A 57,671-nucleotide genomic window follows, 5' to 3' on the forward strand; every position below is an offset into this window, starting at 1 on the left:
CGAACCGTCAGGCTCAGTCAAGAACACGGTGGGGCCGAGCGAAGCGAGGTGACACCGTGAGCGAGCTTGAGCGGCGGGCCGGCATGACCCCGGCCGTCGACGAGTCGTGTGTGTTGGACGACGGTCCGTGGACCCATCGGTTCATCGGTGCCAACGGCACCCGGTTCCACGTGGTCGAGGCCGGCACCGGACCCCTCGTCCTCTTTCTGCATGGCTTTCCGGAGTTCTGGTACGCCTGGCACCACCTGTTGCCCGCCGTGGCCGATGCGGGATTCCGGGCGGTCGCGGTCGATCTGCGCGGGTACGGCGCCAGCGACAAGCCGCCCCGGGGATACGACGGCTACACGATGGCGGCCGACGTCACCGGCGTGATCCGGGCGCTGGGCGAGCGTCGGGCGAGCATCGTCGGTGCCGGGTTCGGTGGCATGGTGGGCTGGACGGCGGCGAGCTTCCACCCGAAGATGGTGCACCGCCTGGTGGTGCTCGGCGCACCGCATCCGCTGCGCCTGCGGGCGGCCATCTTCGCCGACCCCCGGGGCCAGTTCGCGGCGGCCACACCGACGCTGAGGTTCCAGATCCCTCGCTACGAGCACGTGCTGACCAGGAACAACGCCGCGATGGTGCGCGGGTTCCTGCGGGACTGGGGTGGTCCGGACTGGGTGAACGGCCCGTCGTTCGAGCCGTACGCCGACCGGTGCCGGGAGGCGATCCGCATCCCGCAGGCGTCGTTCTGCGCCCTGGAGGGTTACCGGTGGGCCTTCCGTTCCGTGCTGCGGCTGCACGGCTACCGGTTCGTGCGGCTGATGCAGAAGCCGCTGGTGACCCCGACGCTGCAACTGCACGGTGCACTCGACACGGCGTCGCTGCCCCGCACCGCACAGGGCTCCGGCCGGTACGTCATCGCACCCTACGAGTGGCGCCTGCTCGACGGGGTCGGGCACTTCCCGCATGTCGAGTCCCCCGACCTGGTGCTCGGCGAGGTCCTGCGGTGGGTCAAGTCCTGAGAGGCTGCCGACCTTAGCACACCGGGCGGCGATCTGGGCGTTGTCCACAGGGCAGGTGGTTATCCACAGGCGAGCGGGATCGGGCTTCCCAGAACACCCGACAGGCGCGATCGTCACGACATGACCGACCTCTACGACGCCGCCGCCGCACTGCCCCGCCTCCTGCGCGCCGAGCACCGTCCCCACCCGGCACGGTCACTGCCGCGGCCGGCGGCCGTCCGGTGGACGGCGAGCACCGGGCACCTGCATCAGGCCCGACCGGATCCGCAGGCCCGGCCCGACCTTCTCGACGTCGTACGGGGCACGCTGCGGGTGGCGCCGCCGGCCGCCGTGGCGGCGTACCACACCGCCGCCCAACTGCACGGGTTCGGCGTGGTGCCGGTCCGCGCCGTCCATGTGGCCGTCCCCAGCGGCACCCCCGTGCCGCAACGGCGCGGTGTCACGGCACACGAGTCGAAGCTGCCGTTCGGCGAACTGACCGAGGTCTGTGGGCTGCCCTGCCTGCCGGCACCCCGGACAGCCGTCGATCTTGCCCGCACCCTGCCCCGTCCGGACGCGCTCGCCGTACTCGACGCGGCGCTGCGGTCCGGGGCGGTCACCGCCGAGACGCTGGGGGCCGAGCTCCTCCGGCACGACCGGCTGCGCGGCATCCGGCAGGCCCGGGAGCTGGCGGCCATCGCCAGCCCGCTGGCCGAATGCCGGCAGGAGACCCATCTGCGGCTCGTGCTGCACGACGGCCGGCTGCCGGCACCCACCCCACGACTGGGCGTCTCCGACGAGTGGGGCGTGGAGCGGCATCGGACGGATCTCGGCTACCAGCGGCAGCGGGTCGGGATCGAATACGACGGCATCGCGCACCTGGACCGCCGGGGTTCACGGCTCGACCCGCGTCGACACGACTGGCTCACCAGGCAGGGCTGGACCATCCGCTACGTCAGCGACGACGACCTCTACCGGCGCCCGGATCTGCTGGTCGCGGCCATACGCGCGACGCTGACCCGACGGTCCTGGTGGCGCCCACGCCGCTACACCGAAGCACCACACGCGGCGGCCGGGTAAGGGCACCGCCCGACCGGCGCGGTCAGGCCCGGTATTCGCGTAGTTCGACGACTTCGTTGGCCGGCGCCCAGCCCTGATACACGCCGAAATCGAAGGCTTCCAGCCCCATCGACTCGGCGACCGGTGAGCGTCCGCCGGTGTATTCGACCCGCAGCCAACTGTCGTGCTGGGCCAGCACGATGAACGGCTGTCCCTTCCACTCGCAGGTGGTGCGTACGTATGCGAGATCCTCGACCTCCGAGGCCGGCACGACGCGTACGAAGCGTCCCGGGCGCACCTCTTCGAAGCCGTCGCCGGCCTCGGGCTGGTAGATCCGGACCCGGTCGCCGTCGGGGCTGGCCTCGTATTCCCGGCCCTCCCAGCGGGCGACGTAACCGTCACGCATCAGCTCTCCCCGGTCTTCTTCCAGGCAGGGGCGTCACTGTCCAGGGTCGCGACCAGGGTCTCGCCGTCGTCGGCGCCGATCCGCCAGATCTGTGCGCCGTGTGGAAGACGGATGCTGTCCACCTTGAACTCGGCGATCACGTCGCTGCTCTCGCCCGGGGCGAACCCGTTGCCCCGGAAGGGCGCACGCTCGATGACCCAGCCCTCCATCGCCCGCATGGCCGACTCCGTCTGCCCGCCGTACGGGATGCGGTAGAGGCTCGGCCGATAGGCCGGCCACCGCAGCACGTAGACCTCGTCCATGTCCCGGGTGAACGGCGATCCCTGATAGCCGAGCCCGAGCGCGGCGTGCAGCCGGGCCGGCGACGTCAGGTGGGCGATCTCGTTCGCCCGGTGCACGAAGCCGGAGACCCGGTCGTAGCCTCGGTCGAGGTAGTAGGCGACCTGGCTCGGGGCGATCGTCTTCTGCATCATCGTCGGGCTGCCGGGATCCTGCCGTGCCGGCGCATACGTCGAACGGGGCGCGGATTCCTCGGCCGCCGGCACCTCGGCCGGCTCGCCCTCGTCGGTGCCGAGTCCGACGTCGGCCGCCCAGCTCGCGAGAGCGATGATCTGGGCACCGGGCAGCTTGGCCCCGATCGGCGATCCCAGGTTGACCGCGAACGACCAGGCATCGTCCGGCCAACGTCGGATGAGCTGGATGAACTTGACCTCCACCGTCTCGATCGGATCGGTGGAATGCTCGGCCAGACGCTCCGGGGATGTGAAGACGACGATGTAGTCCTCGTCGTCGAGGCTTTCGGTGTGCCAGGTGAAGCCGTCCTGGCCCGGCTTCGATCCCGCGGCCGAGTCGGGCGCGGTGGGCAGGAGCACCTTCGCGAGCAGGAGGGTCGACAGGAACGAGTCGGTGTTTCCGGCTCGGGCGGCCTCGGCCAGGCTCTCCTCGACGGAGTTGGCCGCGACGAAGTCCCGGAGGGCAGGGTCGACCACGGGTGGGGCGGGTTCGGGCTCCGGCGCGACCGCCGACGGCTGGGATCGCGGTGGATCGGACTGCCGCTCGGGCCCGGGCGTGGCCGGGCCGGCCGGCGTGGTGTCGTCCCACCGCCGGGCGGCGAAGGCATCGGTGGGGGTTTCGTTACCGGTAGGGAACCCGGTGCCCGTGCCGGTCGTGATGGTTCCCGACGGCGGCGCGGCGGCGTTCCCGGTCGTCGCGACGGCGCTGGCGGCGCCGGACGCGGCTTCGGCAGCGTCCCAGGGGGTGGGGTTCGCACCGGTCCCCGAGCTGGCCGGCACGCTCGGACGTTCGACGGTCGCCGCCCGGTCGGTGAGCCAGCCGGCCGACGCCGGTTCGGCCGCCGGCCGTGCGGTGGCAGACTCCGATGTGGTCTGGGGCAGCCAGCCGCCGGCCGGCGGCCGGCTGGCGTGCGCCTGCGGGGTGGCGCCCGGTGCCTCAGGGGCGGCGGTGTCGCCTCCGGCCGGCCGTCCGGAAAGGACGGATCCGGGTCCGGTGTCGACTCTCTGCTGCTCCGACTGGGGCAGCCAACCACCGGACGACGTGGACGCCGGGTGGGAGACCGGCCCGCCCTGGTGGGGTGTCGACCAGTCGTCGCCGGCCTGTGCTGCGGACCGGTCACCAGAAGGGCGGTCACCGGGAGGTTGGCCACCGGCTGAGGGGGCCGAAGGGCTGTTGCCTGCTGTCGAGGACCAGGCGCCGGGCCCCGGACGCCGGTCACCCCCGAGGGGCGCGGGCCGGGGCGGGTTGGCGAATCCGTCGCGCGGCGGCCGGGCGGGCTTTTCGAAGAAGGATGACGACGGGGCACCGCTCCCCGGTCTGGTCGGTGTCACCGGTCCCGGCGACACCGGAGCCGGGGAGACCGGGGCACCGGCCTGCGCCGGTGACACGGGTGCCGCAGAGACCGGGGCCGCGGAAACCGGGGCCGGAGGGACCGCCCCGGGCGGGACCGGCCCGGATGCGGTCGGTCGGGGCAGCGGCGCGACCGGGGGCTGCCCTGTCGAGGGTCCGACCTGGACAGGTGAGACAGGGGTCGGCGGGCCGGCCGGGGCCGAACCCGGCCCCGATGCGGCGGCGGCCGGGGAGACCGGGACGCCCGAGGTCGGCACACCGGAGGTCGGCACCCCCGACGTCGGGCCGCCGGAGGTCGGAACACCCGACACCGGCCCGGGCACGCCGGGCCAGCCGCCCGGCGGCGACACCGGCGCATCGGCCGTGGACGGCGGCTGGCCGGACGATCCGCCGGGAGGCACCTGGGAGGCCGGGTCGGCGGGACGCGGTACGGAGGCGGTGGCACGAGCCCGGGCCGCCTGCTCCACCCGCTCCAGTCGGGACCGGGCGCCGATGGTGCGGCCCGGCAACCGGACGTCGCCCCTCGCCAGTTGTGAGACGAACCAGGCCGGGAGGTATCCCTCGATCGGCAGGCCGGGATTTACGGCCAGCCACCATTCAAGATTGGGCCAGTTCTTGGCCAACTCGTGGTAAGGCACCCGGCGGGCCGAACTCGCGTTGTCGGCCAGGCACGCCTGGAGTGCGTCACTGGAGGAGAAGGCGAGGACGTGGGTCCGTCCACCCGTGCTCCAGGTGCCCCACCCCATCGTCGTACGGCCGGCCAGTGCGTCGGCGGAGACCGGCAGCAGGAGCTCGGTGCGTGCGAGGATCCGGAAGTAAAGTTCCTGGTCATTCGCGCGCAAAGCGTCCCGCATGGCGGCCTCGGCCTCGGTGGCCGGCTCCCATTCGGTCACGGCCACCTCCCTTCCAGCGAAGAGGCCACAGGCATCGCGTACAACCTACAAGGTAGGAACAAGATCAGGATGCATGGCCTGCGACGGATACCACGGTCGAGGGTCCGTCGATAACATCCGGTGCCGGACCCGACACGAATCGAAAGGTCTTGTCATGCCCGGCCGCCCAGCCCGATTCGCACTGACCGGCACGGCCGTCGGGGCGGCCCTCGTCCTCATCGCCGGGCCGCCACCGGCCGCGGTCGCGGCACCGGCCTGCACCGCCCCGCCCACCGCCGGCCCGGTGGCGACGGAGGTGCCGTGGGCACAACAGCGATTCGGGCACGAACGCCTCGCGCCGCTGGCCACCGGAGCGGGTGTGATCGTCGCGGTCATCGACTCCGGCGTCGATCGCGATCATCCGCAGCTCGCGGACCGGGTACTGCGCGGCGTCGACCGACTCGACGCCGGCGGTGACGGCGGACGCGACTGCGTGGGGCACGGGACGGCCGTCGCCAGCATCATCGCGGCCGCCGCCCACGACGGCACACCGTTTCGCGGCCTGGCTCCCGGGGCGGCGATCCTGCCGGTACGCATCAGCGAGCAGCAGATCGTCCACGGTGAGGAGTCGGGTCGCACGGTCGACGGCGGGCAGTTCGCCGCCGCCATCCGGTGGGCGGCGGATCATGGTGCCGACGTGCTGAACCTGTCCGTCGTGCTCTACCGCGACGATCCCGCCGTACGCGCCGCGGTCGCCTACGCGGCCGCCCGGGACGTGGTGCTGGTCGCCGCCGCCGGCAACCTGCATGACGACGGTGACCCGCTCCCCTATCCGGCCGCCTACGACGGGGTGCTCGGGGTGGGCGCGATCGCGGCCGACGGGAGCCGCGCCCCGTTCTCCCAGACCGGCGCCTACGTCGACGTGGTCGCGCCGGGCGCCGGGGTGCTCGCCGCAGCGCCGGAACGCGGCCACCGGCGGCAGGACGGCACAAGCTACGCCGCACCGTTCGTCGCAGCCACCGCCGCACTGATTCGGGAGTACCGGCCGGACCTGTCGGCGGCCGAGGTGGCCGCGCGGATCGTCGCCACGGCCGACCCGGCACCGGCCGGCGGCACCGACGGCTACGGGGCCGGAGTCGTCAACCCCCACCGTGCGGTCACCGAGACCGGCGCGGTCGCGTGGGAGCAGTCCCCGGCCGCCCTGCCGGGGGCCGTGGTGGATCCGGCTACCGCCGGGCAGCGGGAGCGGCGCGACCGGGCCCGGGACCGGGCGGTGCTGTTCGCCGGAGCGGGCGCGGCGGCGGCGATCACGGCGGTGCTGTTGTCGGTGGTGCTGCCCCGCGGCCTCCGGCGGCGCTGGCGCCCGGCCGGACCACCCTCCTGACCGGTCATCATCCTGGCCAGCCAGCCGGCCACCCACCTGACCGGCCCGGCCACGCACCGGAGCCGACGGTCCGCCCGCCGGGCCTCCGGGGCCGGCGGGCGGACCGGGCCAGCGGCTAGCTGAAGAGTTCGGCCGCCCGACGATCGGTTGCCAGGTAGTCGGCGGCGGAGTCGTCCAGGGCTACCTTGATCTCCCTGAGCATCGCCTGCAGCTCCGCGGACGACGCCCGCCACCGGTCCTGGCGTATCCGGTAGGCCTGGCTCGCCTCGCCGTCCCACTTGGCGACCAGCGGAGCGGCGTCACGTTCGAGCTGGTCGAGTTGTGCGCCCAGGGTGTTGAGCGCCTTCTGGATGTCGGCGCTGGCCTGCTGCATCTGGCCGAACCTGACCACCAGCACGTCATCGTTGCGCATCGGGGCTACCTCCGGTCAGAGCGGCAGGGTCAGGCCGCGGTTGGTGTTGGCGATCCGGCCCGCCGCCTCGGCGTCGGCGGCCTCGTATCGCTGGCCCGCGGTGCGGATGCCGGCGGCGGTCTCCCGCAGGGCCCGCTGGAGGGCTTCCTGGTTCTGCGCCCACTGCTGCTTGACCTGCTCGAAGGAGCGTCCGCCGGCACCCTGCCAGGCGGTCTGCAGCACCTCCAGGTCTGCCTTCAGCCCGTTGAGCATGCTGCGTAGCGACTCCTCGACCTGCTCGAACCTGTCCGCGGTCTGTCGCATCACCGCGGCCTCTGCCTGTGTCTGCGTCACCCGTTTCCCCCGTTCCCGAACATCCAGCACGTCCCGCGCGATCCAGAGTGGACCGACGCGGCCGAATCGGTTCGTCGCTGACGGTAGCCGGACGGAAGCGGAGGCGGTACCCCTCACCGCTGGCCTGTGGATAACCCTGGAATCGACCCGCTAACGCGCGGCGGCCGCGCTCGCCGCCTCGGGATCGAGCGGTGCCCCGGCCGGCACCAGCGCGACCAGATTCGCCGGCAGTCGCTGCGGGCGCACCGCGCCGAAGCCGAGCATGGCCAGAGTGTCCGAACCGGACACAACGTGCCGGCGGCCGAGGTCGGTGACAACGGAGATCGCTCCGCCGGACGCGCCCGGCGCCGCCGTGGCCTCGACGACCGCGCCCCGGCCGGGCACCACCAGCACGTGGTCGGCGAGTGCGCCCCCGCGCTCCGACCGGCCGCTGGTGCGTACGGCTTCGTCCACGTCCGGAGCGGGGACGCCGACACGTACGTGGGTTCCGCCGGTCTCGTCGCGCACCGCGCCGCAGACGGCGCCACTGCCGGCGTCAGCCAACCGGGGCGTGGTGGCCGGTGGCGGCGCGTCGCCGGTGGGCACCAGGTCGGGTATCCGCGGAAGGCTGGCGAACCGTCCCTGGGACAGTTCGGTCGGCCGGTTCTGTCCGGAGGCGGTGAGCAGCAGGTCGGCCTGGACCTGGGTGATGCCGGCGAGGCCGCCGCGGCCGGCGACCGCGTACTGCCGGCCACCGTCCTGGCTGGCGATCACGAACACCTCGCCGATTCGGGCGCTGGGCACTTCACCGGCCGACTGTCCATGATCGACGATCCGGATGCGCCCGAGGTCCGCCCCGACGGGCAGGGCGTTGAGCAGGGCCGGCGCCAGGGGTACGGGTCGGACGCCGGTCCAGCCGAGGGCGGTCAGCACCAGCGTCTCGTCACGCACAAGGTGCCGCCGGTCGCGCCGGACCAGGTGCAGCGAACCGTCCGGGTGCCGGCCGAGCACCGCACGCTCCTCCAGTGGCACACCGCCCGCCGGTTCGGCCCCGACCAGCAGCGTCGACCGGGCCACCCGTTCCCCGCCCGCACCGGTCGGCATCGAGCAGACGGTCCACGGCGCCGCCGACAGCCGGTCGGCGGCGGGCAGCGAATCGGGGGCGCCGGCGATCCCAAGTGGCGTCCCGCGCGGCACTCCCTCGATCGACCGGCGCGAGACGAGGACCGTCTTCGGCTCGGCCGAACCGACGATGAGCAGTGCGGAGGCGTAGTTGAGGACCAGGTGCAGCCGCTCCTCGCGGAAGACGTAGCGGGCGCCGGATTCCTTCTCCACGATCACCGCGGCCGGATCGCGCCAGTTGGCGCCGCTCCCGCCGGCGAGTACGCCGTACACGGCCATCCCGCCCAGCGCGATCAGTGCGATGAGGACACTGGCCAGCGTCGCGCCGGCGACCCTCCGGAACGGCGACTGTGCCGGATCGGTCTCCCGCATGACGAGCGCCGCAACGACCCGCTGGACCGCGAACTGGTGCGAGTGCAGCTGGTCCTGCCGCGACGACATCGGGCCCCTCCCGCTCGGTCCGGCCAATACGATAGGCCACCAACCCACTACCGACCGCCCGCGTCCACATCGGAGTGCGGGCCACGGATACCGACGCACGGGAGGCCATCGCGGTGACCATGACCGTCGCGGGCGGCGGGCCCCCGGCCGGGCCCGTCCGCACACCCGCCGGCCGGAGGCACCGGCTGGGCGTACGGGCCGGGCAGGTGGTCGCGGTGCAGGCGGCAATCGCCTTGGCCGTCGCCGCGGCGGGGAGCGGCCCGGTGGCGCTCACCGGTGCCGTGCTGGCCGGCGTCGCACTCACCCTCGTCGCCTGGATACGGGTCGACGGCCGCTGGGCGTACGAATGGCTCCTGGTCGCCGCCCGCTACGCGACCCGGAGGCACGCCACCGGCAGCCCGCCCCGGCCGGGCGACCTGCTGGGGCTGGTCGCCCCGGGGGCCCAGGTGGTCGCCACCGACCTCGACGGCGACCGCATCGGGCTCGTCGCCGACACCGTCGGACTCACCGCCGTCCTCGTCCTGGAGGATCCGGCATCCCTGCTCGCCGCTCCGCCCCGGCCGGTGCCCGACCTGGTGACCATGTTGCCGCCGACCGGCGGCGACGCCCCGCCGGTCCGGATCCAGGTGCTGGTCACCGTGTCACCGCCGGCAAGGGCCGGACCGGACGGGCCGGCGGCGTCCTACCGGCGACTCACCGGCGGCCGGGTGCCCGGCGCGGCGCGGACGGTCCTCGCGATACGGGTGCCGCGCACCGCAGGCTGGTCCGACGACGACCTGCGACGCACCCTGTCCAGCCAGATCCGCCGGCTCCGGCGGCGGCTCGCCCCGACGCCGGCCCGGCCGCTGCCCGCCGAGGCGGTGCCGCGCGTACTCGCCGAACTGGCCCACCTCGACGGCACCGCACCGGCACACGAGACCTGGCGGGCGGTGTCGACCGGCGAGCTGGTGCAGGCGACGTTCCGGCTGCGCCGCTGGCCCGCCCCGGACGAACCGGCCGCCCGCCGGCTGGTGCCCGCCCTGCTGGGCCTGCCGATGGCGGCGACCACCGTCTCGGTCGCCACCGGGCCGCGCCCCACCGCCGGCTCCGACGCGGTCCCGGCCGAGCTTGCCGTACGGCTCGCCGCGAACTCCGCCACCGAACTGTCCACGGCGGCCCGGCTGCTGCACCAACTGCTCGCCGCCGCCGGGGCACGGGCCGACCGGCTCGACGGCGAGCAGTTGCCGGGCTTTGCCGCGACGCTGCCACTGGGCGGCTTCGGCCCGGGCCGGCCCGGTGCACCGGTGGCGTCCGCCGTCCTCGCCGCCCTTGCCCCACCGGTCGGCGGCGCCGGGCTGGTGCTGGGTGCGGACCGTCACGGTGCCCCGCTGGTCGTCCGCGTCTTCCGGGCCGAACCGACCCTGGCGATGCTGGTCGGCGGGGTCACCGTGGCACAACTGATCACCCTGCGCGTGCTGGCGCTGGGCGCCCGGGTCGTCGTGCGGACCGACCGGCCCGGGACGTGGGAACCGTTCGTACGCGGGATGGGCGCTCGCGACGGGCTGCTGACGCTGGTCGCGCCGGGGCAGCCGGTCACCGGCCCACCGGCGGCACCGCTGCGCCCGATCCTGGTCGTGGTCGACAGCGGTCCGGTCGACGCCGCGGCGGTGAACGGACCGTGGACGACCAGTCTGGTGGTCCGCGACGAGGTCGCCGCAGCGGACGCCGGCACACTGGCCGGCGCCGACCTCGTGCTGCTCCAACGGCTACCGCCGGACGCGGCAGCCCTGGTCGGATCAACGCTGGGCCTGGGTACGTCGGCGGACTGGCTGCCCCGGATCCGGGCCGACATGATCGGGGTCGTCAGCCGGAACCGGCTGCGTTGGGCACTGCTGTCCCCGACCTCGATCGAAACCGGGCTGCTGTCATCGATCCCGGCCGAAGGCGGGCCGCGCCCGGCCGAAGCCGGGCCGCTGTCACCGCACCCGATCGAGGCCGATCTGATCGGCCCGCCGGCCGGGCGGTGAACCCGCGACCTGGCGGGACCGACCGGACGCGGATCCCGACAAAGATCGACGACGTGGCACGATCCTGCGCATGTCTCTCCTGAAAGGCATCGTGATCCGGCTGGCCAGCACCGCCCTGGCCTTCTGGCTCGCCACGCTGCTGATCCCCGGCATCCATCTCTACACCGAGTCGATCGGCGAGGCGGTGGGTGCACTGCTGCTGGTCTCGGTCATCTTCGGCCTGGTCAACGCCGTCCTGCAACCGGTCATCAAGACCGTGGGCTGCGCCTTCTACCTGCTCACCCTCGGCCTCATCGCGCTCGTGGTGAACGGGTTGCTCTTCCTGTTCACCAGTTGGATCGCCGGCCAACTGGGGCTGCCGTTCCACGTCGACGGGTTCTGGCCCTCGGCCGTGCTCGGCGCGCTCCTCGTCGGCGTGGTCACCTGGGTCCTCGGGCTGATCCTGGACCGCGACTGACCTCCGACCAGCGCCGGTGATGCGACGGCCGGCGGGGACCGCGACCGGGGCCACAATCCGGTAATCGGCTCGCGCCGGCCCGCCCGGTGACGACTAGCGTCGGGGCGTGCTTACGATCACCCGGGGCGATGGTTACGAGCTTTCCGACGATCCCCGCCGGATCGACATCGACCGGGTCCACCGGTGGCTGTCCACCGAGTCCTACTGGGCCAAGGGCCGGTCCCGGGCCCTGGTCGCCCGCTCGATCATGGGATCGACGGTTTTCGCCGCCTACCGGACGACCGACGGGGCCCAGGTCGCGTTCGCCCGGGTGGTGACCGACGGCGCCACCTTCGCCTGGCTGTGCGACGTGTTCGTCGACCGCGCCGAGCGCGGGCATGGCCTCGGTACGTGGCTGGTTTCGACGGCTCGTGACGAGCTCGCCGCCCGGGGCGTACGCCGGATCCTGCTGGCCACCGCCGACGCGCACGGGGTCTACGCCAAGCTGGGTTTCGAGGCGCTGGCCGAGCCAGCCCGCTGGATGCAACTCGACCAGCGCGACCAGGGGATGACAACTGATGGCCATTCGATCGTCAGTAGTGATCACTAGCCCGCTATAGTTCACGTGGTGAATCTGAAGGAGTGGGCGGCGGCCACCGGTATCTCGTATGCGACCGCGCGTCGGCGGTACGAGTCCGGCACGCTGCCTGTTCCCGCATACCGGCTGGGTCGGCTGATCATGGTTGGTGAACCGTTGGCCGGCGTGACCGCGGGGGCCGGGCAGACGGTGGTGTACGCCAGGGTGTCGTCGGTCGAGCAGAAACCTGACCTGGACCGGCAGGTCGCGCGGGTCGTCATCTGGGCCACCGGACAGCACCTCGCGGTGGACCGTGTGGTGACCGAGGTCGGTTCCGTACTGGACGGGCACCGCAAGGAGTTCCTGGCGCTGCTGCGCGACCCGCGGGTGACGACTGTTGTGGTCGAGCACCGGGACCGGTTCGCCCGGTTCGGTGCCGAGTACGTGGAAGCTGCCCTGGCCGCGCAGGGGCGCCGACTGCTGGTGGTCGATCCGGCCGAGGTCGATGACGACCTGGTCGGCGACGTCACCGAGATCCTGACATCGTTGTGCGCCCGCCTGTACGGCCGCCGTGCCGCCGCGGACCGTGTCCGCCGCGCGGTCGAGGCGGTCACCGGGGACCCGGGGTGAAGACGGTCCAGGCGTACCGGTTCGCCCTCGACCTCACCACTGCCCAGGAACGCGACGTGTACGCGCACGCCGGAGCGGCTCGGGTCGCCCGTAACTGGGCTCTCGCCCGGGTGAAGGCCGTCATGGATCAGCGCGCGGCCGAACGCACCTACGGTGTCCCCGACGAGTTGCTGACCCCCACGGTGTCGTGGACGCTCCCGGCGTTGCGGCGGGCGTGGAACGCGGCGAAGCCCGAGGTGGCGCCGTGGTGGTCCGAGGTGTCCAAGGAGGCGTTCAACACCGGCCTCGACGCACTCGCTCGCGGCTTGAAGAGCTGGGCCGACTCCCGCACCGGCAAGCGAGCCGGCCGGCCGGTGGGCTTTCCCCGGTTCGCGGCCCGTCGGCGCACCACACCGTCTGTGCGGTTCACCACCGGGGCGATCCGGGTCGAGGCCGATCGGATGCATGTGGTGCTGCCCCGGCTGGGCCGGTTGAAGCTGCACGAGTCTGCCCGCAAACTGGCCCGCCGCCTCGAGGTGGGCACGGCGCGGATCATGTCCGCGACCGTGCGTCGTGACGGCGGACGCTGGCACGTGTCGTTCACCGTCGAGGTCGAGCGCACCGCCCGTACTCCGGTCCGGCCGGGCACCGTGGTCGGCGTGGACGTCGGTATCAGGCACCTCGCGGTGCTGTCCACCGGGGAGCTGGTCGACAACCCGCGCCATCTCGCCGCTGTGCAGACCCGGCTGCGGCAGCTCGGCCGGGCGCTGTCCCGCAAGATTGGCCCGGACCGGCGCGCCGGCCGACGTGCGTCGAAGCGGTGGGAGCGTGCGGCAGGCCGGCTCGGCCGGGCACACGCCCGGGTGGCGAACCTGCGCCGCGACGGGCTGCACAAACTCACCACCCGCATCGCCGCCACTGTCGGCACGGTCGTGGTCGAAGACCTCAACGTCACGGGCATGCTCGCCAACCGCAAGCTGGCAAGGCATGTCGCCGACGCCGGTTTCGCGGAGATCCGCCGCCAGTTGGCGTACAAGACCTTGTGGAACGGTGGCCGGCTGCTGATCGCCGACCGCTGGTATCCATCCTCGAAGACCTGCTCGGGCTGCGGCACGGTGAAAACCAAGCTGGCCCTGTCCGAGCGTGAGTACGTGTGTCAGGCGTGTGGTTTGGTCATCGACCGCGACCACAACGCCGCCGCGAATCTGGCCGCCCTGGCGGCTGAGTTCGACACTGCCGGGAGTGGCCCGGTGGCAGCACGTGGAGCCGACCAGAAGACCCGCGTACGCGGGCGGGTGGCCGTGAAGCGTGAACCCGGCACCGCATCAGCGGCTCAGACCGGGACCGTCCCGCCGCAAGGCAGGACTACCGATCGTGAGCTCACCAAAGCTCACTGAGAGGTAACGGTGACAGCAGTCACCTGCAAGGTTCAGAATCCGTTCGACCCCTTACGGTGAGGGCATGACGGAGCCGAGCGAGGTGGGCGCATGACCGAGCGGAGCGAGGGCATCGACAAGCTCGGCCCAAGTCATGCGGCCACGGAGCGCAGCGGAGTGGACGCATGACCGAGATGCGCCGTGGCTACCTGTACGGCCTCGGGGCGTACCTGCTCTGGGGCTTCTTCCCGCTCTACATCAAGCTGTTGCGGCCGGCCGGTCCGGTGGAGATCCTTGCCCACCGGGTCGTCTGGTCGGTCCTGTTCGTCGCGCTGGTGCTGGCCGTACTCCGCAACTGGTCGTTCGTGCTGCCCCTGCTGCGCCGGCCGGCCGCGGTCGCCGGTGTCCTGCTCGCCGCCGCGTTGATCGCGGTCAACTGGGGCACGTACATCTACGGGGTCAACAGCGCGCGGGTCGTGGAGACGTCGCTCGGCTATTTCATCACCCCGCTGGTCGTCGTGCTGCTCGGCGTGACCGTGCTCGGTGAACGGCTGCGGGTGGCGCAGTGGGTGGCGCTCGGGCTCGGCACGGTCGCCGTGGCGGTGCTGACGTACGACTACGGCCGACTGCCGTACGTCGCACTGATCCTGGCCCTGTCGTTCGCCGCGTACAGCCTGACGAAGAAGCGGCTGGCGCTGCCGGCCGCGGAGGGGATGTTCGTCGAGTCGGCGGTGCTCGCCCTGCCGGCGGTGACCTACCTGGCCTGGCTGAGCTGGCAGGGTACGGCGGCGTTCGGCCATGTCTCGGTGACCCACACGACGTTGCTGGTGCTCGCCGGTGCGGCCACCGCGATCCCGTTGCTGCTCTTCGCCGGGGCCGCCAACCGGCTGCCGCTGACCGCGCTGGGGATCCTCCAGTACATCGCGCCGATCCTCCAGTTCGCGATCGGCGTCCTGGTCTTCCACGAGCCGATGCCGCCGGCCCGGATCGGCGGGTTCGCCCTGGTGTGGTGTGCCCTGGTGCTCTTCACCTTCGACGGTCTGCGCAACGCCCGCCGTCGCCGGCAGGAGCGGGCGCGGGCCGCCGCGACCGACGAGCCGGTCGCCACGACCGCGCCACACTGACCCGACCGCGCCACACTGACCGGCCACGCCGGCACCGGCCGCGCCGGGCGGGCCGGAGCTACGGTACGTCGTACGCCAGCAGCGGGGTGCCGTCGTACCTCGTCAGCTCGATCCGGACCAGTTCCTCTGCGGAGAACCGGGTGGCCCCGGTGAACGTGACGTCGTCGCCTGGCGCCGCCTTCCACGAGCCGACCTGCTCCGACGCACCGTCCGGCCCGTACGCGACGAGCCGGAACGTGTACGCCTTCGCGTAATCCTCGGTCTCGGCGTACGAGCACCGCATGATCACCTCGGTGCCCCAGGTCGCGCCGTTCAGGCCGATCTCGGCGGTCACCGGCACCGATCCCGCGACCGGCGCCATGGTCACCGTACGAATCTCGAAGTCGGTGCCGTCCGGCCCGACTGTGCGCAGCGAGCCGACGCCGAGGCCGACGAAGAGGGCGAGGCAGCCGGCGACGAGGGCGACGCCGGCGTACCGCCAGCGCCTGCGCAACCGGTCCCGGCGGCGCATCGTGGCGGCTCCGGCGAGCAGGTCCGTGACCTGCGGTCCGGTGGACGGCGGGCCGGCGACCCGGTCCAGACCGGCCTGGTCGAGGCGGCCGAGCAGCCCCGGCAGTACGGCGATCTCGCCGACCGCCTCCCGGCAGGCCGGGCAGCCGGCGAGGTGGTGTTCGTAGCGCTCCCGTTCGGCGGGTGACATCGCCCCCAGCACGTACGCGCCGTCGTCGTGCGCGAACTCGCAGCTCATGTCACCACCCCGTGGGCCCGTACCGGGTGCCGCCCGCCGTGGCCGCTCACCGGGTCACTCCCATCTCTTCGAGTACCAGCCGCAACGAACGCAGTGCGTAGTGGGTGCGGGACTTGACCGTGCCCGGGGGGATGCCCAGCCGGGCGGCCGCCTCGTTCACCGAGCGCCCCTCGTAGAAGCACTCGACGAGCACTTCCCGGTGGGCCGGTGAGAGGCGGGCGAGGGCCTCGGCGACCGTCCATGCCTCGACGGCCCGGTCGGCTTCGTCGACGGTCGGTGGCGGCTCCGGCACGTCGTCGGTCACCACCTCACCGCCGCGGGCCGTTCGTCGCCGCCACGCGTCGATGGCGAGGTTGCGGGCGGTGGTGAACAGCCAGCCGCGGACCGGGCCGCGGCTGGGGTCGAGCGCCTCCGGATGCCGCCAGGCGCGCAGCAGCGTCTCCTGGACGAGGTCCTCGGCCCGCTGCCGGTCACCGCCGGTGAGTCGCAGGGCGTGCGCGAGGAGCGCGTCGGCGTGTTCGTCGTGCAGCGCGCGCAGCAGTTGGGCGTCCCGGTCGGTGATCGCTCCCCCTCGGCTCGCTCGCGGAAAGGTCCTCCGTAATAGTGCACGCAAGCCCGTCACCAGCGGTTCATCGTGCGCCCGACGGTCGGGTCGGCGCATCGACGCAGGTGTTCATCCGTGGTTCACCGAGCGGCCGGTCCCCGCTCACGGCGTGCTCCTAGCGTCCGGCACGCACGCATCCCCGTCCCGACCAGGCCCCACCCCCGACGGGATGTGTCCCGACCAGCTAGGAGGCCCATTTCCATGAGTGACCGACGCCGGCTCCTGCCGCTGCTCGGCCAGGCTGTCCACGGCAGCCGCAGCGCCATGACCTGTCTCTACCGCTGCGGAAACGCCTGTGACCACCCGGTGCCCAACGAATCGGACAACCCCTACTTCACGGATGTGGTGAACTCCGGCATGTCGCGCCGGGGCGTCGTACGGGCCAGCGCCGTCGGCGCCCTCGTGCTGGGCGTCGGTGGTGCGGCCGGTGGCGCGCTGCTGGGCGCGTCCCCGGCCGCCGCCACGCCGCCCGGGCCGGACCTGGCGGCGCTGACCCCGAGCCGGCCGAAGTCCGGCAACGGTGCGCTCACCTTCAAGCCGATCCCGCCGAACCGGCTGGACACGTTCGTCGTGCCCAACGGCTACGACCACTCGGTCGTCATCCGCTGGGGCGACCCGGTGGTGCCCGGCGCGCCCGCGTTCGACGTCAACGACCAGACGGCGGCCAAGCAGTCGGTGCAGTTCGGCTACAACAACGACTTCGTCGCGATCCTGCCGCTGCACCAGCACAACAAGCACGCCCTGCTGGTGGTGAACCACGAGTACACCAACGAGAACCTGATGTTCCCCGGGTTCACCACCTTCGACGCGATGACGCTGGAGCAGATCAGGGTCGCGATCGCGGCGCACGGCATGACCGTGATCGAGCTGGCGCGGGTCGAGCAGACCGGCGAGTGGGAGGTGGCGACCAAGGGCAAGCGGCCGTACAACCGGCGGCTGACGGCGCTGGAGACGCCCTTCGCCTTCACCGGCCCGGCGGCCGGCTCCGACCTGCTCAAGACGGCGGCGGACCCGAAGGGCCGGACCGCGATCGGCACGCTGAACAACTGTGCCGGTGGCGTCACCCCGTGGGGCACCGTGCTCTCCGGCGAGGAGAACTTCAACCAGTACTTCGTCGGTGGCGACGGGGTGGCCGACGAGGTCAAGCCGAAGCTGGCCCGGTACGGCATCAGCACCACCGCCCGCTACCCGAGCGACAGCCGCAAGTGGGACCGGGTCGACGAGCGCTTCGACCTGACCCGGCACCCGAACGAGGCCAACCGCTTCGGCTGGATCGTCGAGGTCGACCCGTACGACCTCAAGGGTGGTCAGCGCAAGCACACGGCGCTGGGCCGGTTCAAGCACGAGGGCGCGAACGTCATCGTGGCCAAGAACGGCCACGTGGTCGCGTACATGGGTGACGACGAGCGGTTCGACTACCTCTACAAGTTCGTGTCGGACAAGAAGTTCATCGACGACAACTCGACGGTGGCGCGTAAGCACAACCTGACCCTGCTGGAGTCGGGCACGCTCTACGTGGCGAAGCTGGACTCCACCAGCGCCGACGAGATCGACGGTTCGGGCACGCTGCCGTCGGACGGGGCATTCAACGGCACCGGTACGTGGATCAAGCTGGTCCGGGGCAACACGTCGTACGTGCCGGGGATGACCGCGGCCGAGGTGCTGACCTTCACCCGGCTCGCCGGTGACGCGGTCGGCGCGACCAAGATGGACCGGCCGGAGGACGTGGAGCCGAGCCTGCTGACCGGCAAGATCTACGTGGCGCTGACCAACAACACCAACCGGGGTGTGGGCAGCAACCCGAAGGCCGACGAGGCGAACCCGCGCAACGCCAACCGGCACGGCCACATCGTGGAGATGGTGGAGGACCGCGGCGACAACACGTCGGAGACCTTCACCTGGTCGATCCCGATCGTCTGCGGCGACCCGGCCGACCCGTCGACCTACTTCGCCGGGTACGACAAGTCGAAGGTGTCGCCGATCTCCTGCCCGGACAACGTGGCGTTCGACGGCGCCGGCAACCTCTGGATCTCGACCGACGGCAACGCGCTGGGCAGCAACGACGGCCTCTTCGCCACGGCGATCGAGGGCCCGGAGCGGGGTCACCTCAAGCAGTTCCTGACCGTGCCGCTCGGCGCGGAGACCTGCGGCCCGTTCATCACCACCGACAACCAGTCGGTGTTCGTGGCCGTCCAGCACCCGGGTGAGATCTCCGGCGCCTCGCTGGAGGAGCCGGCGTCGAACTGGCCGGACGGCGACTTCGCCAAGCCGGGCGTGGTGGTCACCTGGCGGCTCGACGGGGGCCCGATCGGTAGCTGACCACGCATTCCACGGCGCCCCGTACACCGCCGGTGTGCGGGGCGCCGTGCTGCGTCAGGTGTCGCTGTTGATGGCGTCGGCGATCGACCGGGCGGCGGCCAGCAGGCGGGTCCGGACCACCCGCGCGGAGGTCATCATCTCCGCGGCCGGCAGCGCGCAGGCGAGCACCACCCGGCGTTCCATGTCCTTGTCGGGGGTGACCAGCACCGCCGCGCAGGCGACGCCCTGGCGGAACTGCCCCATCTCCAACTGCATGCCCCGACGGTCACCGGCCGCGAGGTCGGCCTCGATCGCGTCGACCGCGACCAGGGTGTTGGGCGTGAACGGTCGCATGCCGTACTCACGGAGGTAGCGGAACCGCTGGTCGACGCTGAGGGTGGCGAGCAGGGCCTTGCCGAGCGCGGTCGCGTGCGCCCCCTCGTCGAACCCGGGCACCAGGTCTTCGAGGTACGGCGACCGGGCACCCTCGGCACCGGCGGTGATCGCGACCTGACCGCCGACGAACCGACCGAGGTAGTGGCTGTAGCCACTGTCGAGGGCGGTGCGCCGCAGCACCTCGCCGACGGTCGCCGGTCCGCGGAAGGCGGTCACCAGCTCGCGGTAACGGTCGGCGACTTCGAGGCCGACGATGTAGGTGCCGTCCTCACGCCTGATCACATAGCCCTCGTAGGCGAGCGTGCGCACCAGGTGGTAGGTGGTGGCCACGGTCAGCTCGCAGCGCCTCGCGATCTGTTTGACGGTCAGGCCCTTGGGGGCACGCCCGACCGCCTCCAGCACACGCAGCGCACGCGAGACGCTACGGATCAGATCTGACGGTTCTGCCAGGGGGTCGCGCACAACCACCTCCGCTAGCCAAGGAGTTACACCATATGAAAAAGACCAGTCCTGCGGAATGCCCATTCGGATCGAGCAACCCGGATGTAAAGAGACTTTAGGTAGTGCATCCGATACGTACGGTTCGTACGGCCGACATGCCGAGCCCGCTTCCCCGCCTCAGGATTCGTCCGACGCGCCGCACGAGGCCGCACCCACGTACCGCAAGATCGGGCAAGCGGCCGAGTCACGGCGCCGAAAATCGGCCCGCGACGACCCTTTCCGCGACGCCCGCACGGGCCACATGAAGCCACTGTGAGCTGCGAGTTTCCGACCTACAGGAAGCGTGTCGACGCCGACGCGGCACCGCTTCGGCACACCCCCGGACAACGGCGCGGCCGGCCATACAGAGATCCCCGGCCGAGCACATGGGCCGTACGGCCAGCGAATCGGCCAGCCCATCACTCATGCCATTGGCCCCATTTGCCCGTTCAATCGTCACACGAATGAAGAGACGATTTTCCTGGGCATCCGACAGTTTCGCGCCGACCGGCTGATCGCCGGACGAGATCACGAAAACCTAGCTGGTGCGATCAGCGATGAAATCGCAGAGCGATTCGAGTGCCCGGCGCGGCGACCCGTCGGGCAACGCCATCAGCCGGGTCCGCGCCTCCTCGGCGTACGTCCGCACCGTCTCCCGCGCCCGCTTGAGCGCCGGCGACTCGCGCAGCAGCCCCAGCGCCTCGGCGTGCAGGTCGTCGTCGGTCACCGCACCGGCGCTGAGAATCTCGCGCAGCCGCACCGAGGCGGCGTCACGGTCGTCGGAGCCCAACGCGTAGAGCACCGGCAGCGTCGGCACGCCCTCCCGCAGGTCGGTGCCGGGGGTCTTACCCGACTGGGCGGACTCCGACGCGATGTCGAGCAGGTCGTCGGAGAGCTGGAACGCGACCCCGATCGTCTCGCCGTAGCCGGCCAGAGCCTCGACGTATGCCGGCTGCGCGGTGCCGAACATTCCGCCGAACCGCGCGGACGTCGCGATCAACGAGCCGGTCTTCTCCGCGATCACGTGCAGGTGGTGGGCCACCGGGTCGACGCCGTCCCGCGGACCGGTGGTCTCGGCGATCTGCCCGTGCACCAGCCGGGCGAAGGTGTGCGCCTGGAGCTGGACGGCCTCGGTGCCCAGCCCGGCCGCGATGGCCGACGCCCGGGCGAAGAGGTAGTCACCGACCAGGATGGCGACCGAGTTGGTCCACCGGGAGTTCGCGCTGGGCGCGCCCCGGCGCACGGACGCCTCGTCCATCACGTCGTCGTGGTAGAGCGTCGCCAGGTGGGTCAGCTCCATCACCAGCGCCGCCGGCACCACCAGCGGGGCGTCGGGGTCACCGAAATGCGCCCCGAGCGACACCAGCAGCGGGCGGAAGCGCTTGCCGCCGGCCTCGACGAGGTGACTGGCAGCCTCCGTGACGAACGGATCGGCGCTCTCGACACTGGCCCGCAACTCGGACTCGACCGTCGCCAACGTACGGAGGACCGAAGCCTCGACCACCGGGTCGGCGAAGTCGACCCCGATCGAGGTCAGCGCCCCGCCGCCGGCCGTGCCCGATCGTCCGCCAACCGTCCTCACCACGCCCCCAACGATGCCACATGCATCGAGTTGGGCCTGGTGCGGGGCTGCTGGCTGCGACGATCGGGCCGGAACGGCGTCATTGCACGAATTCGGCGGCGCTGTTGGTCAGGTCGAGCAACGGTGCCGGCGCGATGCCGAGCACCAGGGTCGCGACCACGCCGATCATCAACGCGGCGGCGGTGAACGCACCGGGGATCGACACGGTCGGCGTCGACTCGCCCGGCTCGGACAGCCACATCATCACCACGACCCGCAGGTAGGGGAACGCGAGGATCATGCTGGTCAGCACCCCCGCGATCACCAGCCAGCTCTGGCCGCCGTCGAGGGCCGCCCCGAACACCGCGAACTTGCTGGTGAAGCCGCTGGTGAGCGGGATACCGGCGAAGGCCAGCAGGATGAACGTGAACGCACCGGCGAGCAGCGGCGAACGCCGGCCGAGCCCCGCCCAGCGGGACAGGTGGGTCGCCTCCCCGTCGGCGTCGCGGACCAGGGTCAGCAGGCCGAACGCGGCGATGACCGTGAAGCCGTACGCGACCAGGTAGAACATCGTGCTCGACAGCCCGTCCTTCGACAGCGCGAGCACCCCGACCAGCAGGTAACCGGCGTTGGCCACCGACGAGTAGGCGAGCAGCCGCTTGAGGTCGGTCTGGGTCACCGCGAGCACCGCGCCGACCAGCATGGTCAGGATCGCGATCGCGCCCAGGACCGGGGTGTAGTCCCAGGAGATCCCTTCGAGCGCCACGTACAGCACCCGCAGCAGACCACCGAAGGCCGCGACCTTGGTGCAGGCGGCCATGAACGCGGTGATCGAGGTCGGGGCGCCCTGGTAGACGTCCGGCGTCCACACGTGGAACGGGGCGGCGGCGGCCTTGAACAGCAGGCCGATGGCGACCATCGCGACACCGGCGAAGAGCAGCACCGGGCTCGCGGTCGAGCTGCTCACCGCGGCGTGCACGGTGGCGAAGTCGACGCCGCCCGACGTGCCGTCCGGACCGGTGGCCACACCGGCGGTGAAGCCGTAGATCAGCGCGATGCCGAACAGGAAGAACCCGGAGGCGTACGCGCCGAGCATGAAGTACTTGAGCGCGGCCTCCTGGCTGAGCAGCCGCCGCCGGCGGGCGAGCGCACACAGCAGGTAGAGCGGCAGCGAGAAGACCTCGAGCGCGATGAACATCGTCAGCAGGTCGTTCGCGGCGACGAAGACCATCATGCCGGCGATGGCGAACAGCGCCAGCGGGTAGACCTCGGTGGCCCCACCCTCCCGGGCGGCCTGGCGGCGGTCGGCCTCCGAGCCGGCGGTGATCGCCGCCTGGGCGACGAACGGGCCGCCTTGGTCCAGCGAGCGCTCGGCCATCAACAGCAGCGCCATCAGCGCGAGGATGATGATCGCGCCCTGCAGGAACAGGGTCGGCCCGTCGATGGCCAGCGCCCCGCCCGCGGTGACGGTACGGGTGTCGAAGCCGACGATCACCATGACCAGCGCGCCGACGAGGGCGAGCAGCCCGACCCCGAGCTGCACCCGGTGCCGGTGCTTACGCGGGAGGAACGCCTCGAGCAGCACGCTGAGGCACGCACCCGCGAACAGGACCAGGATCGGTGCGATCGCTCCATAGTCGATATCTGGGAGCTTGAGCTGATTCACCGGTCACACCTTTCGTTCGCGACTGCGGGGCTCCGCTTCGCTGCACTCCTCGCGCTCACCGGAGTCGACCTTTCGTTCGCGACTGCGGGGCTCCGCTTCGCTGCACTCCTCGCGCTCACCGGCCGGCCTCCTGAACAGTGGCCACCGTCGGCGCCGGGTCGGTCTTGCCGACATCCTGCATCGTCGCCTGGATGGCGGGGTTGATGACGTCGGTGACCGGCTTCGGGTAGAAGCCGAGCAGCAGCAGGAGAAGGATCAGAGGCGTCACGACGACCTTCTCCCGCAGGTTCAGGTCACGGCGCATCCCCTCCACCCCGGACAGTGCCGGATTGAGGGTGCCCTGCGTCGTTCGTTGCACCATCCACAGCACGTACGCGGCGGCGAGGATGATGCCGGCCGTGGCGATGATGGCGACCGGCTTGTTGACCGTGAACGTGCCGATCAACACCAGGAACTCCGACACGAACGGTGCGGTGCCGGGCAGCGCCAGCGAGGCCAGACCGGCGAAGAACAGCACCCCGGCAAGCACCGGCACCAGCTTGCCCGCGCCGCCGAAGTCGCTGACCAGCGCCGACCCGCGCCGGGCGACCAGCATGCCGACGACCAGGAAGAGCAGGCCGGTGGCGAGGCCGTGGTTGACCATGTAGAGCACCGCGCCGGTGCCGGCCTGGGTGGTGAACGCGAAGATGCCGACCCCGATGAAGCCGAAGTGGGCGATCGACGTGTAGGAGACCAGCCGCTTGAGGTCGTTCTGCCCGATCGCGAGCAGTGCCGCGTAGATGATGCCGATCACCGCGAGGGTCAGGGCGTACGGCGCGAACCACTTCGACGCCTCGGGGAAGAGCGGCAGGCAGTAGCGCAGGATGCCGAAGGTGCCGACCTTGTCGAGCACGCCGACGAGCAGCGCGGCGGCACCGGCCGGGGCGGCGCCACCGGCGTCCGGCAGCCAGGTGTGGAACGGGAAGAACGGTGCCTTGATCGCGAACGCGATGAAGAAGCCGAGGAACAGCCACCGCTCGGTGCCGGTCGTCATGTCGATCTGGGTCAGGCTCTCCCAGTCGAAGGTGCGCCCGCCGACCACCCACAGGCCGATCACCGCGGCGAGCATGAAGAGGCCGCCGACCAGCGAGTAGAGGAAGAACTTCACCGCCGCGTACTGCCGCTGGTGCCCACCGAAGCTGCCGATGAGGAAGTACATCGGCACCAGCATGACCTCGAAGAACACGTAGAACAGGAAGACGTCGGCGGCGGCGAAGACGCCGATCATCGTGCACTCGAGCAGGAGCAGCAGCGCGAAGTAGACCGGCACCGACCGCTTCGACTTGTCGGCGTCGTGCCAGCTCGCCAGGATCACCAGCGGCACGAGCAGGGCGATCAGCGCGAGCATCACCAGCGCGATGCCGTCGGCGGCGAAGGTGAAGTTGACGCCCCAGTTGGGGATCCAGGCGTACGACTCCCGGAACTGGAGCCGGTCGCCGCCCACCTCGAACGACACCCACATGAACACGGCGAGCACGAGCACGGCCAGCGACCAGCCGAGGGCCACCCGCTTGGCGAGCTCCGGCCGGCTGCGTGGCATGAGCGCCACCACCAGGGCGCCGACCAGCGGCGCCGCTGTCAGCACCGAGAGGAAGGGGAAGTCAGCGGACATTATTCGGCCTTACCTCCGTTGTGAACGCAAGGTCCGCCGACACTGGCGGGCTGTACCTGGTACGTCACGCCAACCACCCCAACTGCAGCGCGAGGAACGCCGCGACGACGACCACGGCGCCGGCGAGCATCGACATCGCGTACGACCGTACGAAGCCGGTCTGGAGCCGGCGCAGGCGGCCCGATCCGCCGCCGATGGCGGCGGCGAGGCCGTTGACCGCACCGTCGATGCCCTTGTTGTCGAAGTAGACCAGGGCACGGGTGAGGAAGATGCCCGGCTTCTCGAAGACGACCTCGTTGAAGGCGTCGGCGTAGAGGTTGCGGCGGGCGGCGCTGACCAGCGGGCCGGCGGGCTGCTCCTGCAGGGCGGTGCCGTTGCGGAAGAGCATCCACGCCAGACCGACACCGAGCAGCGTGACCACGAGGGACAGGATGTTGATGACGGTGTGCGAGAGCACCCCGTGCGACTCGCCGTGGTCGCCGCCGAGGACCGGGGTCAGCCAGTCCGGCACCGACGACGCGAGGAGCGCACCGGCCCCGACCGAGCCGACGGCGAGCAGCACCAGCGGGACCGTCATGACCGGCGGGGACTCGTGCGGGTGCTCGATCTCGTCGGTCCAGCGCTTCGGCCCGTGGAAGGTGAGCACGAACAGGCGGGTCATGTAGAAGGCGGTGAGGCCGGCACCGAGCAGCGCGGCGCCGCCGAAGAGCCAGGATGTCCAGTCGCCGCGGTCGAACGCCGCCGCGATGATCGGCTCCTTGGAGAAGTAGCCGGACAGCGGCGGGAGGCCGATGATCGCCAGCCAGGCCAGCCCGAAGGTCGCCCAGGTGATCTTCATGTACTTCCACAGCCCGCCGAAGCGCCGGATGTCGGTCTGGTCGTGCATCCCGTGCATGACCGAGCCGGCACCGAGGAAGAGGCCGGCCTTGAAGAAGCCGTGCGCGAGCAGGTGGATGATCGCCAGCGCGTACGCCGCGCCGCCGAGCCCGACACCGAGGAACATGTAGCCGATCTGGGAGACCGTCGACCAGGCCAGGACCCGCTTGATGTCGTCCTTGGCGCAGCCGATGATGCAGCCGATCAGCAGGGTGAGCGCACCGATGCTGACCACCACCGTCTGGAGGGTGGTGTTGGCCGAGAAGATCGGGTTCGAGCGGGCGATCAGGTAGACGCCGGCGGTGACCATGGTGGCGGCGTGGATGAGCGCCGACACCGGGGTCGGGCCCTCCATCGCGTCCGGGAGCCAGGCCTGGAGCGGGAACTGGCCCGACTTTCCGGTCGCGCCGAGCAGGAGCAGCAGGCCCATCACCAGGACGGTGCCGGCGGCCAGGGCGCTGACGCCGTTGAAGACCTCGTCGTACTGGGTGGTGCCGAGGGTGGCGAACATGATGAAGATGGCGATGGCCAGACCGGCGTCACCGACCCGGTTCATCAGGAACGCCTTCTTGCCGGCGGTGGCCGCCGACGGCCGGTCGTACCAGAACGAGATCAGCAGGTACGACGCGACACCGACGCCTTCCCAACCGACGTACAGCATCACGTAGTTGTTGCCGAGCACCAGCAGCAGCATCGCGGCGACGAAGAGGTTGAAGAAGGCGAAGAACCGCCGCCGTCCCTCGTCGTGCGACATGTACCCGACCGCGTAGATGTGGATCAGGAAGCCGACGCCGGTGATCAGCAGTACGAACACCGCGGACAGCGGGTCGAAGAGCAGACCGAAGTCGACGTTGAAGCTGCCGACCGCGATGAAGTCCCACAGGCTCAGCTCGACCGACTTGTTGTCCAGGCCGCGGAGCTGGAAGAAATAGGTCAGCCCCAGCACGAAGGCGGCGCCGACGCTCGCCACACCGAGCCAGTGCCCCCACCGGTCGGCCCGGCGGCCGAGCAGCAGGAGGATCGCCGCGCTCGCCAGCGGGATGGCCACCAGCAGCCACACGCTGCTCAACAGCCCCGTGGCTTGGGCGTACTCCACAGTCTCGTCCACTCGAGGGCCCCTTTAGTACTTCAGCAGGTTCGCGTCGTCGACGCTCGCCGAGCGTCGAGTACGGAAGATCGACATGATGATGGCCAACCCGACCACGACCTCGGCGGCGGCGACCACCATCACGAAGAACGCCATGATCTGGCCGTTGAGGTCGCCGTTGATCCGGCTGAACGTGACCAGGCTCAGATTGGCGGCGTTGAGCATGAGCTCGACACACATGAACAGGACGATGGCGTTGCGCCGGATCAGCACACCCACCGCGCCGATGGTGAACAGCACCGCCGACAGGATCAGGTAGTGGTTCGGCGAGACGTCGAAGAAGCTCACTTCTCGGTCCCCTTCGGTGCGGTTTCGGAGGAGCTCAGCTCGCGCACCGGCAGGATCCGCGGGATGCTCCGCTCGCTGAGCGTCCCGTCGGGCAACCGGGCCGGGGTGGTGACCGACGACGACGTGGCGAAGACACCGGGACCGGGCTTCGGGCCCGGGTCGTTGCCGGGGGCGAAGCGGGCCTTCATCCGCTCGACCTGGGTGAGCCGCTCGCCCTTGCGCCGCTCGATGTGCGCCAGCACCATCGCGCCGACCGTCGCGACGATCAACAGCCCGCCGGAAAGTTCGAAGACGACGACGTAGTCGGTGAAGAGCAGGGCGGCGATGCCCTGCACGTTGCCGTTCGCGTTCGCCTCGTCGAGGCCGACCGCCTGCACGCTGCCGAGTCCGCGGGCGAGGCCGGCACCGACGAGCGCGGCGAACCCGATGCCGAGCACGACCGCGGCCAGCCGCTGCCCGCGCAGCGTCTCGATCAGCGAGTCGGACGAGTCCCGGCCGACGAGCATCAGCACGAAGAGGAACAGCATCATGATCGCGCCGGTGTAGACGATGATCTGCACCATGCCGATGAACGGCCCGGACTGGATGACGTAGAACGCACCCAGGCAGAGCATGGTGATGACCAGCCACAGCGCCGAGTGGACGGCGTTGCGGGCCAGCACCATGCCGAATGCCCCGACCAGCGCCAGCGGTGCCAGCACCCAGAACGCGATCTGCTCACCGGTGGAGACTCCGCCGGACGCCGCGAGCACCACCTGTGCGCTCGTCATTTGACCTCTCCAGTCGTTCCGGACCCGTCGACCGTGCCCGACTCCGACCAGGGCGCCCGTTCGGCGCCCGCCGAGGTGCCGGGGTTGGTCAGCGCGCCGACGTAGTAGTCCTTCTCCGAGTCGCCGAGACGCATCGGGTGCGGCGGCTGCTCCATGCCGGGCAGGAGCGGCGCCAGGAGCTGTTCCTTGGTGAAGATCAGATCCTGGCGCGAGTCGCGCGCCAACTCGTATTCGTTGCTCATCGTCAGCGACCGGGTCGGGCACGCCTCGATGCACAGTCCGCAGAAGATGCAGCGGGCGTAGTTGATCTGGTAGATGCTGGCGTAGCGCTCACCCGGTGAGAAGCGCTGCTCCTCGGTGTTGTCGCCGCCCTCGACGTAGATCGCGTCGGCCGGGCAGGCCCAGGCGCACAGCTCGCAGCCGATGCACTTCTCCAGCCCGTCCGGGTGCCGGTTGAGGATGTGCCGGCCGTGGTAGCGCGGTGCCGAGACCGGCGGCTTGAACGGGTAGTCGGTGGTGATGACCTTCCGGAACATGTGGGAGAAGGTCACCCCGAAGCCCTTGATGGATCCGAAGGCCATCTCACACCTCCTTGTCGGCCGGGCCGTTGGGGCTGGACTGGTCGGTGGCGCCCGGTCCGGTCTCGCCGGCGGCCGCGGTGTCGCCGCGGGCACCGGTCAGCGCGGGCTGCCGCTCGGCGACGTCGCGCCGGACCCGTGGGCTCGGTGGAACCTGTAGATCCATCGGCGGCAACGGGAAGCTGCCCTTGGGGCGGGCGGCGATCTGCTCCTCGAGCGAGATGGTGGGTTCCTTCTTGCCGGACGGCCAGAGCAGCGCCAGCAGCAGCACGACCACGACGATGCTGCCGATGATCAGGTACTGGGCGGGGCCACCCTCCTGCGTCTGCACGATCTTGATGCCGGCCAGAGCGAAGATCCAGAGCAGGCTGACCGGGATCAGGATCTTCCAGCCGAAGCGCATGAACTGGTCGTAGCGCAGCCGGGGCAGCGTGGCCCGCAGCCAGATGAAGCCGAAGAGCAGGAGCAGCACCTTGCCGAGGAACCACAGCATCGGCCACCAGCCGGAGTTGGCACCCTCCCAGAAGCTGATCGGCCACGGGGCCCGCCAGCCACCGAGGAACAGCGTGGTGCACAGCGCCGACACCGTGATCATGTTGATGTACTCGGCGAGGAAGAACATCGCGAACTTGAACGACGAGTATTCGGTGTGGAAGCCGCCGACCAGCTCGGACTCGGCCTCGGGCAGGTCGAACGGGGCCCGGTTGGTCTCACCGACCGCCGAGATGGCGTAGATGACGAAGCTCGGCGCGAGCAGTACGGCGTACCAGCCGGGCGCGGTCACCTCGAGGCCGAACAGGTTGATCGGATTGCCGTGCTCCTGCGCCCGGATGATCTCGGAGGTCGACATCGTGCCGGCGGTCATGAAGACCGCGACGATGGACAGCCCCATCGCCACCTCGTACGAGATCACCTGAGCGGTCGACCGGAGGCCGCCGAGCAGCGGGTAGGTCGAGCCGGACGCCCAACCGGCGAGCACGATGCCGTAGACGCCGATGGAGGCGCAGGCGAGCACCAGCAGGACCGAGACGGGCGTGTCGGTCAGCTGGAGCGGGGTCCGCTGGCCGAAGATCGACACCATCGGGCCGAAGGGAATGACGGCGAACGCGGTGAACGCGCAGGTGGCCGAGATCACCGGCGCGAGGAAGTAGACGACCTTGTCGGCCGTCTTCGGGATGATCTCTTCCTTGAACGGCAGCTTCAGGCCGTCGGTGAGCGACTGGAACCAGCCGTTCGGCCCGACCTGGTTGGGGCCCGGCCGGACCGCCATCCGGGCCACGACCTTGCGCTCGTAGTTGATCGTGAAGAGGGTCAGCAGGAGCAGCATCACGAACACGGCGACGATCTTGAGCAGGACGAGCCACCAGACGTCCTTGCCGAAGTCTTCGAGTGTCGGACTCTGCGCCAGATAGGTGGTGATCACTGAACGGCTCCCTCAGTGCTCTGCTGCGCCAGGAGAGGTCCGCCGGCGCCGGCGGAGACCCGTACGACCGCGCCGGACGTCGCGCCGAGGCTGCGCCGTACGGTCGCGCCGGGCGAGTTGGTCGGCAGCCAGACCACACCGTCCGGCATCTCGGTGATCTCGGCCGGCAGGGTCAGCGCGCCACGGTCGGTGCCGACCGTGACCGCCTCGCCGTCGGCCACCCCGAGCGTCTCGGCGAGCGCCTTGCCGATCCGGACCACCGGCACCCGGGCCGTACCCGCCAGCACCTCGTCGCCGTCGAGCAGGCTGCCCAGGTCGACCAGGTGGTGCCAGGTGGCGAGGACCGCCTCGCCAGCACCGACCGCCGGAAGCGCGGCCGGCGCGACGGCCGGCACCTCGGCCGGCGCGGAGGTGGTGGCCGGCAGGGATCCCAGCTCGCGGCGGATGCTGTTGACGTCACCGGTGCCCAGCGTCACGTCGAGCTGGGCGGCGAGGGCGTCGAGCACCCGGGCGTCGGTCATCGACGCGGTGTTGAGGACCGCCTCGAAGGTGCGCAGCCGGCCCTCCCAGTCGACGAAGCTGCCGGCCTTCTCGACCACCGGCGCGACCGGGAACACCACGTCCGCGCGGCGGCTGACCGCGCTCTTGCGCAGCTCCAGGCTGACCAGGAACGGCACCTTGTCGAGGGCTTCCTCGGCCAGCCGGGGGTCGGCCAGGTCGGCCGGGTCGACCCCGGCGACGAGCAGCGCGCCGAGTTCGCCCGCCGCGGCGGCGGCGACGATCCCGTCGGTGTCGCGGCCGGGCCGGCTGGGCAGGACCCCGGCGGCGAGGTCCCACAGGCCGGCCAGCTCCGAGCGGGCGGCCGGGTCGGCGACCGGGCGGGCGCCGGGCAGCAGGTTGGGCAGGCAACCGGCGTCGACCGCGCCCCGGTCTCCGGCGCGACGCGGCACCCAGGCCAGCTTCGCCCCGGTACGCGCCGCCAGCGCCGCGGCCGCCGACAACCCACCGGGTACGGCGGCGAGCCGCTCGCCGACCAGCAGGACGGCGCCCTCGTGGCGCAGCGCGTCGGCGACCTTCGGGTCCTCGGCCAGCAGCCGGGCCTCGTCGCCGGGCACCGTGGCGGTGACCGTGGCGCCGATCTTCGCCAGCCCACGGGTGACGTACGGCGCCAGCGCGTGCACCAGCAGCTTGCGCTTGGTGTACGCCTTGCGCAGCCGCAGGAAGAGGATCGGGCACTCCTCCTCCGGCTCCAGCCCGACGATCACGACCGCCGGCGCCTTCTCGACGTCGGCGTAGGTGACCGTGTTGGTGCCGACCACGGAGGAGGCGAGGAACTCGGTCTCCTCGGCCGACAGCGGCCGGGCCCGGAAGTCGATGTCGTTGGTGTTGAGCGCGATCCGGGCGAACTTGGCGTAGGCGTAGGCGTCCTCGACGGTCAGCCGGCCACCGGTCAGTACGCCGACGCCCCGGCCGCCGTCACGGGCGGCGCGCAGTCCGTCGGCGGCGATCGCCAGCGCCTCGCTCCACGCCGCCTCGCGCAGCTCGCCCGTCTTGGCGTCCCGTACGAGCGGGGTGGTGAGGCGGTCGAAGGCGTTCGCGTACTGGAAGCCCCACCGGCCCTTGTCGCAGTTCCACTCCTCGTTCACCGCCGCGTCGTCACCGGCGAGCCGGCGCAACACCTTGCCCCGCCGCCAGTCGGTGCGCTGGGCGCAACCGGCGGAGCAGTGCTCACACACGCTCGGCGTCGACACCAGGTCGAACGGGCGGGCCCGGAAGCGGTACTGGGCTCCGGTCAGCGCGCCGACCGGGCAGATCTGCACCGTGTTGCCGGAGAAGTACGAGTTGAACGGCACGTCACCGGACTCGTCGTCCGTGGGCTCGGCGCCGTAGTAGTCGTCCCGGTAGACGTTGATCTCCTCGGCCGAGGAGCGTCCCATCAGGTCGATGAACTTGTCGCCCGCGATCTCCTCGGAGAAGCGGGTGCAGCGCTGGCAGAGAACGCACCGCTCGCGGTCGAGCAGGACCTGCGACGAGATGTTGATCGGCTTCTCGTACTCGCGCTTGTGCTCGTGGAACCGCGACTCGGCGCGCCCGGTCGACATCGCCTGGTTCTGCAGCGGGCACTCGCCGCCCTTGTCACACATCGGGCAGTCGAGCGGGTGGTTGACCAGCAGCAGCTCCATGATCCCCTCCTGCGCCTTCTTGGCGACCGGAGAGGTGAGCTGGGTACGGACGACCATGCCCTCGGCGACCGTCTGGGTGCACGAGGCGACCGGCTTACGCTGGCCCTCCACATCGACCAGGCACTGCCGGCAGGCCCCGGCGGGAGCCAGCAGCGGGTGGTCGCAGAACCGTGGGATCTCGATGCCCATCTGCTCGGCGACCCGGATGAGCAGCGCACCCTTGGGGGCCGTCACCTCGATGCCGTCGATGGTGAGCGTGACCGTGTCCGCGGCCTTGGCTACGTCCGTCATTAGTGCGCTCCGACCAGAGTCTTCTCGGACAACCTCGGCGCCCGGCGGCCTTCGATGTAGTCGAGGTAGTCCTGCTTGAAGTACTGCAGCGACGAGGTCACCGAGCTGGTGGCGCCGTCACCGAGACCGCAGAAGGAGCGGCCCAGGATGTTGTCGCAGGTGTCGAGCAGGGTGTCCAGGTCTTCGTGGGTGCCCTGGCCGGCCAGGATCCGGCGGTAGACCCGCACCATCCAGTAGTTGCCCTCGCGGCACGGGGTGCACTTGCCGCACGACTCGTGGTGGTAGAACTCCAGCCACCGGTACGTCGCGTAGACCGGGCAGTCCTGGTCGGAGAAGATCTGCGTCGCCGTCGTGCCGAGGATCGAGCCGGCGGCGGACACCCCCTCGAAGTCGAGGGGCACGTCGAGGTGGTCGGCGGTGAGCAGCGGGGTGGAGGAGCCACCCGGCGTCCAGAACCGCAGGTTGTGCCCGGGCTGCATGCCGCCGGCCAGCTCGATCAGCTCGCGCAGCGTGATGCCCATCGAGCACTCGTACTGGCCGGGGTTGGCGATCCGGCCGGACAGCGAGTAGATCATCGGCCCGGACGACTTCTCGGTGCCCATCGTCTTCCACCAGGCGCTGCCACCGAGCACGATGTACGGCACGCTGGCGATGGTGCCGACGTTGTTGACCACCGTCGGGCTGGCGTAGAGGCCGTGGGTCGCCGGGAAGGGCGGGCGCAGCCGGGGCTGGCCACGGAAGCCCTCCAGCGAGTCGAGGAGCGCGGTCTCCTCGCCGCAGATGTACGCGCCGGCGCCGCTGTGCACGACCAGTTCCAGGTCGAAGCCGGAGCCGAGGATGTTGCGGCCGAGGTAGCCCGCCTTGTGCGCCTCGGCGACCGCGTGGCGCAGCCGGCGGGCGGCGTGCACCGCCTCGCCGCGGATGTAGATGTAGGCGCGGTTGGCCCGGATCGCGTACGAGGCGATGATGACGCCCTCGATCAGCGAGTGCGGGTCGTGGGTCATCAGGGGCAGGTCCTTGCAGGTGCCCGGCTCGCCCTCGTCGGCGTTGACCACGAGGTAGTGCGGCTTGCCGTCGTTCTGCGGGATGAAGCCCCACTTCAGACCGGTCGGGAAGCCGGCGCCGCCGCGGCCGCGCAGCCCCGAGTCCTTGATCAGTTGGATCAGGTCGTCCGGGTCGGCCTTGATCGCCTTGCGCAGCGCGGCGTACCCGTCGAGCCGCTCGTAGACGTCGAGCCGCCAGGCGTCCGGCGACAGCCAGCGCTTGGTCAGGACCGGGGTCAGCTTCTCCAGCGTCTCCCGCCGAGGCGTGGTCACTTCTCGGCCTCCGCTTCCTTCGATCCCTCGAGATTGGCCTGCCGGGCTCCGCCGTCGTCGCCGGCCGGCTTGGCGTCGCTGGCCGGCTTGTTGCTGGCGACACCGGCCGCCTCGGCTGCCTTCGCGTCGCCGGGCGCCGGCGGGGTGCCGTCGACCGGGGGCGTCGTGCCCGGCGCGTCGGGAACCGGCGTCGCGGCGTCCGGCGACCGGGTCTCGGCCGTACGCACCTGGGGCGACTTGCCGTCGGGCGCCTTCACGTCCGGGGCGGTGGTGGCGGTCGCGGCGGCGGGCCGGGTGGTCGGGGGCGCCGGCTTGTCGCCGGCGTCCTTGCTCCGGATCGGCGTGTTCGGGTCGAAGTCGCGGACCGCGATGCCGTGCTCCTGGGCCAGCCGCAGACCGCGCAGCGTCGCGTCGCCGGCCGGGCCGTCGGCGACCGCACCCTCGCGGGTGTCGGCGAAGCCGGCGAGCTGGAGCGACATCTCCTTGAGCGTGCAGAGCCGCGCACCCCGGGTCGGCATCGGCTGCTTGCCGGCCCGCAGTTCCTCGACGATGCCGGTGGCGACGTCGGGGTCGACCTTGTCGAAGAAGTCGTAGTTGACGGTCATGACCGGCCCGTAGTCGCAGGCGGCGAGGCACTCCGCGTGCTCCAGGGTGATGGTGCCGTCGGCGGTGGTCTGGTCGTGCCCGACCTCGAGCAGTTCGCTGAGGGTGTCGAAGACCTTCTGGCCACCGAGCACGTCGCACATGGTGTTGGTGCAGACGCTCACCAGGTAGTCGCCGGTCGGCCGGCGCTTGTACATGGTGTAGAACGTCGCCACCGCGCCGACCTGCGCCTTGTTGATGCCGAGCACCTCGGCACAGAACTCGACGCCGGCCGGGGAGACGTAGCCCTCCTCGGACTGCACCAGGTGCAGCAGCGGCAGCAGTGCGGAGCGGGACCGGTCGGCCGGGTAGCGGCTGATGATCTCAGCGGCCCGGGCCCGGGTCTGCTCGTCGAACGGCACACTCATCGGTCACACCCACCCATCACCGGGTCCAGCGAAGCGCCGCCCGCGATCACGTCGGCCAGCAGTGCGCCCTCGGACATGGCCGGGATCGCCTGGAGGTTGACGAAGCTCGGCTCCCGGAAGTGCACCCGGTAGGGCCGGGTGCCTCCGTCGGAGACGGCATGTGCGCCCAGCTCACCGCGGGGCCCTTCGATCGGGACGTAGACCTGTCCGGGCGGCACCCGGAAGCCCTCCGTCACCAGCTTGAAGTGGTGGATCAGCGACTCCATCGACTGACCCATGATCTTGGCGACGTGCTCCAGCGAGTTGCCCATGCCGTCGACGCCGATCGCGAGCTGCGCCGGCCAGGCGATCTTCTTGTCGGCGACCATGATCGGGCCCGGCCGGAGCCGGTCGACCGCCTGCCGAATGATCTTCATCGACTCGCGGGTCTCGGCCAGCCGTACCTGGTAGCGGCCCCACACGTCGGCGCTGGTCGCGGTCGGGACGTTGAAGTCGTACGTCTCGTAGCCGCAGTACGGCATCGTCTTGCGCAGGTCCCAGGCCAGGCCCGCGGAGCGCAGCACCGGACCGGTGACACCCATCGCGAGGCAACCGGTCACGTCGAGGACGCCGACGTTCTGGGTGCGTCCCTTCCAGATGACGTTGTCGCTCAGCATCGCCTCGTATTCGGCGAGGCGCTTGGGCAGGTAGTCGAGCAACTCGTCGATCTTCTTGATCGCCTCGTCCGGCACGTCCTGGGCGACGCCGCCCGGCCGTACGTAGGCCATGTTCATCCGCAGGCCGGAGCAGAGCTCGAAGATGTCCAGGACGTACTCGCGCTCGCGGAAGCCGTAGAGCATCAGCGAGATCGCCCCCAACTCCATGCCGGTCGTGGCGAACCAGACCATGTGCGAGGAGATCCGGTTGAGCTCCATCATCAGCACGCGGATGGTGGTGGCCCGCTCGGTGATCTGCTCCTCGATGCCGAGCAGCTTCTCCACCGCCAGCGAGTACGCGGTCTCGTTGAAGATCGGGGCCAGGTAGTCCATCCGGGTCACGAAGGTCGTGCCCTGCACCCAGTTGCGGTATTCGAGGTTCTTCTCGATACCGGTGTGCAGGTAGCCGACGATCGGCCGGACCTCGGTGACCGTCTCGCCCTCGAGCTCCAGCACCAGCCGGAGCACGCCGTGCGTCGACGGGTGCTGGGGACCCAGGTTGACCACGATCCGCTCGTCGCTGAGCGGGTCGACGCCCTCGACGACGGTGTCCCAGTCGCCGCCGGTGACGTTGAACACCTTGCCCTCGGTGGTCTCCCGCTCGGTCGCGTAACCGGGAGTGCTCATACCGCCACCTCGTTACGGTCGATCACTGGTAGGACCTCCGCTCGTCCGGAGGGGGAATCTCCGCGCCCTTGTACTCCACCGGCACGCCGCCGAGCGGGTAGTCCTTGCGCTGGGGGTGCCCCTCCCAGTCGTCCGGCATCAGGATCCGGGTGAGTCCCGGGTGGCCGTCGAAGAGGACCCCGAACATGTCGTACGCCTCCCGCTCCTGCCAGTTGGCGGTCGGGTAGACGGAGCAGACGCTCGGCACGTGCGGGTGCTCGGCCGTCACCGCGACCTCCAGCCGCACGATCCGGCGGTAGGTCATCGAGGTCAGCTGGTAGACGACGTGCAGCCGACGCTCGTCGGAGCCGAGGTAGTCCACCCCCGACAGAGACGAGAGCAGCTCGAACCGCAGCGCCTCGTCGTCGCGCATCACCTGGCAGACCTCGACGATCCGCTCCGGGCGTACGTGGAGGGTCAGTTCGTTCCGGTCGACGACGACCTTCTCGATCGCGTCGGCGAACCCGGGGTACGCCTCTTCGAGGGCGTCGCGGACCTCGTCGAAGTAGCCGCCGTACGGCCGGGGGCTGTCGATGATCCCGACCTTGCGGCGGACCAGGCCGCCGAAGCCCGAGGTGTCACCGGAGCCGTGGATGCCGAACATGCCGCGGCCGGCACCGCTGGCCGGCGGGAACTCGGCCGGGGCGCCGCTGGTCGCGCCGACCGGTGGCGCCGCCACCGGTACGCCGCCGCCGGGCACCTCGCTGGTCTTGTTGGGCTCGCTCAACGGGCACCCCCGCGGATGTGGTTCTGCGCCTTCATCCAGTTCTCGATGCGGAGCTGTTCCTCACGGCCCTCGCGGACCGCCTGCTCCCACTCGGCCCGCCGGGCCTTGTCGGAGCGGTACGACGACGGCATGGCGCCGGGCGCCACGACCGGTACGTCCCCACGCGCCTCGCGGGCGGCCAGCATCTTGCGGCCGTTCGGGCCGAGCGGCTGGGCCATCACCTTCTCGCGCATCTTGAGGATGGCGTCGATCAGCATCTCCGGGCGCGGCGGGCAGCCGGGCAGGTACATGTCCACCGGGATGATGTGGTCGACGCCCTGCACGAGCGCGTAGTTGTTGAACATGCCGCCGGAGGAGGCGCACACGCCCATCGAGATGACCGAACGCGGCTCCGGCATCTGGTCGTAGATCTGCCGTACGACCGGGGCCATCTTCTGGCTCACCCGGCCGGCGACGATCATCAGGTCGGCCTGCCGGGGCGAGGCCCGGAAGACCTCCATGCCCCAGCGGCCCAGGTCGTAGTGAGGGCCGCCGGCGGCCATCATCTCGATGGCGCAGCAGGCAAGACCGAAGGTGGCGCCCCAGAAGGACGACTTACGCGCCCAGTTGGAAAGCTTCTCCACCGACGTGAGCAGGATGCCGCTCGGCAGCTTCTCCTCGATACCCATGGCGAACCTCAGTTCCAGTCCAGGCCGCCGCGCCGCCACTCGTAGGCGTACGCGATGGAGACCATGCCGATGAACAGGACCATCTCGACGAACCCGAACAGGCCGAGCGCGTCGAAGTGCACGGCCCACGGGAAGAGAAAGATGATCTCGATGTCGAAGATGATGAACAACATCGCGGTCAGGTAGAACTTGATCGGGAACCGTCCACCACCGACCGGCTGTGGGGACGGCTCGATGCCGCACTCGTACGCCTCGAGCTTGGCCCGGTTGAACCGCTTGGGGCCGACGATCGGAGCGATGCCCACGGAGAAGAGTGCGAAGAGGGCACCGAGGGTCAGCAGACCCACGATTGGCACCCACACGGAGAGTGACATCGTCTCCTCCTGCCGTCCTCACTTTTGCCTGATCGGATTTCACACTATTCGTACTTGTTACAGCTGTTCCGGCCGGGGGCCGTGATCGCGGATCACACGGCGGGAGCGACCCTGGTCATGGCGTTGATGACCCGGTCCATGGCGTCACCGCCACGTGGATCGGTCAGGTTGGCGAGCAGCTTCAGCACGAATCGCATCAGCAGCGGGTGCGGCATGCCGTGCCGGGTGGCCATCTTCATGATCTCGGGCCGGCCGATCAGCTTCACGAAGATGCCGCCGAGGCGGTAGTAGCCGCCGTAGCGGCTCTTCAGCTCGGTCGGGTAAAAGGCGAGCGCCCGCTCCCGCTCGGGGCCGGCGGAGCGGGCCAGCGCCTGGACGGCGACCTCGGCGGCCAGTTCGCCGGACTCCATCGCGTAGGCGATGCCCTCGCCGTTGAACGGGTTGACCATGCCGCCCGAGTCGCCGACCAGCAGGACGCCGCGGGTGTAGTGCGGCACCCGGTTGAAGCCCATCGGCAGCGCCGCGCCGAGGATCGGGCCGTCGGCGTTGGCCTCGTCGGTCATCCCCCAGTCTTCCGGGGTGTTGGCGAGCCAGTCGGTCAGCAGCCGGCGGTAGTTGGTCTTGCCGAACGCCGAGGAGGAGTTGAGCACGCCGAGCCCGACGTTGACCCGGCCGTCGCCCATACCGAAGATCCAGCCGTAGCCGGGCAGCAGCTTGTCGGGGTTCTCCTTGCTGCGCAGCTCCAGCCAGGATTCGAGGTAGTTGTCGTCGTGCCGCAGCGGCGAGCGGTAGTAGCGGCGGACCGCGACACCGATCGGTCGGTCCTCGCGCTTGGCGAGGCCCATCGCCAGCGGGAACCGGCCGGACACGCCGTCGGCGGCGACGATCAGCGGGGCGTGGAAGGTGACCGGCGCCTTGTCGGGGCCGGACTCCGCAGTCACGCCGACCGCGCGCCCGGCGTCGTCGAGCACCGGGGCGAGGACGTTGACGTTGGTGCGCAGTTCGACGCCCGCGCCGACGGCCTGCCGGGCGAGCAGGTCGTCGAAGTCGAGGCGGGTGCGGACCAGGCCGTAGTTGGGGAAGCTGGCCAGGTCGGGCCAGTCGAGTTCGAGGCGTACGCCGCCACCGATGACCCGCAGCCCGCGGTTGTGCAGCCAGCCGGCCTCGGGCGAGGTGTCGATGCCCATCTTCACGAGCTGCTTGACGGCCCGCGGGGTCAGCCCGTCGCCGCAGACCTTCTCGCGCGGGAACTCGGTCTTCTCCAGCAGCAGCACCCGCAGCCCGTGGCGGGCAAGGTGGTAGGCCGTCGTCGAACCGCCCGGTCCGGCACCGACGACGATGACGTCGGCGTCGTGCTGAGTCGTGGCCATCTGCGCCTCCCTCCCGACCGCTCGTGAAACTCTTCACAAGCCTGATCCCGGGAGAGTCTAAGACCGAGCTGTACGCCCCTTACTGGTTAGGCATACCTAACCAAGCGAGGTGACAGCCCTGAACGGGCATCCGCCAGAAATCGACCAGCAATGGTCACGCAACGTACCCGAACCGCTCCGCTACGCTGCTTCCCGAGGTCAGACCCGGGTCGCCCGGTGCAGCGCCACCACGCCCCCGCTGAGGTTGCGCCAGGCCACCTTCGCCCAGCCCGAGTCCATGATCCGGGCCGAGAGTCCGGCCTGGTCCGGCCACGCCCGGATCGACTCGGCGAGGTAGACGTAGGCGTCCGGGTTGCTGGACACCGCGCGGGCCACCGCCGGCAGCGACCGCATCAGGTACGACAGGTAGACGGTGCGGAACGCCCGGCTCGTCGGGTGACTGAACTCGCACACCACGAGCCGGCCGCCCGGCCGGGTCACCCGGGCCAGTTCACGCAGGGCGGCACCGGTGTCGACCATGTTGCGCAGCGCGAACGAGATGGTCACCGCGTCGAAGGTCGCGTCGGCGAACGGCAGCCGCAGCGCGTCACCGGCCAGCAGTGGCACGTCGGGGCGTACCCGGCGACCGGCCAGCAGCATGCCGAGCGACAGGTCGACACCCACCGCGTACGCGCCGGAGCGGGCCAGTTCCTCGGTCGACACCCCGGTGCCGGCGCCGAGGTCGAGCACCCGGTCGCCGGGACGCAGCCCGAGCGCCGACCGGGTGGCCCGGCGCCAGCCGCGGTCCTGGCCGAACGAGAGGACGGTGTTGGTCAGGTCGTATCTCGAGGCGACGCCGTCGAACATCGCGGCGACCTCGTGCGGCTGCTTGTCTAGCTGAGCGCGGGACACGGGTCAACTCTGCCAGCATCGTGACCGGACCCGACAGCCGCCCCGGTACGGCCGCGGGCGCCGGCGGTCAGACCGCCGGCGCCCGTGAGTACCGTCCTGAGTGGGCGTACGCCCTACTTGTCCTCGGTCGGGGTGACCAGGACCACCCGGCGCCGCCGGGCGAGCACGAGCAGCACACCGCCCACCACGGCGACCAGCAGGCCGGCGCCGCCGAGCACGGTCGCCTGCACACCGGTCACCGGCAGCCCGCCGCCACCGCCCGAACCGCCGCCCGGACCTTCACCCGGACCCGCGCCGGACGCGGTGATGCTGATCGGCGCGACGTTGTCCTCCGGTGCCGACTCCGGCGAAGCGAAGGTGTTGCCGACCGTGATCTGCCCGTCGGTGCCGACCTGCTCCGCGTCGATGCGGAACTTCAGCGCGAAGGACGTCGTCTCCCCGACCCCCAGTTCACCGTCGAGCCCGCAGACCAGGCCGCCGTCCTTCTCGACGCACGACGGAACGATGCCCTCCTCGGGCAGCAGTGCCGTGGTGCCCTCCGGGGCCCGTACCTCGAACAGCGGGCTGCTGGTCGCCGGACCCTTGTTCGTCGCCTCGAACTCGACCTCCACGGTGTCGCCGACCGCGCCGGTCGCCGGCGTGCTGGTGACCGACAGGTCGACCGGGTTGCGGCCGGTGACCACGGCGAACTGCACGGCGTTGTCGGACGGGTCGACGTCGCGGCGTACCTTCTCGTCGGCCGCCTCGACCACGGTGTCCTGGTCGGCGGACCGGGCGGCCAGCGGCCGCACGTTCGGGCTGGCCTTGCCGTTGGCGTAGCCGACGACCCAGCCGCCGGAGAGTCCGACCGGCCCGGGAGCGTCGGCGGCCACCTTGACCTTCATCGGCCGGACCATCATGAAGATCTCGCCGGGCGCCACGATGCGGGCGTCGCGCCGGCACGACGCGACGGTGTTCTCGTCGTTGTACTTGCAGCCGGGCCGCTGGTCGGCGAACGTCACGTACGGCGGCAGCGCGATCTCGAAGGTCACGCCCTGCACCGTGTCCCGGCCCGCGTTGTACAGCGCCCAGTGCAGGTCGCCGGTCCCGCCGGGAGCCACCGGGGTGTTGTCGGCGTAGTCGGCGTAGACGTCCCGGGCGACCGCCGTCAGGTCGAGGCCGCGGGGAACCGCCTCGACGTTGACGGTCTGGGTGTTGTTCGCCGCGTTCGGGTCGGCGGTCACCGCGTTCACCGTGACGGTGAACGAGCCCGCGGAACCCTTGCGCTTCGGGGTGGCGGCGAACAGGGCCGGGAAGTCCGTCACCGTCGTACCGTTGGCCAGCTCACCGAGTTCGCAGGTGACCTTGGTCGGCCCGTCCTCCTCGCAACCCGGCCCGGACGGCAGGCCGAAGAACAGCACGTTCTGGTCGATGTTGCCGGCGTCGATGGTGACCTTCACGCCCTGCGCGGCGTCGGGTCCGTCGTTCGACAGCCGTACGAAGAACTGTTTCACCGTGGCGTAGCTGACCACCCGCTCGCCGCTGACGGCGAGGTTGAGGTCGGCTGACGAGGTGTCTTCCGGGGCCGCGGCGGCCGGCGTGGCGGCGAGCGTGGCGGCCACGAGCGCCGCGGCCAGACCAGCGGCGGCACGCGGGATGCGGGGGTGCATGGGTCCTCCGGGAATCGGGGCGTTACCAGGGAGGGGGAGGTGGAGAGTCAACAGCCACGGGCGAGGTGGTTGCCCACCCCGCCCGTGACGCCCTGCTATCTATGTACGACCGTCAGGCGGTCGGCTTCTCGTCGCCGGGGGTCACCAGGACCACGCGGCGACGGCGGGAGATCAGGAACATCGCGCCACCGGCGGCGACCACGGCCAGGCCGATGCCGCTCAGGAGGCCGGCCTGCACACCGGTCACCGGCAGTCCGCCACCGCCGCCGTTACCGTCGGCGGCCTTGACGAACACGGTGAACTCGTCGGAGTTGTCGGTCCAGTCGGCGTCCTTGGCGAGCACGCCCTCGACGCCCTGCGGCAGTTCGACCGCCTGCGGGGCGCGGCGGGCCAGCATCCGCTCCGACATCTGGTAGCCCTCGACCACGGCGAGGCCGCCGGTCAGGTTGACACCGGCCTCGGCGTCGTCGGCGACCTTCACCGGCAGGGCGAAGGTGTACGCGGAGAAGACGTCGTCCTCGGTGGACTCGTCCTGGTCGACCGGGATGAGCGGCAGGTCCCGCCAGTCGCAGACCGCCTCGGAGGCGGTGAACTCGCAGCCGGCGAAGTCGTCCGGGAACTGCTCGACGATCACGCTGTCGAAGGTGGCGTTCTCGGGCAGGGCCGCGGTCACCGTGAAGCCGCCGGCGGCCCGGTCGCCCTGGTTGCCGACCTCGATCACCAGCGCACCGGTCTCGCCGGGCTGGAGCGTACCGGTGGTGCCGTCCTGGTTGACCGGTACGTCGGCGGCCCAGACATAGAGGTCGGGGCCGTTGCCGCCGATGGTCACCGGCGCGGTGACGGTGTTGTTCTTCAGGTTGGGGTCGGTGGTCTCGGTCTCGACCGAGATGGTGATCGAGCCCGGCGACTCCGCCGACTCGACGTTCTTGCGGACCAGGGCGACCGGGACGTCGAAGTCCTCGCCCGGCTTCAGCTCGTCCGGGGTGATGCCGCAGATGAGCTTGCTGTCCACCGGCTCGTTGCAGCCGCCACCGAAGTGCACGACGTCGACGAGGTTGGTGTCGAGGTCGGAGAAGTCGACCGTGATGGTCAGACCGGTGGCGGTGGTCGTCTTGCTGTTGTTGATCAGCGACGCGAACGCGGCCTTGCCGGACGCGCCGGCGGCGATGGTGGTGCCACTGAGCTTGACCTCGACGTCGGCCGTGTCGTCAGCGAAGGCGGGCGTGGCGAAGGCGCCCACCGCGACGAGGCCGAAAGCGCCTGCACCGACACGCGCGAGAGCGCGGTTTCGGAAGATCATGTTGGGGTGCCCCCATGGCGGTAGGGAAGATACGACCGGGGACGTTAGTGGTCACCGTCGGCCGGCGCTACCCCGTGATCCAGTGGTGATGACCAGGGCATCTAAGACAGACTTAAAAGAATGTCCAAATTGATGACTATTGCCACGAGAGATCCGCCGGCGATTCACCAGGGCAGCTCGAATGATCTACCGAATCGCCGGCCAACTACCACCCGAATGGCCGATCTCGAATATGACCGAGAGATCATTCTCCCATTACTGGGCGTCAACCAAAGGCAGCGTCTTCACACCGCCACCGGGCAACGCGATCGACGAGAAATGCGACACGACGCGCTCGTCCGACGGATCTTCGGCCGGCGTACGGTGCACCGCGAGGTGGTTGTAGAGGGTGTCCCGCTGCGCCGGGACACGACCGGCCGACCGGATCATCCAGATCAACTCGTGCAGGTTCGACCGGTGCCGGGCACCCGCCGACGAGATGACGTTCTCCTCCAGCATGATCGAACCGAGGTCGTCGACGCCCATGTGGAGGGCGAGCTGGCCGACGTCCTTGCCGGTGGTCAGCCACGACGCCTGCAGGTGCGGCACGGTCTCGAAGAAGAGCCGGGCCACCGCGATCAGCCGCAGGTATTCCAGGGTGGTCGCCTGGGTGCGGCCCTTGAGGTGGTTGTTCTCCGGCTGGTAGGTCCACGGGATGAAGGCCCGGAAACCCTTCGTACGGTCCTGCACGTCACGGATCATCCGCATGTGCTCGATCCGCTCGGCGTTGGTCTCACCGGTGCCCATCATCATCGTCGCGGTCGACTCGACACCCAGCGTGTGCGCCAACTCCATCACCTCGAGCCAGCGGGCGCCGGACTCCTTCAGCGGCGCGATCGCCTTACGGGGCCGGTCGGGCAGCATCTCGGCGCCGGCACCGGCGATCGAGTCGAGGCCCGCCGCCTTGATCCGGGTGATCGCCTCCTCCAGCGACACCCCCGACACCTTAGCCATGTGCAGGATCTCGCTCGGCCCGATCGAGTGGATCGCCAACTGCGGGTAGGCGGTCTTGACCGAGGAGAACAGCTCCTCGTAGTACTCCACGCCGTAGTCCGGGTGGTGGCCGCCCTGGAGCATCACCTGCGTCGCGCCCAACTCGACGGCCTCGGCGCAGCGGCGCAGGATCTCCTCGGTCGGGTGGGTCCAGCCCTCGGCATGCTTCGGTGCCCGGTAGAAGGCGCAGAACTTGCACGCCGTCACGCAGACGTTCGTGTAGTTGATGTTGCGGTCGATCAGGTAGGTGACGATGTTGTCCGGGTAGCGGCGCCGGCGCACCGCGTCGGCCGCCTCACCGAGCGCGTGGAACGGCGCGTCGGTGTAGAGCAGCAACGCCTCCTCGGGCGTGATCCGCCCACCGTCGGCGCCGCGCTGCAGGATGCTCTCGATCTCCCGGCTCTCAGTCACAGGTCCGAGCCTACGTCGGCACCGCCCCCCACCGGCATCCAGCGCCCGCCGATGTGACCCGTGCTCCCCGGACCGGGCCGCCCGACCGTCGGACGGCCGGCCGGTCAGGCGTCGTAGTCGACGACGAGGCGGTCGGTCATAGGACTCGACTGGCAGGTGAGAACGTAACCGGCGGCAACCTCGTCGGGCTCCAGCGCGTAGTTGCGCGCCATCGACACCTCGCCCTCGACGACCTTCGCCCGGCAGGTCGAGCAGACCCCACCCTTGCACGCGTACGGCAGCTCGCCCCGGACCCGCAGCGCGGCGTCGAGGACCCGTTCGTCGGCCCCCATCCGCAGGCTCGACGCCCGCCCGTCGAGCACGATCGTCACCTCGGTGCCCCCCTCGGTGCCGGCCGGCCGGGCCGGTGGCGCCGGCACCTCGTCGACGTGGAACAACTCCGAGTGCACCGACCGCGCCGGCACCCCCCGCCCGGCCAGCACCGTCGTGGCCCCGGTGACCAGGCCGTACGGTCCGCACAGGAACCACTCGTCGATCCGCTCGACCGGCACGACCGAGTCGAGCAGCCGGTTCAGCCGGTCGTCGTCGATCCGACCGGACAGCAGCGGCGACTCGCCGGGCTCACGGGACAGCACGTGCACCAGGTGCAGCCGGGCCGGATAACGGTCCTTCAGGTCGGCCAGTTCCTCGGCGAACATCACGGTCCGGGCGTGCCGGTTGCCGTACACCAGGGTGAACCGGCTGCCGGGCTCGACCGCCAGGGCGGTCGCGACCAGGGACAGGACCGGGGTGATGCCGGAACCGGCGGCGACCGCGCCGTAGTGCCGGACCCGGCCCGGATCGAAGTCGGTGGTGAAATGCCCGAGCGGCGGCATCACGTCGATGGTGTCACCGGCCCGTAGCGCGCGGCTGGCGAAGCTGGAGAACGCACCCCCCGGGATCTCCTTGACCCCGATCCGCAGCCGGCCGTGGTCGGCCAGGTCGGCGGGCGTGGAGCAGATCGAGTACGACCGCCGCACGTCGGCGCCGTCCTCGACCCGGCGTACGGTCAGGTGCTGGCCGGCCCGGAAGGCGAAGAGCGGGCGCAGCTCCGGCGGCACGTCGAAGGTGATCGCCACCGCCTCGTCGGTGAGCCGGTCGACGGCCCCGACGGGCAGCGGATGGAAGGTCGGCCGGCGCCGCGCCGGCCTACTGATCGTCACGCTCACGCCGCCACCTCGCTCCGCTCGCTCACCACTGAACCAACCCGTTCGCTCGGCTCACAGCGCCTTCACCTGGTCGAAGGGTTCCCGGCAGGACCGGCACCGCCAGAGCGCCTTGCAGGCGGTGGAGCCGAACCGGCTGATCTGCTCGGTGTCGAGCGCACCGCAGTGCGGGCACCGTACGGCCAGCGGCACCGCGACCGGCCCCGCCGGCCGGGCCGGGCCGGGTGGGGCGATGCCGGCGGCGGCGAGCTTGGCCCGTCCCCCGACGGTGATCCAGTCGGTGCTCCACGGCGGCGCGAAGACGGTACGTACCTCACCGTCCGGGTGGCCGGCGGCGGCCATCGCCCGGTGGATGTCGGCGCGGATCACGTCCATGGCCGGGCAGCCGGTGTACGTCGGGGTGATGGTCACCGTGACCCGCCCGGTCGCCGGGTCGGTGCTGACGTCACGCAGGATGCCGAGTTCGGCGATGGTGACCACCCGGATCTCCGGGTCGACGACCGCGGCGACGGCGGCCCGGACGTCCGGGCCGGCTCCCGCGTCAGGGGTGGTGGCGGTGCGGCCGGTGGTGGCGGGTAGGGCGGTCACCAGCTCGCCCCCGGATGGGCGCGGTGCAGCACCTGCATCTCGGCCAGCAGGTAGGACAGGTGCTCGGTGTGCACACCGGTCCGCCCACCGGCCGGTCCCCAGCCGTCGGCCGGACGGCGCAACGTCGCCTCGGTCAGCACACCCTCGATCGTGGACAGCCAGGCGCCCCGCAGGTTGGCCGGATCGACCGGGGCGGCCGGATCGGCGGCGAACAGCTCGTGCGTGTACGGCCACAGTTCGTCGACGGCCGCCTGGACCCGGCGGTGCGACTCCTCGGTGCCGTCCCCCAGCCGTATCGTCCACTGTGAACTGTGGTCGAGGTGGTAGGCCGACTCCTTGCGTGCCTTGGCGCCGATCGCGGCGAGCCGCTCGTCGTCGCCCTCGGCGAGTGCGGCGTACAGCGGCAGTTGCCAGGCCGACAGGAACAACAGCTTGACGATCGTGACCGCGAAGTCGGCGTCCGGTAGCTCGACCAGCAGGCAGTTGCGGAACTCCCGGTCGTCGCGCAGGAAGGCGAGCGCGTCCTCGTCGCGGCCCGCCCCCTCCAGCTCCCCGGCGTACGTCAGCAGCAGCCGGGCGGCACCGAGCTGGTCGAGGGCGATGTTGGCCAGCGCCACGTCCTCTTCCATCTCCGGGGCGGCGGCGTACCACTCACCGAGCCGCTGCGCGGCGATCAGCGCGTCGTCGGCGATGGCCAGCACGTGGTCGACGGAGGGCTTCACAGGTGGTCCACCCCGTCGGGTACGTCGTAGAAGGTGGGATGGCGGTAGACCTTGTCGGCGGCGGGGTCGAAGAAGGCGTCCTTCTCGTCGGGGCTGGACGCGGTGATGGTGCTCGCCGGCACCACCCAGATCGACACCCCCTCCTGCCGCCGGGTGTAGAGATCACGGGCGTTACGCAGGGCCATCGACGCGTCGGGCGCGTGTAGGCTGCCGACGTGGGTGTGCGACAGCCCGCGCCGGGCACGTACGAAGACCTCCCACAACGGCCAACCGGCCTCGCTCCGTTCGGTCATGCGGCCATCTCCCGTACCCGTTGGCGTTCGGCCTGTTTGGCGGCGTAGGCCGCCGCCGCGTCGCGGACCCAGGCCCCGTCGGCGTGCGCCCGGCGCCGGTGGGCGATCCGGTCCCGGTTGCACGGCCCGTCCCCCTTGATCACCCGCATCAGCTCGGCGTAGTCGGGCTGGGTGTAGTCGTGCGCCTGCCGTTCGTCGTTCCAGCGCAGGTCGGGATCGGGCAGGGTGAGGCCGAGTACGCCGGCCTGCTGCACGCACATGTCGACGAACCGCTGGCGCAGTTCGTCGTTGGAGAAGCGCTTGATCTTCCAGGCCATGGACTGGGCGGTGTGTGGCGAGTCGGTGTCCGGCGGGCCGAACATCGCCAGCGAGGGATACCACCAGCGGTCGATGGCATCCTGCGCCATCGCCTTCTGGGCGGGCGTGCCGTGCGCGAGTACGTGCAGGATCTCGAAGCCCTGCCGCTGGTGGAACGACTCTTCCTTGCAGATGCGGATCATGGCGCGGGCGTACGGCCCGTACGAGCAGCGGCACAGCGGCACCTGGTTGACGATGGCCGCGCCGTCGACGAGCCAGCCGATCGCCCCCACGTCCGCCCACGACAGGGTGGGGTAGTTGAAGATCGAGCTGTACTTCTGCCGGCCCTCGATCAGCATCTCGACCAGTTCGTCCCGGTTGATCCCGAGCGTCTCCGCGGCCGCGTAGAGGTAGAGCCCGTGCCCGGCCTCGTCCTGGACCTTGGCCAGCAGGATCGCCTTGCGCTTGAGGGAGGGGGCGCGGCTGATCCAGTTGCCCTCCGGCTGCATCCCGATGATCTCGGAGTGGGCGTGCTGGGCGATCTGCCTGATCAGCGTCTTCCGGTAGGAGTCGGGCATCCAGTCCCGCGGCTCGATCTTCTGGTCGGCCGCGATCACCGAGGTGAAGTAGTCGTGCATGGTCGCCTCGTCGGCGCCCGCCGGGTCCGGAGCGTCGCCCCGGCCCGCGTGGAGGTCCCGCCGGGCGGCATCCCGTAGCGCCGCCTCGGCCGCCTCGACCTCGCCGAGCAGTCCCGCTGCCGGCCCCTGGTCGGGGCCGGGAAAGTCGTTGCCGTACACCCAGCAAGTGTTACAGCTGCAACGACTTCGGGCAACGCGGTGTCACACGGCTGAGACTCCGACAACCCTCGGTAGCGGATCGTGGACCGCCCGTGACGCCGCAATCCACTGTGGAGGAATGAAGCGGATCACATCGGGACCAATTTTCTGGATCTCTTGCCCCAAAAGGGTTTAATGCCGACGCACTTCATCGAGGCTTAAGAAACTCGGCCTCGGCCAGCCCCTGGTTGCCGACGTAGGCTCTGCACGTCCACCCCTCCGGCCTCGACCGCAGGCGCCGGCCCTACCACCCCCCGGCAGGGTCACGACCAATCCGGCAACACCGGTGGCGCACGGTCACGGTCTGTAACACAAGCCCTGGTTCGCCGTACCGCACCAACGGCCCCGACCCCTGGAGCCAACCCCTCATGCGTCCTCGCGTGGTCCTGATCCTCGCCGCCGCCGTGCTGGTTCTCACCGGCGTACTGCTGATCCCCACCGCGTCCGCCCGCCTCACCGGCACGTCGGGCGCGGACGCCAGCGCGCCCGCGACCATCGCGCCACCGGCACCCGCCCCGTTGACCCTGGCCGCGGGGCCGGTCGACGTGCAGATCGACGGCTTCCTCTCGTGGGCCCTGCTCGACCGGGCGACCGGCAACATCACCGGGTCGGACAACGTGACGGCGACCAACTCGGCCGAATCGATGATCAAGATCTGGTTCGCCGCCGACGTACTCCGGCTCGCGACCGAGAGCGGGGCCGAGCCGGACCAGGTTCTGCTCGATGCGGCCAGCGCCGCGATCCGGGACAGCGACGATCCGGCCACCAACATGCTCTACCGCCTGGCCGGCGGCCCGGCCTCCCTCCGGCGGATGATCGAGATGTGCGGGTTGACCGAGACCCGGCCGGTGATCCCACCCGACGCCACCGTCGTCTGGTGGAGCTACACCGAGATCTCGGCCCGGGACGCGGTACGCCTCGGCGAGTGTGTCGCGGACGGCACCGCCGCCGGCCCGCGGTGGACCCAGTGGGTGCTCGACGAGATGGCCCAGGTGCGCGGCACGACCGCCAGGCAGGATCAGCTCCCCACCCGGGGCGGCGGGCGCTGGGGGATCATCGACGGCCTGCCCGACGAGATCGTCGAGAACGGTTCGGTCGGCATGAAGAACGGCTGGACGCTGATCCACGCCGACGGGCTGTGGCACCTCAACTGCCTCGCCACCGCCGACGAATGGGTGCTCGCCGTGCTCATGCGCTATCCCGGCGGGCACGGCCTCGACTACGGGGCGAACGTCTGCCGCAACGTCACCAGCCAGCTCGTGGTCCCGGCTCCGGGCGCGGCGCTCAAGATCCCACAACCACTCGTCGAAGGCTGACCGGTGCCGGAATCTTCCACATCGCCCGAAGCCACCACCGCACCCGGCGGCCCGACCCGCCCACGCCGGCCGAAGTCCCCGTGGCGGGCCGTCGGTGTCGCGGCCGCGCTCCTCGGGGTGCTGGCGACCGGCCTGCTGCTCCTGCCCGACTCGCCGCTGCGCGCCGACGCCGCCCCGAGCTGGCACGGTCCCGGCAGCCCGGTCACCACGTCACCCGCCACCCCGTCCGCCAGCCCCGAACCGCCGCCACTGGACGTACGACCCACCGACGTCGTGATCGAGACGACCGGTTGGTGGTCGTGGTCGATGATCGACCAGCGGACCGGAGCCGTGTACGGCTCGGAGAACATGACCGAGACCAGCACGACCGCCTCGATGATCAAGTCGTGGGTCGCGGCGGACTACCTGCGCCGGGCCGCCGAGAAGGGCGAGACACCGGGCGAGAGCCGGATGGCGCAACTGACGGCAATGATCCGCGACAGCGACAACGAGGCGACCCAGATCGTCTACGACGAGCTGGGGCGGGCCACCTCGATCAAGCGGTTGATCGAGATCTGCGGCCTGACCGACAGCGAACCGGCCGAGGACGGCGCGTGGAGCCGTACCCAGCTGTCGGCGCGGGACACCGCCCGCATGGGTGTCTGCATCACCGACGGCCGGGCCGCCGGCTCGAAGTGGACCAAGTGGCTGCTCAACGAGATGCGCCTGGTACGCGGCACCGGCGACTTCGGCATCCGGGCCGCGTTCCCCACCGAGATCCGCAAGACCATCGCGATCAAGAACGGCTGGGTCGATCGGCAGGCCGAAGAGGAATACCACGTGAACTGCCTGGCGATCGGCGACGGCTGGACGGCCGGGGTGCTGACCGCGTATCCCATCCAGCTCGGCCAGAGCCACGGCGCCAAGATCTGCAAGCAGGTCGGCGAGCAACTTCGGGCGGACTGACCCGGCACCGGGTCAGCGACCCGGCGCCGGCCGACCGGCTCAGTTGGTGAAGAAGACCGGCCCCTCGTCGGGCAGTGCCGGCACGGCCCCCAGGGTGGCGGCCCGCCGGGCGAACTCCCGCAGCCCGGCCACCTGGCGGTCGCCGAGCGAGAAGTCCAGCGACCGGAAGTACGACGCCAGCGTCGCGGCGTCGTACGGCTCCCAGCGGGCGGCGGACTCGGCGACCTCGTCGAGTTCGGCGAGACACAGGTCGCGCGAGCGCAGGAACGCCTCGTGCACCTCCTTCACCAGGCCGGGATGGCCGGCGGCGAAGTCGCGCCGGGCCGCCCAGACGGCGAAGACCATCGGCAGGCCGGTCCAGTCCCGCCACTCCTGCCCGAGGTCGGTGACGGTGAGGCCCTGCCGGGGCGCCTCGTAGAGGGCCCGCAGCGCCGCGTCGCCGATCAGCACACCGGCGTCGGCCTCCAGCAGCATCTGGGTCAGGTCCGGCGGGCAGGTGAAGTATTCGGGGTGGGCGCCGTACCGCTCCCCGATCAGCATCCGGGCGAGCATCACACCGGTCCGCGAGGTGGAGCCGAGGGCGACCTTCGCGCCGTCGAGGTCGGCGAGCGGGCGGGTCGAGACGACGTTGACCGACAGCACCGGCCCGTCGCTGCCGACCGCGAGATCGGGCAGCAGCACCAGGTCCTGCGCGTGACGCAGGTATTCGACGACGGTGATCGGGCCGATGTCGAGGTCACCTTCGACCAGGGCGGCGCTGAGCCGTTCCGGGGTGTCCTTGTGCAGGTCGACGTCGATCAGGGCGCCGGACCGCATCAGCCCCCAGTAGATCGGCAGGCAGTTGAGGAACTGGATGTGCCCGACCCTGGGCCTCCGAAGATCACTCATGGTTGCCACCGTATCCGGCCCCGGTGGCCACCGGCCGGGAGACCTGCCCGGTTGTGGCGGACGGCGCAGCCTCGGCCCCCTCCCCGGCCGCCACCCGGTGGTCCGTAGGGGCGGCGTCGAGCCGCACCGCCCGGGTCGCCCGGACGGTCGACGGCACCAGCGCGAGGACGACCGCGACCCCGGCCAGCCCGGCAGCGGCGAACAGCGGCCGGATCGGCACCTGCTCGACCAGCACGCCGCCGGCGAAGAACCCGAACATCCCGGCCGCCTGGATGGTGCCGCCGAAGGTGGCGAACGCCCGGCCCCGACTTTCGGCCGGTACCCGGTTGGCCATCGCGACCCCGCTGAAGACGTTCATGCCGCCGTTGAACAGACCCGCCAGCACCCAGAGCGGGATCAGCCACAGGGCCGTGGCGACCACCGCGGCGACCGGCAGCAGCAGGCACACCACGCCGAGTTGGACCAGCACTCCCCACACCAGGAACCGGTCGTCGGCGGTGCGCCGCGCCAGCCGGGCGAACAGCCAGGCACCGACGAGCATGCCGGCCATCTCCACCGCCTCGATGATCCCGAAGACGGTCTCGGAGGCGCCGAGCGTCTCCCGTACCAGGAAGACGTGCGCGACGTTGATCGCACCGACGGCGCCGACCACGGCGGCGATCGCGACCACCATCGCCCGCAGCAACGGATCGTGCCACAACGACCAGGTCGCGGCCGGTCGCCCGCCGTCGCCGGTGCCGGCGGGCGCCGCGGCACCACCCCGCCGGGTACGCAGCAGCAGCCCGGCCGCCACCAGGGCGAGGTAGCTGACCGCGTCGATCAGCAGCGGGATGGTGGCGCCGAACTGGCCGACGAGCACCCCGGCCAGGGCGGGCCCGGCCATCATGCCGGCGGTGGCGGCGGTCTGGTTGACCGCGCCGGCCCGGGGCAGGTCCTCCTTGCGGACCATCGCCGGCACCAGCGCGGCGAGGGTCGGCTGGGTGACGGCGAGCCCGACGGAGAGCAGCGTCACCAGGGCGATCACCGCGACCGGATGGCTGACGAAGGCCAGTGCCGCGCAGGTCACCGCCTGACCGAGGCCGGCGATCACCAGCACCGTACGGCTGTCGACCCGGTCGGCGATCCGGCCGGCGACCGGGGCGAGCGCCGCCATCGGGATGGTCTTGGCCAGCAGCAGTGCGGCGACGGCGAACCCGCCCGCGCCGGAGCCCTGGAGGGCGAGCACGAGCGCGGTGGCGGCGAGGAAGTCGCCGCAGGTCGAGACGCCCCGCGCCACGGCCGCGAGGTAGACGTCGGACCAGCGCGAGGGCGGTTCGGGGGCAGCCGCGCCCGCAGATGTGAAGGACATACTTCGAAAATAATCCTTCACATCTGTCGAGGGCAAGCGGTGTCAGTCCATCGGCACCGTCGCATAGTGGACAACCACCGGCCGGCTGCCGGCCGGCGGGTCGGCCTGCCGCTCGCGCCGCCGGTACGGCGCCAGCAGCTCGAACACCTTCGCGTTGACCTCCCGCAACTCCTCGGCGGTGAGCAGCAGGACCGGTCCGGCGATCACCGCGGCGTCGTACCACTCGGCCGGCTCGTCGTGCGACCGCCGCACCCAGTCCCGTAACCGCCCGAGATCCCGCTCCAGGAAGACGTTCACCAGGGTCTGTTCGGCCGCCTGGGCCTCGGCGTCGTGACCCGCGTCGATCGACCAACCCCGCATCGTCGCCCGCCACACCCGTTCCCGGGCGTCGCCCCGGCTCGGCGCGTGCTCCACCAGCCCGAACTTCGCCAGCTCACGCAGGTGGTAGCTGGTGGCGCTGGGCGACAGGCCGACCAGCTCGGCGACCTCGGTGGCGGTCACGTCCGACCCGGTGCTGCTCAGGTGCTCCATGATCTCCAGGCGGGCCGGATGTGCCAGCGCCCGCATCACCTTGGGATCACTGATCGTCAGCCGGCGCTGCTCGTCGTCACCGTCGCTCATCGTGAAATGATCCCGCGCCCACCCCGGACGCCGCGACCGAGGCCACGACGAACCCGGGCCGTGCGGCGTGGCCGGATGCCGGCTCGGGCTTGCTAGCCGGTCAGCGCGGCCGGCAGCGGCTCGGTGTGCAGCACACTCAGCCGGGAGACGGCCCGGGTCAGGCAGACGTAGAGCCGGTGCAGGCCGCGCGGCTCGGCGGCCACGATCGCGGCCGGTTCGGCGACGACGACATGGTCGTACTCCAGGCCCTTCGCCAGCGTGGCGGGCACCACCGTGACCGCGCCGTCGTCCGGGTCGGCCAGGTCGGCGGTCTTCAGCCCGGCCGCGTCCAGCGCCGCCCGCAGCGCCGGGATCTGCCGGTCGGCCGCGATCAGGCCCACCGAACCCGGGTACGCGGTCGCGGCCCGCACCTCGGCGACGACGGCGGCCGTCAGGTCGGCCACGGCGCGTACGGCCAACTCGCCGTCCCGGCGCAGCGACACCGCCGGCGGCACGTCGACCTCCAGGGCCGGCAACAGCCGGTTGGCCAGCGCGACCACCGCCTCCGGCACCCGGAACCCGGTCGTCAGCGGAATGACCGCGGCCTCGGGCTTGCCGAGGTGTCGCAGCGACTCGGCCCAGTCGGCGGCGGCCCACGGCGCGGTGCCCTGGGCCAGGTCGCCGAGCAGGGTGATCGAGCCGTGCGAGGTACGCCGGGCGATGGCCCGGCAGTGCATCGGGGAAAGGTCCTGCGCCTCGTCGAGCACGATGTGGCTGACGCTCGACTGGCGTTCGAGCAGCCCGGCGGCCTCGTCGAGGAGTACCAGGTCGGCCGTGCTCCACTTAGCGCCGCGGACCGTACGCGGCGGCTTCGGCCAGACCAGCGCGGCCCGCTCCTCGGCGGTGAGCACCCCGTCGGCCGCCGCGGCGAGCAACTGTGGGTCGGTGAGCAGGTCGAAGACCAGCGTCTCCGGGGTCACCGCCGGCCAGCAGGCGTCGAGGAACTCCACCACCGGCCGGGCCTTGCCCATCCGGCGCTGCCAGGACTCCGGTGGCGACTCACCGCTGCGCGACTCGGCCTGCCGTTGCAGGAGCGCCACCGTACGGGCCCGGACCCGCTCCCGGCCCAGCGTGTACGGCAACTCCTCCCGCCGTACGTCGTCAACGAGCCGGCGCAGCACCCCCTCGTCGATCCGCCACCGGTAGGCGCCGTCGGAGATCTGGATCGGCCCGGCCGGGCGGCTCAGCCGCGCCCACAGCGCCCGGTGCAGCACGGTCGCCATCCGCGGATCGTGCTTGACCACCTCGGTCTCCACCGGGTCGGTGCCGCGTACCGGCACCCGGGCGATCAGGTCGTCGATCGTCGACTGCTTCACCTCCAGCTCGCCGAGCGCCGGCAGGACGGCGGCGATGTAGCCGAGGAACGCCTGGTTCGGCCCCACGATCAGCACACCGGACCTGCGCAGCCGTTCGCGGTGCAGATACAGCAGGTACGCCGCCCGGTGCAGCCCCACGGCGGTCTTCCCGGTGCCCGGCGCCCCCTGCACGCAGATCGACGTGTCGAGGTCGGCCCGGACCAGTTCGTCCTGCTCCGGCTGGATGGTGGCGACGATGTCACGCATCGGGCCGACGCGCGGCCGCTCGATCTCCTCGATCAGGATGCGGCTCGTGGTGCCCAACTCCTCGCCCCGGTCCAGCCGCTCGTCCTCGAAGCTGGTCAACTCGCCACCGGCGAACCCGAACCGGCGCCGGACCCGTACGCCCTGCGGCTCGCGGGCACTTGCCCGGTAGAACGCCCGGCTGACCGGCGCCCGCCAGTCGAGTACGAGAGGTTCGCCGAGCGGGTCGGTGACATGCCGGCGCCCGATGTGGAACCGGCCGGTCGTGGCCGCGTCTTCCGGGGCGAGGTCCGGCCGGTCCCCGGAGCCGGCATCCGAACGCCGCTCCGGGGCGAAGTCCAGGCGGCCGAAGAACAGCGGGGTGTTCGGGTCGTCGGCGAGTTCGGCGACCCGCCGGGCCAGTGCGATGCCGAGCGTCTCGGCGGCGAACGGGTCCCCGGCGATCGACGCGCCACTGGCGTAAAGCTGCTCGGCCCGCAGCCGCATCGCGTGCAACGCGGTGCGGGACGTGGCCAGGTGAGCCCGCTCGTCGGCGAGCTGACTGTCGAGATCGGTGGACGGCATCGGGTTCGGCACCTCCCGGGTCGATGTCTTGACCTGGGCCGCCCGGCCCCCCGCGCCAGCGGTACCGGCAGTGCCCGGCGCGGCGACGCCACGCACGAGCGAACCACTCTACGACCTGGTTCGCGTCCTGGTTAGTCCTTTTCAGCAACCCGGCCGGTCCACGACGCGGTTGCCGACCAGACCCACGCGAGTTAATAATATCCTTAACTACGGGGTGGCCAGCGGAGTGGGAGATCCTGATGACCGGCGGGCAGAGGGCCTTCGATGCGGCGGTCGGCGAGATGCTTGACCAGGCTCGCGGCTGGCGACTCGCCGAGTTGCGGAAACACCGTGGGATGACCCAGGAGCAGGTTGCTTCTCGCATGGGAGTCTCCGTCGCACGGGTGTCGCAGATCGAGGCCGGAAACGTCTCCACCCAGGAAGTGCTGGGTCGCTACATCGCCGCACTCGGCGGCACGCTCAAGCTGATCGCCGATTTCGGCGACGAGCGACTCAAGGTCGCCTGACCCAGGGCCTCGCCGGTCGGAACCGAGCGTTCTCCCACCTGGGTAGGACCGAATGATCGATAGGTGGTAGGAGTCGCGCCGCCCCGGGTAACGGAAAGATGGATGATGTCGGATCCGTCGTCCACTGGGGAGGACATGTGGGAAATCCGTACCGGAAGATCTTCGCCGCGGCGTGCGCGGCGACCCTGAGTGTGGTGCTCGTCGCCACCGGCTCGCCGGCCGTGGCCGCGCCGGCCAACGACCTGCAGACCGGGCTGGACCGGATCACCGCGGCCGGCATGGTCGGCACGTTCGCGGAGGTCCGGGACGGCAACGGCCGCTGGTCGCGGGCCAGCGGGGTCGCCGACATCGACACCAACCGCAAAATCCGCCCCACCTACCAGCACCGGGTGGGCAGCATCACCAAGACGTTCACCGCCGTCGCGCTGCTCCAGCTCGTCGGCGAGGGCCGGCTCGACCTCGACGCGCCGGTCGGCCGTTACCTGCCCGACCTCGGGCGCGAGGGCGTCACGGTACGGATGCTGCTCAACCACACCAGCGGCATCGGCAACTACACCAACGCCATCTTCGCCACACCCGAGCAGCTCGTGGCGGCCCAGAGCAAGACGTTCCAGCCCCGTGAGCTGGCCCGCGTCGGCCTGGACATGCCGGCGACGAACGCACCGGGCGAGCGCTTCAGCTACTCGAACACCAACTACATCCTCGCCGGGCTGATCCTGGAGAAGATCACCAGGCTGCCGGCCGCGCTGGAGATCAGCCGTCGGGTGATCTGGCCGACCGGGCTGTGGCAGACGTACTTCCCGGGCCGGACGCCACGCATCCTGCTGCCGCACGCGAAGGCGTACGTCCCGTGGACCGAGACCGAACTGCGGGACTTCAGCGTCTTCAACATGTCGTGGGGCTGGATGGTCGGTGACCTGGTCTCGACCACCAGTGACCTGAACAAGTTCTACCGGGCTCTGCTCACCGGCAAGTTGCTGCGTCCGGCGCAACTCGCCGAGATGCAGAAGACGGTTCCGTTCGTCCCGGAGTTCCCCGAGGCGGGTGGCTACGGCCTGGGCCTCTACAGCAATGCGCTGCCGTGCGGCACGGTGTGGGGTCACGACGGGCAGGTGTTCGGCCACAACGCGATCTCACTGCACTCCCCGGACGGGACCAGGCAGTTCACGTTGATGCAGAACATGACGCACTACCAACTGCCCGGCCAGCCGGATCCGATCTCGCAGGCACTGGTGGAAACACTGATCACCGCCCTGTGTGGCGCGGACTCCGCCGGCCCGGCCACGCTGCGGTCGGAGCAGCCGGTACGGCTGTTCACCCCGGCGACGGACGCGGCACCGAAGCTCACACCGGCAACGAACTGACCGTTCGCCGCCGGTATCCGGGGGTGCCCGCCGTGGCGGGCACCCCCGGTTCTCGTCGATCTAGGTCTTGTGGTGGCCCAGGCCGACCGAAATGCCGGAAGCATCCCCTTGATCGGCGCCCGCGCCGCCATCTGCGCGTGCCACGATCCGCGGTCGGACCGGTACGACCAGGGGACCGTGGTCGCCGAGGATGACCCGTACCCGGGCCCGGTAGTGGGTGGCGAGCAACTCCTCGGTGAGCACGTCCTGCGGTGGACCGGCCGCGACGACCCGGCCGTCGGCGAGCAGCACCATCCGGTCGGCGTACTCGCCGGCCAGCGACAGGTCGTGCATGGTGGCGAGCACGGTGAGACCGTGGTCGCGGCGAAGCTGGTCGACGAGTTCGAGCACCTCCTGCTGGTGCCCGATGTCGAGCGCGCTGGTCGGTTCGTCGAGCAGCAGCAGGGTGGCCCCCTGGGCCAGCGCCCGGGCCAGGAAGACCCGCTGGCGCTCACCGCCGGACAGGGTGGCGAGCTGCCGGTCGGCGAAC

At 71.0% G+C, this 57,671-nt stretch carries 52 protein-coding genes (1 of these 52 only partly in view); 14 read left to right on the forward strand and 38 right to left on the reverse strand.

The window, feature by feature from the left end:
• The first annotated feature begins 83 nt into the window (after nt 1–83).
• Both AB0M79_RS18310 and AB0M79_RS18315 read left to right on the forward strand, forming a co-directional pair.
• On the forward strand, nt 84–1,004 hold the full coding sequence (locus AB0M79_RS18310; RefSeq protein WP_364214945.1) for an alpha/beta hydrolase: 921 nt from the start codon (nt 84–86) through the stop codon (nt 1,002–1,004).
• 120 nt (nt 1,005–1,124) lie between these two features.
• A complete protein-coding gene (locus AB0M79_RS18315) occupies nt 1,125–2,063 on the forward strand; it encodes a DUF559 domain-containing protein (RefSeq protein ID WP_364214684.1) in 939 nt (312 codons plus the stop codon).
• A 22-nt stretch (nt 2,064–2,085) separates the two neighbouring features.
• On the opposite strand, the gene AB0M79_RS18320 is transcribed toward AB0M79_RS18315, so the two are convergent.
• Both AB0M79_RS18320 and AB0M79_RS18325 read right to left on the reverse strand, forming a co-directional pair.
• A complete protein-coding gene (locus AB0M79_RS18320) occupies nt 2,086–2,451 on the reverse strand; it encodes a hypothetical protein (protein WP_357538469.1) in 366 nt (121 codons plus the stop codon).
• Entirely contained in the window at nt 2,448–5,204 is a 2,757-nt protein-coding gene (locus AB0M79_RS18325; protein WP_364214687.1) for an SseB family protein, read from the reverse strand. Before AB0M79_RS18325 ends, AB0M79_RS18320 begins: the two co-directional genes overlap by 4 nt.
• A gap of 154 nt (nt 5,205–5,358) precedes the next feature.
• Here AB0M79_RS18325 and mycP point away from each other — a divergent pair, with 154 nt between their 5' ends.
• On the forward strand, nt 5,359–6,567 hold the full coding sequence (mycP, locus tag AB0M79_RS18330; protein WP_364214690.1) for a type VII secretion-associated serine protease mycosin: 1,209 nt from the start codon (nt 5,359–5,361) through the stop codon (nt 6,565–6,567).
• Between the two features lie 115 nt (nt 6,568–6,682).
• Here the strand turns inward: mycP and AB0M79_RS18335 are convergent, their stop codons facing one another.
• The 3 genes from AB0M79_RS18335 to eccB form a co-directional block, all read right to left on the reverse strand.
• Entirely contained in the window at nt 6,683–6,979 is a 297-nt protein-coding gene (locus AB0M79_RS18335) for a WXG100 family type VII secretion target (protein WP_357538172.1), read from the reverse strand.
• A gap of 15 nt (nt 6,980–6,994) precedes the next feature.
• Entirely contained in the window at nt 6,995–7,312 is a 318-nt protein-coding gene (locus AB0M79_RS18340) for a WXG100 family type VII secretion target (RefSeq protein ID WP_364214694.1), read from the reverse strand.
• Nucleotides 7,313–7,462: 150 nt separating this feature from the next.
• On the reverse strand, nt 7,463–8,854 hold the full coding sequence (gene eccB, locus AB0M79_RS18345; protein WP_364214697.1) for a type VII secretion protein EccB: 1,392 nt from the start codon (nt 8,852–8,854) through the stop codon (nt 7,463–7,465).
• A 119-nt stretch (nt 8,855–8,973) separates the two neighbouring features.
• Between eccB and eccE the strand changes: the two genes are divergently transcribed.
• The 6 genes from eccE (at nt 8,974) to rarD (ending at nt 14,982) form a co-directional block, all read left to right on the forward strand.
• The gene (gene eccE, locus AB0M79_RS18350; protein WP_364214949.1) at nt 8,974–10,860 is read left to right on the forward strand and encodes a type VII secretion protein EccE; all 1,887 of its coding nucleotides are present in this window, start codon (nt 8,974–8,976) and stop codon (nt 10,858–10,860) included.
• Nucleotides 10,861–10,930: 70 nt separating this feature from the next.
• Nucleotides 10,931–11,317 (forward strand): phage holin family protein, encoded by a 387-nt coding sequence (locus AB0M79_RS18355; RefSeq protein WP_357538167.1) that lies wholly within the window; start codon nt 10,931–10,933, stop codon nt 11,315–11,317.
• A 106-nt stretch (nt 11,318–11,423) separates the two neighbouring features.
• A complete protein-coding gene (locus AB0M79_RS18360; RefSeq protein ID WP_364214700.1) occupies nt 11,424–11,906 on the forward strand; it encodes a GNAT family N-acetyltransferase in 483 nt (160 codons plus the stop codon).
• Nucleotides 11,907–11,924: 18 nt separating this feature from the next.
• Nucleotides 11,925–12,503 (forward strand): IS607 family transposase, encoded by a 579-nt coding sequence (locus tag AB0M79_RS18365; protein WP_364214703.1) that lies wholly within the window; start codon nt 11,925–11,927, stop codon nt 12,501–12,503.
• Nucleotides 12,500–13,879 carry an IS607 family element RNA-guided endonuclease TnpB gene (tnpB, locus tag AB0M79_RS18370; protein WP_364214706.1) on the forward strand — a complete coding sequence of 460 codons (1,380 nt, stop codon included), beginning with the start codon at nt 12,500–12,502 and terminating at the stop codon, nt 13,877–13,879. The genes AB0M79_RS18365 and tnpB overlap by 4 nt, the downstream gene beginning before the upstream one ends.
• Nucleotides 13,880–14,043: 164 nt before the next feature.
• On the forward strand, nt 14,044–14,982 hold the full coding sequence (rarD, locus tag AB0M79_RS18375) for an EamA family transporter RarD (RefSeq protein ID WP_364214709.1): 939 nt from the start codon (nt 14,044–14,046) through the stop codon (nt 14,980–14,982).
• Nucleotides 14,983–15,040: 58 nt separating this feature from the next.
• Here rarD and AB0M79_RS18380 read toward each other — a convergent pair whose 3' ends face one another.
• Nucleotides 15,041–15,730, reverse strand: coding sequence for a zf-HC2 domain-containing protein (locus tag AB0M79_RS18380; RefSeq protein ID WP_364214712.1), 690 nt, complete (start codon nt 15,728–15,730; stop codon nt 15,041–15,043).
• A gap of 46 nt (nt 15,731–15,776) precedes the next feature.
• Nucleotides 15,777–16,292 carry a sigma-70 family RNA polymerase sigma factor gene (locus AB0M79_RS18385; protein WP_364214952.1) on the reverse strand — a complete coding sequence of 172 codons (516 nt, stop codon included), beginning with the start codon at nt 16,290–16,292 and terminating at the stop codon, nt 15,777–15,779.
• Between the two features lie 243 nt (nt 16,293–16,535).
• Here AB0M79_RS18385 and AB0M79_RS18390 point away from each other — a divergent pair, with 243 nt between their 5' ends.
• A complete protein-coding gene (locus AB0M79_RS18390) occupies nt 16,536–18,653 on the forward strand; it encodes a PhoX family phosphatase (RefSeq protein ID WP_364214715.1) in 2,118 nt (705 codons plus the stop codon).
• 54 nt (nt 18,654–18,707) lie between these two features.
• Here the strand turns inward: AB0M79_RS18390 and AB0M79_RS18395 are convergent, their stop codons facing one another.
• The 26 genes from AB0M79_RS18395 to paaA form a co-directional block, all read right to left on the reverse strand.
• Nucleotides 18,708–19,490 carry a helix-turn-helix domain-containing protein gene (locus AB0M79_RS18395; protein ID WP_357540695.1) on the reverse strand — a complete coding sequence of 261 codons (783 nt, stop codon included), beginning with the start codon at nt 19,488–19,490 and terminating at the stop codon, nt 18,708–18,710.
• Nucleotides 19,491–20,046: 556 nt separating this feature from the next.
• Nucleotides 20,047–21,090, reverse strand: coding sequence for a polyprenyl synthetase family protein (locus tag AB0M79_RS18400; RefSeq protein WP_364214955.1), 1,044 nt, complete (start codon nt 21,088–21,090; stop codon nt 20,047–20,049).
• 79 nt (nt 21,091–21,169) lie between these two features.
• Nucleotides 21,170–22,735 carry an NADH-quinone oxidoreductase subunit NuoN gene (gene nuoN, locus AB0M79_RS18405; RefSeq protein ID WP_364214719.1) on the reverse strand — a complete coding sequence of 522 codons (1,566 nt, stop codon included), beginning with the start codon at nt 22,733–22,735 and terminating at the stop codon, nt 21,170–21,172.
• A gap of 115 nt (nt 22,736–22,850) precedes the next feature.
• Entirely contained in the window at nt 22,851–24,386 is a 1,536-nt protein-coding gene (locus tag AB0M79_RS18410) for an NADH-quinone oxidoreductase subunit M (RefSeq protein ID WP_364214722.1), read from the reverse strand.
• Between the two features lie 64 nt (nt 24,387–24,450).
• Nucleotides 24,451–26,370 carry an NADH-quinone oxidoreductase subunit L gene (nuoL, locus tag AB0M79_RS18415; RefSeq protein WP_364214725.1) on the reverse strand — a complete coding sequence of 640 codons (1,920 nt, stop codon included), beginning with the start codon at nt 26,368–26,370 and terminating at the stop codon, nt 24,451–24,453.
• 12 nt (nt 26,371–26,382) lie between these two features.
• Nucleotides 26,383–26,697 carry an NADH-quinone oxidoreductase subunit NuoK gene (nuoK, locus tag AB0M79_RS18420; protein ID WP_212824468.1) on the reverse strand — a complete coding sequence of 105 codons (315 nt, stop codon included), beginning with the start codon at nt 26,695–26,697 and terminating at the stop codon, nt 26,383–26,385.
• Nucleotides 26,694–27,467: an NADH-quinone oxidoreductase subunit J gene (locus tag AB0M79_RS18425; protein ID WP_364214728.1), complete on the reverse strand. Its 774-nt coding sequence runs from the start codon at nt 27,465–27,467 to the stop codon at nt 26,694–26,696. The genes nuoK and AB0M79_RS18425 overlap by 4 nt, the downstream gene beginning before the upstream one ends.
• The gene (gene nuoI / locus AB0M79_RS18430) at nt 27,464–28,048 is read right to left on the reverse strand and encodes an NADH-quinone oxidoreductase subunit NuoI (RefSeq protein ID WP_364214732.1); all 585 of its coding nucleotides are present in this window, start codon (nt 28,046–28,048) and stop codon (nt 27,464–27,466) included. Before nuoI ends, AB0M79_RS18425 begins: the two co-directional genes overlap by 4 nt.
• 1 nt (nt 28,049) lies before the next feature.
• Complete coding sequence (gene nuoH, locus AB0M79_RS18435; protein WP_364214735.1) at nt 28,050–29,468, reverse strand: NADH-quinone oxidoreductase subunit NuoH; 1,419 nt, start codon at nt 29,466–29,468, stop codon at nt 28,050–28,052.
• On the reverse strand, nt 29,465–31,942 hold the full coding sequence (locus tag AB0M79_RS18440) for an NADH-quinone oxidoreductase subunit G (RefSeq protein WP_364214737.1): 2,478 nt from the start codon (nt 31,940–31,942) through the stop codon (nt 29,465–29,467). Before AB0M79_RS18440 ends, nuoH begins: the two co-directional genes overlap by 4 nt.
• Nucleotides 31,942–33,258 carry an NADH-quinone oxidoreductase subunit NuoF gene (nuoF, locus tag AB0M79_RS18445; protein ID WP_364214740.1) on the reverse strand — a complete coding sequence of 439 codons (1,317 nt, stop codon included), beginning with the start codon at nt 33,256–33,258 and terminating at the stop codon, nt 31,942–31,944. Before nuoF ends, AB0M79_RS18440 begins: the two co-directional genes overlap by 1 nt.
• Nucleotides 33,255–34,268 carry an NADH-quinone oxidoreductase subunit NuoE gene (nuoE, locus tag AB0M79_RS18450; protein WP_364214743.1) on the reverse strand — a complete coding sequence of 338 codons (1,014 nt, stop codon included), beginning with the start codon at nt 34,266–34,268 and terminating at the stop codon, nt 33,255–33,257. The genes nuoF and nuoE overlap by 4 nt, the downstream gene beginning before the upstream one ends.
• Nucleotides 34,265–35,590, reverse strand: a complete 1,326-nt coding sequence (locus tag AB0M79_RS18455) for an NADH-quinone oxidoreductase subunit D (RefSeq protein ID WP_357516503.1) — start codon at nt 35,588–35,590, stop codon at nt 34,265–34,267. Before AB0M79_RS18455 ends, nuoE begins: the two co-directional genes overlap by 4 nt.
• Before the next feature lie 22 nt (nt 35,591–35,612).
• On the reverse strand, nt 35,613–36,329 hold the full coding sequence (locus AB0M79_RS18460) for an NADH-quinone oxidoreductase subunit C (protein WP_364214958.1): 717 nt from the start codon (nt 36,327–36,329) through the stop codon (nt 35,613–35,615).
• Nucleotides 36,330–36,352: 23 nt separating this feature from the next.
• Complete coding sequence (locus AB0M79_RS18465; protein ID WP_212824486.1) at nt 36,353–37,024, reverse strand: NADH-quinone oxidoreductase subunit B; 672 nt, start codon at nt 37,022–37,024, stop codon at nt 36,353–36,355.
• Between the two features lie 8 nt (nt 37,025–37,032).
• Nucleotides 37,033–37,398, reverse strand: coding sequence for an NADH-quinone oxidoreductase subunit A (locus AB0M79_RS18470; protein WP_364214747.1), 366 nt, complete (start codon nt 37,396–37,398; stop codon nt 37,033–37,035).
• Nucleotides 37,399–37,490: 92 nt separating this feature from the next.
• Nucleotides 37,491–38,768 (reverse strand): geranylgeranyl reductase family protein, encoded by a 1,278-nt coding sequence (locus AB0M79_RS18475; RefSeq protein ID WP_364214750.1) that lies wholly within the window; start codon nt 38,766–38,768, stop codon nt 37,491–37,493.
• 198 nt (nt 38,769–38,966) lie between these two features.
• Nucleotides 38,967–39,659: a demethylmenaquinone methyltransferase gene (locus AB0M79_RS18480; RefSeq protein ID WP_357540675.1), complete on the reverse strand. Its 693-nt coding sequence runs from the start codon at nt 39,657–39,659 to the stop codon at nt 38,967–38,969.
• Between the two features lie 113 nt (nt 39,660–39,772).
• Nucleotides 39,773–41,308, reverse strand: a complete 1,536-nt coding sequence (locus AB0M79_RS18485) for a hypothetical protein (RefSeq protein ID WP_364214753.1) — start codon at nt 41,306–41,308, stop codon at nt 39,773–39,775.
• Between the two features lie 112 nt (nt 41,309–41,420).
• Nucleotides 41,421–42,548, reverse strand: a complete 1,128-nt coding sequence (locus AB0M79_RS18490) for a hypothetical protein (protein ID WP_364214756.1) — start codon at nt 42,546–42,548, stop codon at nt 41,421–41,423.
• A 315-nt stretch (nt 42,549–42,863) separates the two neighbouring features.
• Nucleotides 42,864–44,051 carry a cyclic dehypoxanthinyl futalosine synthase gene (mqnC, locus tag AB0M79_RS18495; RefSeq protein WP_364214759.1) on the reverse strand — a complete coding sequence of 396 codons (1,188 nt, stop codon included), beginning with the start codon at nt 44,049–44,051 and terminating at the stop codon, nt 42,864–42,866.
• 104 nt (nt 44,052–44,155) lie between these two features.
• Entirely contained in the window at nt 44,156–45,259 is a 1,104-nt protein-coding gene (gene paaE, locus AB0M79_RS18500; RefSeq protein WP_364214762.1) for a 1,2-phenylacetyl-CoA epoxidase subunit PaaE, read from the reverse strand.
• Between the two features lie 51 nt (nt 45,260–45,310).
• Nucleotides 45,311–45,844: a 1,2-phenylacetyl-CoA epoxidase subunit PaaD gene (gene paaD / locus AB0M79_RS18505; RefSeq protein WP_364214765.1), complete on the reverse strand. Its 534-nt coding sequence runs from the start codon at nt 45,842–45,844 to the stop codon at nt 45,311–45,313.
• Nucleotides 45,841–46,566 carry a 1,2-phenylacetyl-CoA epoxidase subunit PaaC gene (paaC, locus tag AB0M79_RS18510; protein ID WP_364214768.1) on the reverse strand — a complete coding sequence of 242 codons (726 nt, stop codon included), beginning with the start codon at nt 46,564–46,566 and terminating at the stop codon, nt 45,841–45,843. Before paaC ends, paaD begins: the two co-directional genes overlap by 4 nt.
• Nucleotides 46,563–46,859, reverse strand: a complete 297-nt coding sequence (paaB, locus tag AB0M79_RS18515) for a 1,2-phenylacetyl-CoA epoxidase subunit PaaB (protein ID WP_364214771.1) — start codon at nt 46,857–46,859, stop codon at nt 46,563–46,565. Before paaB ends, paaC begins: the two co-directional genes overlap by 4 nt.
• Nucleotides 46,856–47,953 carry a 1,2-phenylacetyl-CoA epoxidase subunit PaaA gene (paaA, locus tag AB0M79_RS18520; protein WP_364214774.1) on the reverse strand — a complete coding sequence of 366 codons (1,098 nt, stop codon included), beginning with the start codon at nt 47,951–47,953 and terminating at the stop codon, nt 46,856–46,858. Before paaA ends, paaB begins: the two co-directional genes overlap by 4 nt.
• Before the next feature lie 407 nt (nt 47,954–48,360).
• Here paaA and AB0M79_RS18525 point away from each other — a divergent pair, with 407 nt between their 5' ends.
• Complete coding sequence (locus tag AB0M79_RS18525; protein WP_364214777.1) at nt 48,361–49,308, forward strand: serine hydrolase; 948 nt, start codon at nt 48,361–48,363, stop codon at nt 49,306–49,308.
• 117 nt (nt 49,309–49,425) lie between these two features.
• Nucleotides 49,426–50,253, forward strand: a complete 828-nt coding sequence (locus AB0M79_RS18530) for a serine hydrolase (RefSeq protein ID WP_364214961.1) — start codon at nt 49,426–49,428, stop codon at nt 50,251–50,253.
• Between the two features lie 39 nt (nt 50,254–50,292).
• Here AB0M79_RS18530 and AB0M79_RS18535 read toward each other — a convergent pair whose 3' ends face one another.
• From AB0M79_RS18535 to AB0M79_RS18550, 4 genes are all read right to left on the reverse strand, one after another.
• Entirely contained in the window at nt 50,293–51,141 is an 849-nt protein-coding gene (locus AB0M79_RS18535; RefSeq protein WP_364214780.1) for a menaquinone biosynthesis protein, read from the reverse strand.
• Nucleotides 51,134–52,489: an MFS transporter gene (locus tag AB0M79_RS18540; protein ID WP_364214783.1), complete on the reverse strand. Its 1,356-nt coding sequence runs from the start codon at nt 52,487–52,489 to the stop codon at nt 51,134–51,136. The genes AB0M79_RS18535 and AB0M79_RS18540 overlap by 8 nt, the downstream gene beginning before the upstream one ends.
• Before the next feature lie 42 nt (nt 52,490–52,531).
• A complete protein-coding gene (locus tag AB0M79_RS18545) occupies nt 52,532–53,110 on the reverse strand; it encodes a winged helix-turn-helix domain-containing protein (protein WP_364214786.1) in 579 nt (192 codons plus the stop codon).
• A gap of 92 nt (nt 53,111–53,202) precedes the next feature.
• Nucleotides 53,203–55,272 carry an AAA family ATPase gene (locus tag AB0M79_RS18550; RefSeq protein WP_364214789.1) on the reverse strand — a complete coding sequence of 690 codons (2,070 nt, stop codon included), beginning with the start codon at nt 55,270–55,272 and terminating at the stop codon, nt 53,203–53,205.
• Between the two features lie 239 nt (nt 55,273–55,511).
• Here AB0M79_RS18550 and AB0M79_RS18555 point away from each other — a divergent pair, with 239 nt between their 5' ends.
• Nucleotides 55,512–55,778 carry a helix-turn-helix transcriptional regulator gene (locus AB0M79_RS18555; protein ID WP_364214792.1) on the forward strand — a complete coding sequence of 89 codons (267 nt, stop codon included), beginning with the start codon at nt 55,512–55,514 and terminating at the stop codon, nt 55,776–55,778.
• A gap of 137 nt (nt 55,779–55,915) precedes the next feature.
• Nucleotides 55,916–57,142 (forward strand): serine hydrolase domain-containing protein, encoded by a 1,227-nt coding sequence (locus AB0M79_RS18560; RefSeq protein WP_364214795.1) that lies wholly within the window; start codon nt 55,916–55,918, stop codon nt 57,140–57,142.
• Nucleotides 57,143–57,202: 60 nt separating this feature from the next.
• Here AB0M79_RS18560 and AB0M79_RS18565 read toward each other — a convergent pair whose 3' ends face one another.
• A protein-coding gene (locus tag AB0M79_RS18565; protein ID WP_364214964.1) for an ABC transporter ATP-binding protein crosses the window boundary here: on the reverse strand, nt 57,203–57,671 show its 3' portion. Its footprint extends 374 nt past the window's final position; only the last 469 of its 843 coding nucleotides appear in the window; its start codon lies off the right edge, out of view; the stop codon is at nt 57,203–57,205.

The sequence above is a fragment of the Polymorphospora sp. NPDC051019 genome (genome assembly GCF_040683055.1).
Lineage (GTDB): Bacteria > Actinomycetota > Actinomycetes > Mycobacteriales > Micromonosporaceae > Polymorphospora > Polymorphospora lycopeni.

Coding starts and splice junctions, on each gene's coding strand:
- AB0M79_RS18310 (WP_364214945.1), top strand. CDS start 84: ATGACCCCGGCCGTCGACGAGTCGTGTGTGTTGGACGACGGTCCGTGG.
- AB0M79_RS18315 (WP_364214684.1), top strand. CDS start 1,125: ATGACCGACCTCTACGACGCCGCCGCCGCACTGCCCCGCCTCCTGCGC.
- mycP (WP_364214690.1), top strand. CDS start 5,359: ATGCCCGGCCGCCCAGCCCGATTCGCACTGACCGGCACGGCCGTCGGG.
- AB0M79_RS18335 (WP_357538172.1), bottom strand. CDS start 6,979: ATGCGCAACGATGACGTGCTGGTGGTCAGGTTCGGCCAGATGCAGCAG.
- eccB (WP_364214697.1), bottom strand. CDS start 8,854: ATGTCGTCGCGGCAGGACCAGCTGCACTCGCACCAGTTCGCGGTCCAG.
- eccE (WP_364214949.1), top strand. CDS start 8,974: ATGACCGTCGCGGGCGGCGGGCCCCCGGCCGGGCCCGTCCGCACACCC.
- AB0M79_RS18355 (WP_357538167.1), top strand. CDS start 10,931: ATGTCTCTCCTGAAAGGCATCGTGATCCGGCTGGCCAGCACCGCCCTG.
- rarD (WP_364214709.1), top strand. CDS start 14,044: ATGACCGAGATGCGCCGTGGCTACCTGTACGGCCTCGGGGCGTACCTG.
- AB0M79_RS18380 (WP_364214712.1), bottom strand. CDS start 15,730: ATGAGCTGCGAGTTCGCGCACGACGACGGCGCGTACGTGCTGGGGGCG.
- AB0M79_RS18390 (WP_364214715.1), top strand. CDS start 16,536: ATGAGTGACCGACGCCGGCTCCTGCCGCTGCTCGGCCAGGCTGTCCAC.
- AB0M79_RS18410 (WP_364214722.1), bottom strand. CDS start 24,386: ATGTCCGCTGACTTCCCCTTCCTCTCGGTGCTGACAGCGGCGCCGCTG.
- AB0M79_RS18425 (WP_364214728.1), bottom strand. CDS start 27,467: ATGACGAGCGCACAGGTGGTGCTCGCGGCGTCCGGCGGAGTCTCCACC.
- nuoI (WP_364214732.1), bottom strand. CDS start 28,048: ATGGCCTTCGGATCCATCAAGGGCTTCGGGGTGACCTTCTCCCACATG.
- AB0M79_RS18440 (WP_364214737.1), bottom strand. CDS start 31,942: ATGACGGACGTAGCCAAGGCCGCGGACACGGTCACGCTCACCATCGAC.
- nuoE (WP_364214743.1), bottom strand. CDS start 34,268: ATGAGTGTGCCGTTCGACGAGCAGACCCGGGCCCGGGCCGCTGAGATC.
- AB0M79_RS18455 (WP_357516503.1), bottom strand. CDS start 35,590: ATGAGCACTCCCGGTTACGCGACCGAGCGGGAGACCACCGAGGGCAAG.
- AB0M79_RS18465 (WP_212824486.1), bottom strand. CDS start 37,024: ATGGGTATCGAGGAGAAGCTGCCGAGCGGCATCCTGCTCACGTCGGTG.
- AB0M79_RS18470 (WP_364214747.1), bottom strand. CDS start 37,398: ATGTCACTCTCCGTGTGGGTGCCAATCGTGGGTCTGCTGACCCTCGGT.
- AB0M79_RS18475 (WP_364214750.1), bottom strand. CDS start 38,768: ATGGCCACGACTCAGCACGACGCCGACGTCATCGTCGTCGGTGCCGGA.
- AB0M79_RS18485 (WP_364214753.1), bottom strand. CDS start 41,308: ATGCACCCCCGCATCCCGCGTGCCGCCGCTGGTCTGGCCGCGGCGCTC.
- paaB (WP_364214771.1), bottom strand. CDS start 46,859: ATGACCGAACGGAGCGAGGCCGGTTGGCCGTTGTGGGAGGTCTTCGTA.
- AB0M79_RS18525 (WP_364214777.1), top strand. CDS start 48,361: ATGCGTCCTCGCGTGGTCCTGATCCTCGCCGCCGCCGTGCTGGTTCTC.
- AB0M79_RS18535 (WP_364214780.1), bottom strand. CDS start 51,141: ATGAGTGATCTTCGGAGGCCCAGGGTCGGGCACATCCAGTTCCTCAAC.
- AB0M79_RS18540 (WP_364214783.1), bottom strand. CDS start 52,489: ATGTCCTTCACATCTGCGGGCGCGGCTGCCCCCGAACCGCCCTCGCGC.
- AB0M79_RS18545 (WP_364214786.1), bottom strand. CDS start 53,110: ATGAGCGACGGTGACGACGAGCAGCGCCGGCTGACGATCAGTGATCCC.
- AB0M79_RS18550 (WP_364214789.1), bottom strand. CDS start 55,272: ATGCCGTCCACCGATCTCGACAGTCAGCTCGCCGACGAGCGGGCTCAC.
- AB0M79_RS18555 (WP_364214792.1), top strand. CDS start 55,512: ATGACCGGCGGGCAGAGGGCCTTCGATGCGGCGGTCGGCGAGATGCTT.